Origin of the sequence: Methylophilus sp. OH31 (genome assembly GCF_000576615.1) — a bacterium.
In the GTDB taxonomy this organism is placed as follows: Bacteria; Pseudomonadota; Gammaproteobacteria; order Burkholderiales; family Methylophilaceae; genus Methylophilus.
In genome coordinates this window covers 460527-518197 of sequence record NZ_BAUS01000004.1, presented here as the reverse complement: position 1 = coordinate 518197, position 57671 = coordinate 460527, and the positions used below count along the sequence as shown (strand labels likewise).

The 57671-nt window shown below is 49.9% G+C and carries 62 protein-coding genes (2 of these 62 cut by a window edge); 15 read left to right on the top strand and 47 right to left on the bottom strand.

Translation table 11 applies throughout. The features are described 5' to 3' along the window. Both petA and OH31_RS09005 read right to left on the bottom strand, forming a co-directional pair. Positions 1-605: the 5' portion of a ubiquinol-cytochrome c reductase iron-sulfur subunit gene (gene petA, locus OH31_RS09010; protein WP_019881200.1), read on the bottom strand. Its footprint begins 16 nt before the window's first position; 605 of the gene's 621 nt are visible here — the first part of the coding sequence; the start codon lies at positions 603-605; the stop codon falls past the left edge of the window. 116 nt (positions 606-721) lie between these two features. Then, positions 722-1468: a Nif3-like dinuclear metal center hexameric protein gene (locus OH31_RS09005; RefSeq protein ID WP_024930469.1), complete on the bottom strand. Its 747-nt coding sequence runs from the start codon at positions 1466-1468 to the stop codon at positions 722-724. A gap of 56 nt (positions 1469-1524) precedes the next feature. Here OH31_RS09005 and OH31_RS09000 point away from each other — a divergent pair, with 56 nt between their 5' ends. Beyond that, positions 1525-2679 (top strand): S1C family serine protease, encoded by a 1155-nt coding sequence (locus OH31_RS09000; RefSeq protein WP_024930468.1) that lies wholly within the window; start codon positions 1525-1527, stop codon positions 2677-2679. Position 2680: 1 nt separating this feature from the next. Here the strand turns inward: OH31_RS09000 and tatC are convergent, their stop codons facing one another. From tatC to OH31_RS08860, 28 genes are all read right to left on the bottom strand, one after another. Then, positions 2681-3418: a twin-arginine translocase subunit TatC gene (gene tatC / locus OH31_RS08995; protein ID WP_024930467.1), complete on the bottom strand. Its 738-nt coding sequence runs from the start codon at positions 3416-3418 to the stop codon at positions 2681-2683. 24 nt (positions 3419-3442) lie between these two features. Further along, complete coding sequence (tatB, locus tag OH31_RS08990; RefSeq protein ID WP_024930466.1) at positions 3443-4012, bottom strand: Sec-independent protein translocase protein TatB; 570 nt, start codon at positions 4010-4012, stop codon at positions 3443-3445. A gap of 13 nt (positions 4013-4025) precedes the next feature. Next, the gene (gene tatA / locus OH31_RS08985; protein ID WP_019881194.1) at positions 4026-4208 is read right to left on the bottom strand and encodes a Sec-independent protein translocase subunit TatA; all 183 of its coding nucleotides are present in this window, start codon (positions 4206-4208) and stop codon (positions 4026-4028) included. Between the two features lie 29 nt (positions 4209-4237). After that, complete coding sequence (locus OH31_RS08980; protein WP_024930465.1) at positions 4238-4567, bottom strand: histidine triad nucleotide-binding protein; 330 nt, start codon at positions 4565-4567, stop codon at positions 4238-4240. Beyond that, positions 4564-4881: a phosphoribosyl-ATP diphosphatase gene (locus OH31_RS08975; RefSeq protein WP_019881192.1), complete on the bottom strand. Its 318-nt coding sequence runs from the start codon at positions 4879-4881 to the stop codon at positions 4564-4566. Before OH31_RS08975 ends, OH31_RS08980 begins: the two co-directional genes overlap by 4 nt. Beyond that, entirely contained in the window at positions 4874-5257 is a 384-nt protein-coding gene (gene hisI / locus OH31_RS08970) for a phosphoribosyl-AMP cyclohydrolase (protein WP_024930464.1), read from the bottom strand. The genes OH31_RS08975 and hisI overlap by 8 nt, the downstream gene beginning before the upstream one ends. Beyond that, positions 5254-6018: an imidazole glycerol phosphate synthase subunit HisF gene (hisF, locus tag OH31_RS08965; RefSeq protein ID WP_024930463.1), complete on the bottom strand. Its 765-nt coding sequence runs from the start codon at positions 6016-6018 to the stop codon at positions 5254-5256. The genes hisI and hisF overlap by 4 nt, the downstream gene beginning before the upstream one ends. Next, a complete protein-coding gene (gene hisA / locus OH31_RS08960; protein ID WP_024930462.1) occupies positions 6018-6761 on the bottom strand; it encodes a 1-(5-phosphoribosyl)-5-[(5-phosphoribosylamino)methylideneamino]imidazole-4-carboxamide isomerase in 744 nt (247 codons plus the stop codon). The genes hisF and hisA overlap by 1 nt, the downstream gene beginning before the upstream one ends. Positions 6762-6814: 53 nt before the next feature. Then, entirely contained in the window at positions 6815-7459 is a 645-nt protein-coding gene (hisH, locus tag OH31_RS08955) for an imidazole glycerol phosphate synthase subunit HisH (protein WP_024930461.1), read from the bottom strand. A gap of 16 nt (positions 7460-7475) precedes the next feature. After that, positions 7476-8066, bottom strand: a complete 591-nt coding sequence (hisB, locus tag OH31_RS08950; RefSeq protein WP_019881186.1) for an imidazoleglycerol-phosphate dehydratase HisB — start codon at positions 8064-8066, stop codon at positions 7476-7478. Positions 8067-8224: 158 nt separating this feature from the next. Continuing rightward, complete coding sequence (gene hxlA, locus OH31_RS08945) at positions 8225-9106, bottom strand: 3-hexulose-6-phosphate synthase (RefSeq protein WP_019881185.1); 882 nt, start codon at positions 9104-9106, stop codon at positions 8225-8227. 217 nt (positions 9107-9323) lie between these two features. Then, positions 9324-10388 carry a histidinol-phosphate transaminase gene (hisC, locus tag OH31_RS08940; protein ID WP_024930460.1) on the bottom strand — a complete coding sequence of 355 codons (1065 nt, stop codon included), beginning with the start codon at positions 10386-10388 and terminating at the stop codon, positions 9324-9326. A 24-nt stretch (positions 10389-10412) separates the two neighbouring features. Then, entirely contained in the window at positions 10413-11708 is a 1296-nt protein-coding gene (hisD, locus tag OH31_RS08935) for a histidinol dehydrogenase (RefSeq protein WP_024930459.1), read from the bottom strand. A 33-nt stretch (positions 11709-11741) separates the two neighbouring features. Then, complete coding sequence (gene hisG / locus OH31_RS08930) at positions 11742-12383, bottom strand: ATP phosphoribosyltransferase (RefSeq protein ID WP_019881182.1); 642 nt, start codon at positions 12381-12383, stop codon at positions 11742-11744. A gap of 2 nt (positions 12384-12385) precedes the next feature. Next, positions 12386-13651, bottom strand: a complete 1266-nt coding sequence (murA, locus tag OH31_RS08925) for a UDP-N-acetylglucosamine 1-carboxyvinyltransferase (protein WP_024930458.1) — start codon at positions 13649-13651, stop codon at positions 12386-12388. 2 nt (positions 13652-13653) lie between these two features. Next, positions 13654-13962, bottom strand: coding sequence for a Grx4 family monothiol glutaredoxin (grxD, locus tag OH31_RS08920; RefSeq protein ID WP_019881180.1), 309 nt, complete (start codon positions 13960-13962; stop codon positions 13654-13656). 30 nt (positions 13963-13992) lie between these two features. Beyond that, positions 13993-14238, bottom strand: coding sequence for a BolA family protein (locus tag OH31_RS08915; RefSeq protein WP_024930457.1), 246 nt, complete (start codon positions 14236-14238; stop codon positions 13993-13995). 65 nt (positions 14239-14303) lie between these two features. Next, entirely contained in the window at positions 14304-15110 is an 807-nt protein-coding gene (locus tag OH31_RS08910; protein ID WP_019881175.1) for an ABC transporter permease, read from the bottom strand. Next, entirely contained in the window at positions 15107-16021 is a 915-nt protein-coding gene (locus OH31_RS08905; RefSeq protein ID WP_024930456.1) for an ABC transporter ATP-binding protein, read from the bottom strand. The genes OH31_RS08910 and OH31_RS08905 overlap by 4 nt, the downstream gene beginning before the upstream one ends. A gap of 75 nt (positions 16022-16096) precedes the next feature. After that, a complete protein-coding gene (locus tag OH31_RS08900) occupies positions 16097-16390 on the bottom strand; it encodes a lipid asymmetry maintenance protein MlaB (RefSeq protein WP_232411244.1) in 294 nt (97 codons plus the stop codon). A 37-nt stretch (positions 16391-16427) separates the two neighbouring features. Further along, on the bottom strand, positions 16428-17030 hold the full coding sequence (locus tag OH31_RS08895) for a phospholipid-binding protein MlaC (protein ID WP_024930455.1): 603 nt from the start codon (positions 17028-17030) through the stop codon (positions 16428-16430). A gap of 26 nt (positions 17031-17056) precedes the next feature. After that, complete coding sequence (gene mlaD, locus OH31_RS08890; protein ID WP_019881171.1) at positions 17057-17602, bottom strand: outer membrane lipid asymmetry maintenance protein MlaD; 546 nt, start codon at positions 17600-17602, stop codon at positions 17057-17059. A gap of 36 nt (positions 17603-17638) precedes the next feature. Beyond that, positions 17639-18433 (bottom strand): lipid asymmetry maintenance ABC transporter permease subunit MlaE, encoded by a 795-nt coding sequence (gene mlaE / locus OH31_RS08885; protein ID WP_019881170.1) that lies wholly within the window; start codon positions 18431-18433, stop codon positions 17639-17641. Further along, positions 18433-19236 carry an ABC transporter ATP-binding protein gene (locus tag OH31_RS08880; protein ID WP_019881169.1) on the bottom strand — a complete coding sequence of 268 codons (804 nt, stop codon included), beginning with the start codon at positions 19234-19236 and terminating at the stop codon, positions 18433-18435. The genes mlaE and OH31_RS08880 overlap by 1 nt, the downstream gene beginning before the upstream one ends. A gap of 129 nt (positions 19237-19365) precedes the next feature. Beyond that, positions 19366-20004 carry a type II secretion system protein gene (locus tag OH31_RS08875; RefSeq protein WP_024930454.1) on the bottom strand — a complete coding sequence of 213 codons (639 nt, stop codon included), beginning with the start codon at positions 20002-20004 and terminating at the stop codon, positions 19366-19368. 194 nt (positions 20005-20198) lie between these two features. Beyond that, positions 20199-21341, bottom strand: a complete 1143-nt coding sequence (gene ccsB, locus OH31_RS08870) for a c-type cytochrome biogenesis protein CcsB (RefSeq protein ID WP_024930453.1) — start codon at positions 21339-21341, stop codon at positions 20199-20201. Positions 21342-21362: 21 nt separating this feature from the next. Continuing rightward, complete coding sequence (locus OH31_RS08865; RefSeq protein WP_024930452.1) at positions 21363-23279, bottom strand: cytochrome c biogenesis protein ResB; 1917 nt, start codon at positions 23277-23279, stop codon at positions 21363-21365. 222 nt (positions 23280-23501) lie between these two features. Then, positions 23502-24134: a cytochrome c gene (locus OH31_RS08860; protein ID WP_024930451.1), complete on the bottom strand. Its 633-nt coding sequence runs from the start codon at positions 24132-24134 to the stop codon at positions 23502-23504. A 107-nt stretch (positions 24135-24241) separates the two neighbouring features. Between OH31_RS08860 and yihA the strand changes: the two genes are divergently transcribed. Further along, the gene (gene yihA / locus OH31_RS08855; protein ID WP_019881164.1) at positions 24242-24877 is read left to right on the top strand and encodes a ribosome biogenesis GTP-binding protein YihA/YsxC; all 636 of its coding nucleotides are present in this window, start codon (positions 24242-24244) and stop codon (positions 24875-24877) included. A 45-nt stretch (positions 24878-24922) separates the two neighbouring features. Here yihA and trmB read toward each other — a convergent pair whose 3' ends face one another. Both trmB and OH31_RS08845 read right to left on the bottom strand, forming a co-directional pair. Further along, positions 24923-25633, bottom strand: coding sequence for a tRNA (guanosine(46)-N7)-methyltransferase TrmB (trmB, locus tag OH31_RS08850; protein WP_024930450.1), 711 nt, complete (start codon positions 25631-25633; stop codon positions 24923-24925). Positions 25634-26296: 663 nt separating this feature from the next. Continuing rightward, positions 26297-27466 (bottom strand): class I SAM-dependent methyltransferase, encoded by a 1170-nt coding sequence (locus OH31_RS08845; protein ID WP_024930449.1) that lies wholly within the window; start codon positions 27464-27466, stop codon positions 26297-26299. Positions 27467-27508: 42 nt separating this feature from the next. Between OH31_RS08845 and OH31_RS08840 the strand changes: the two genes are divergently transcribed. From OH31_RS08840 to topA, 4 genes are all read left to right on the top strand, one after another. After that, positions 27509-28261 carry a pteridine reductase gene (locus OH31_RS08840; protein ID WP_024930448.1) on the top strand — a complete coding sequence of 251 codons (753 nt, stop codon included), beginning with the start codon at positions 27509-27511 and terminating at the stop codon, positions 28259-28261. A gap of 6 nt (positions 28262-28267) precedes the next feature. Then, positions 28268-28591 (top strand): hypothetical protein, encoded by a 324-nt coding sequence (locus OH31_RS08835; RefSeq protein ID WP_024930447.1) that lies wholly within the window; start codon positions 28268-28270, stop codon positions 28589-28591. Positions 28592-28655: 64 nt separating this feature from the next. Next, positions 28656-29597 carry a tRNA 2-thiocytidine(32) synthetase TtcA gene (ttcA, locus tag OH31_RS08830; protein ID WP_019881159.1) on the top strand — a complete coding sequence of 314 codons (942 nt, stop codon included), beginning with the start codon at positions 28656-28658 and terminating at the stop codon, positions 29595-29597. Between the two features lie 110 nt (positions 29598-29707). After that, positions 29708-32335: a type I DNA topoisomerase gene (gene topA, locus OH31_RS08825; RefSeq protein ID WP_024930446.1), complete on the top strand. Its 2628-nt coding sequence runs from the start codon at positions 29708-29710 to the stop codon at positions 32333-32335. 69 nt (positions 32336-32404) lie between these two features. Here topA and OH31_RS08820 read toward each other — a convergent pair whose 3' ends face one another. Together OH31_RS08820 and metK are read right to left on the bottom strand one after the other, a co-directional pair. Next, a complete protein-coding gene (locus OH31_RS08820) occupies positions 32405-33634 on the bottom strand; it encodes an HD-GYP domain-containing protein (protein ID WP_024930445.1) in 1230 nt (409 codons plus the stop codon). 131 nt (positions 33635-33765) lie between these two features. Then, positions 33766-34929 (bottom strand): methionine adenosyltransferase, encoded by a 1164-nt coding sequence (gene metK / locus OH31_RS08815; RefSeq protein WP_024930444.1) that lies wholly within the window; start codon positions 34927-34929, stop codon positions 33766-33768. Positions 34930-35094: 165 nt separating this feature from the next. Here metK and dapF point away from each other — a divergent pair, with 165 nt between their 5' ends. The 4 genes from dapF to OH31_RS08795 all read left to right on the top strand — a co-directional run bounded on the left by dapF (position 35095) and on the right by OH31_RS08795 (position 38314). Then, entirely contained in the window at positions 35095-35925 is an 831-nt protein-coding gene (dapF, locus tag OH31_RS08810) for a diaminopimelate epimerase (RefSeq protein WP_024930443.1), read from the top strand. 18 nt (positions 35926-35943) lie between these two features. After that, a complete protein-coding gene (locus OH31_RS08805; protein ID WP_019881152.1) occupies positions 35944-36597 on the top strand; it encodes a DUF484 family protein in 654 nt (217 codons plus the stop codon). 81 nt (positions 36598-36678) lie between these two features. Beyond that, entirely contained in the window at positions 36679-37560 is an 882-nt protein-coding gene (gene xerC, locus OH31_RS08800; protein ID WP_019881151.1) for a tyrosine recombinase XerC, read from the top strand. Between the two features lie 169 nt (positions 37561-37729). After that, a complete protein-coding gene (locus OH31_RS08795) occupies positions 37730-38314 on the top strand; it encodes a superoxide dismutase (RefSeq protein ID WP_019881150.1) in 585 nt (194 codons plus the stop codon). A 603-nt stretch (positions 38315-38917) separates the two neighbouring features. Here OH31_RS08795 and OH31_RS15015 read toward each other — a convergent pair. The 4 genes from OH31_RS15015 to OH31_RS08780 form a co-directional block, all read right to left on the bottom strand. Continuing rightward, the gene (locus OH31_RS15015) at positions 38918-39574 is read right to left on the bottom strand and encodes a hypothetical protein (protein ID WP_148296201.1); all 657 of its coding nucleotides are present in this window, start codon (positions 39572-39574) and stop codon (positions 38918-38920) included. Between the two features lie 22 nt (positions 39575-39596). After that, positions 39597-39821: a hypothetical protein gene (locus OH31_RS08790; protein ID WP_024930442.1), complete on the bottom strand. Its 225-nt coding sequence runs from the start codon at positions 39819-39821 to the stop codon at positions 39597-39599. Between the two features lie 649 nt (positions 39822-40470). Next, on the bottom strand, positions 40471-41778 hold the full coding sequence (locus tag OH31_RS08785) for a hypothetical protein (RefSeq protein WP_024930441.1): 1308 nt from the start codon (positions 41776-41778) through the stop codon (positions 40471-40473). A 19-nt stretch (positions 41779-41797) separates the two neighbouring features. After that, positions 41798-43093 carry a hypothetical protein gene (locus tag OH31_RS08780; RefSeq protein ID WP_148296200.1) on the bottom strand — a complete coding sequence of 432 codons (1296 nt, stop codon included), beginning with the start codon at positions 43091-43093 and terminating at the stop codon, positions 41798-41800. A gap of 492 nt (positions 43094-43585) precedes the next feature. Here OH31_RS08780 and OH31_RS08770 point away from each other — a divergent pair, with 492 nt between their 5' ends. Further along, entirely contained in the window at positions 43586-44038 is a 453-nt protein-coding gene (locus OH31_RS08770; RefSeq protein ID WP_024930439.1) for a YiiD C-terminal domain-containing protein, read from the top strand. Between the two features lie 17 nt (positions 44039-44055). Here the strand turns inward: OH31_RS08770 and OH31_RS08765 are convergent, their stop codons facing one another. Together OH31_RS08765 and OH31_RS08760 are read right to left on the bottom strand one after the other, a co-directional pair. Then, positions 44056-47769: an EAL domain-containing protein gene (locus OH31_RS08765; RefSeq protein ID WP_024930438.1), complete on the bottom strand. Its 3714-nt coding sequence runs from the start codon at positions 47767-47769 to the stop codon at positions 44056-44058. Positions 47770-47974: 205 nt separating this feature from the next. Further along, a complete protein-coding gene (locus tag OH31_RS08760; RefSeq protein WP_242402238.1) occupies positions 47975-49168 on the bottom strand; it encodes a CynX/NimT family MFS transporter in 1194 nt (397 codons plus the stop codon). 217 nt (positions 49169-49385) lie between these two features. Between OH31_RS08760 and xth the strand changes: the two genes are divergently transcribed. Further along, positions 49386-50156 carry an exodeoxyribonuclease III gene (gene xth / locus OH31_RS08750; protein WP_024930436.1) on the top strand — a complete coding sequence of 257 codons (771 nt, stop codon included), beginning with the start codon at positions 49386-49388 and terminating at the stop codon, positions 50154-50156. 1 nt (position 50157) lies between these two features. Here xth and OH31_RS08745 read toward each other — a convergent pair whose 3' ends face one another. From OH31_RS08745 to OH31_RS08735, 3 genes are read right to left on the bottom strand one after another with little or no spacing between them, the layout of a single operon-like run. Continuing rightward, on the bottom strand, positions 50158-51108 hold the full coding sequence (locus OH31_RS08745; RefSeq protein WP_024930435.1) for a hypothetical protein: 951 nt from the start codon (positions 51106-51108) through the stop codon (positions 50158-50160). Positions 51109-51130: 22 nt separating this feature from the next. Further along, positions 51131-51553 carry a DNA polymerase III subunit chi gene (locus OH31_RS08740; RefSeq protein ID WP_024930434.1) on the bottom strand — a complete coding sequence of 141 codons (423 nt, stop codon included), beginning with the start codon at positions 51551-51553 and terminating at the stop codon, positions 51131-51133. Between the two features lie 7 nt (positions 51554-51560). Continuing rightward, positions 51561-53042, bottom strand: a complete 1482-nt coding sequence (locus tag OH31_RS08735; RefSeq protein WP_024930433.1) for a leucyl aminopeptidase — start codon at positions 53040-53042, stop codon at positions 51561-51563. An 88-nt stretch (positions 53043-53130) separates the two neighbouring features. Here OH31_RS08735 and lptF point away from each other — a divergent pair, with 88 nt between their 5' ends. Continuing rightward, positions 53131-54240: an LPS export ABC transporter permease LptF gene (gene lptF / locus OH31_RS08730; protein ID WP_024930432.1), complete on the top strand. Its 1110-nt coding sequence runs from the start codon at positions 53131-53133 to the stop codon at positions 54238-54240. Further along, entirely contained in the window at positions 54237-55331 is a 1095-nt protein-coding gene (gene lptG, locus OH31_RS08725) for an LPS export ABC transporter permease LptG (RefSeq protein ID WP_019881140.1), read from the top strand. Before lptF ends, lptG begins: the two co-directional genes overlap by 4 nt. Before the next feature lie 9 nt (positions 55332-55340). Here the strand turns inward: lptG and OH31_RS08720 are convergent, their stop codons facing one another. Genes OH31_RS08720 through OH31_RS08710 form a run of 3 tightly spaced genes read right to left on the bottom strand, consistent with a single transcriptional unit; the run spans position 55341 to position 56839 of the window. Then, positions 55341-55748 carry an RDD family protein gene (locus tag OH31_RS08720; RefSeq protein ID WP_019881139.1) on the bottom strand — a complete coding sequence of 136 codons (408 nt, stop codon included), beginning with the start codon at positions 55746-55748 and terminating at the stop codon, positions 55341-55343. Positions 55749-55808: 60 nt separating this feature from the next. Beyond that, a complete protein-coding gene (fae, locus tag OH31_RS08715; protein ID WP_019881138.1) occupies positions 55809-56351 on the bottom strand; it encodes a formaldehyde-activating enzyme in 543 nt (180 codons plus the stop codon). A gap of 47 nt (positions 56352-56398) precedes the next feature. Next, positions 56399-56839, bottom strand: a complete 441-nt coding sequence (locus OH31_RS08710; protein WP_024930430.1) for a GNAT family N-acetyltransferase — start codon at positions 56837-56839, stop codon at positions 56399-56401. Between the two features lie 101 nt (positions 56840-56940). Here OH31_RS08710 and OH31_RS08705 point away from each other — a divergent pair, with 101 nt between their 5' ends. Further along, positions 56941-57321: a DoxX family protein gene (locus tag OH31_RS08705; protein ID WP_024930429.1), complete on the top strand. Its 381-nt coding sequence runs from the start codon at positions 56941-56943 to the stop codon at positions 57319-57321. Positions 57322-57386: 65 nt separating this feature from the next. Here the strand turns inward: OH31_RS08705 and OH31_RS08700 are convergent, their stop codons facing one another. Continuing rightward, positions 57387-57671, bottom strand: the end of a protein-coding gene (locus OH31_RS08700; RefSeq protein ID WP_024930428.1) for a sigma-54 dependent transcriptional regulator. The gene runs 978 nt beyond the window's last position; 285 of the gene's 1263 nt are visible here — the last part of the coding sequence; its start codon lies beyond the right edge, outside the window — the gene reads right to left on this strand; the stop codon is at positions 57387-57389.

Genomic DNA, 57671 nt, shown 5'->3' with positions numbered 1-57671 from the left:
TTATCTTCACCAATCAGCAATGTGGTGTCTGTCAGGTATTGGTGTGGTGGAATCAACAGATTTTTTGGCGCTGGTGAACCCTTGAACACACGGCCGGACAAGTCGAATTTAGAGCCGTGACATGGACAGACAAAACCACCTGGCCACTCCGCTGTCTCTACAAAGTTGTCGTTTGGCGAGCAACCCAAATGCGTGCATGTACCCAACATCACAGCGTATTCAGGCTTAATTGAACGATCTTTGTTTTTACAGTATTCAGGCTGTTGTGGTACTTCCAGGTTAGGATCAGACAACTGATCGTCATGCTTAACCAGTTTGGCCAGCATTTCTGGTGTACGGCGCACAATCCATACCGGCTGACCGCGCCACTCGGCCGTCATTTTCTCACCTGGCTTCAGCTTGCTGATATCCACCTCTACAGGTGCACCGGCCGCTTTGGCGCGCTCACTTGGCAACATGCTGCCGACAAACGGCACCGCGACAGCGGCAACACCCACAGCGCCTGTAGCCGCCGTAGCTTTCACCAAGAAGTCGCGTTTTTGCAAATCCACCTCAGATGGCTGGCAAAACGACAAACAGTTGTTGTCAATTTTGTTTTCTGACATTGGCTTCCTTAATCTACCCTTTTGGGGCAACAGTGTGATCAAAACTTGAGTCGCGATTATACATTTTTCGCAGAAACAAGCCAAATTTAATTCAATAAGTCATTGATATTAATAAACTAAACCGGGTTATCCAGCTCAACATAAATGTGCTCAATGCCATACTTTTCGGCGATCCATTGCCCCAGGGCCTGCACGCCATAGCGCTCAGTGGCGTGATGGCCAGCACTAATGTAAGCCGTATCAGTTTCACACACGGTGTGCCAGGTTTGCTCTGAGACCTCACCACTGATAAACACGTCCACGCCGGCATTCACCACCTGCTGGATATAGGACTGCGCCGCCCCCGTACACCAGGCCACTGTTCGCACCTGTTTTTGCGGATCACCCAGCAACTGCGCCTGTCGCCCCAGGCAAGTGCTCACATGCTCACCTAGCTGCGCAAGCGTCATAACTTGTGGCAACTCGGCTACAGGCAACATGTTTTTATCATCAAGATAACGTGTGACTGACCACTCGAACACCTTGCCCAGTTGCACGTTATTACCGACTTCAGCATGCGCATCCAGCGGCAAATGATAGGCCAACAGACTCAGATCATGTGTCAGCAAGCGTTTTAAGCGCTGACGCTTCAGGCCTGTCACCTCTGCGGCCTCACCGCGCCAGAAGTAACCATGGTGCACCAGAATCGCATCGGCATCTGCCGCAATCGCCGCCTCAATCAAGGCCTGGCTAGCCGTCACGCCACTGACAATACGCCTGACTTGCGGCCGCCCTTCTATCTGTAAACCATTTGGGCAATAATCTTGAAATTTGCCAACTTGTAAAAAATTGGCTAACTCAGTGACAAGAAGATTCAATTCCATCTCTGACTCTCATATATACTAGGCATTTGTTAAGACATTCACTTACTTTTGCAATTATGCGACATCTCTGGTCTATCTTCTCACAAGCCGTCACCGTTTGTCTGGGCATTTTGTTTGTCTTGAAATTATTTTATCCCGGCGTATTAACACAACCCAGCCAACCAGCGGTCACCAAACAAGCCGCCACCAATACTACCGCTGCCATTGCAAAAAACGGCTACCGTACAGCGGTCAGCAAAGCCATGCCCTCGGTGGTCAATATATTCACCACCGCGCGCATTAGCCAGGATCCTCACCATGCCTTAAAAAATGACCCGTTGTTCCGTCACTTTTTCGGCGATGAAATGGAAGAAGAGGACGAGCAACCAGAAAACAGCCTGGGTAGCGGTGTGATTGTGAGCGCTGATGGCCTGATCCTGACCAACAACCACGTCATCAGCTCGGCCGACCAGATCGAAGTGGCGCTCAGTGATGGCAGTAAATCTTCCGCTACCGTGGTTGGCACCGACCCGGACACAGACCTGGCAGTGCTAAAAATTGACCGTAAAAATCTGCCAGCGATTACTTTTAGCAATAGCGACCAAATGAAAGTTGGCGATGTCGTGCTGGCCATTGGCAACCCCTTCGGCGTCGGCCAGACCGTGACCCAAGGCATTATCAGTGCGCTGGGCCGCAACCATTTGGGCATTAATACCTTTGAAAACTTTATCCAGACGGACGCCTCGATTAACCCGGGCAACTCTGGCGGCGCGCTCATAGACGTCAACGGTAGCCTGATTGGCATCAACAGTGCGATTTATTCGCGCAACGGCGGCAGCATGGGCATCGGCTTTGCCATTCCGGTCAGCATTGCCAAACAGGTCATGGAACAAATCAGTTCGAGCGGCACGGTCACACGTGGCTGGATCGGGATTGAAGCCCAAGACATCACCCCTGAGCTGGCAGAGTCATTTAACCTGAAAACGGCTAACGGCTCACTGATTGCAGGCGTGTTGCTGGATAGCCCGGCTGATCGTGCCGGATTGCGTCCTGGCGATATTCTGGTGGGTATTGATGATAAGCCTGTGGCAGACAGTCAGTCCATGCTGAATATTATTGCCATGCTCAAGCCACGCGAAAAAGCCACCTTATCCATCATACGCGCCGGCAAGAAAGTGAATATTGCATTGGTCGTAGGTAAGCGCCCACTACCGAGTAAAATCCCGCAATAGCTTAGTTGACAGCAGAGTCGCTGGCGGCTGGTTGCGGTAGCCAGCGCACTACCAGCAGACCAATTTCATAGAGTAACCACAGCGGGATGGCCAACATACACTGGGAAACGATATCTGGTGGCGTGAAAATCGCCCCCAGTACAAAAGCACCCACGATGACATAAGAGCGTGATTCTTTGAGTTGTGCCAGCGTGACCCAGCCCATGAGCGCCATCAACACCACAGCAATCGGCACCTCAAACGCAAATCCAAAGGCCAGAAACAAGCCAATCACAAAATCAAGATATTCGGCAATGTCCGTCATCACAGTCACACCAGCCGGTGCGCTACCCACCAAAAAGCTGAACACGACAGGAAACACCACAAAATAGGCAAAGGCCATGCCGATAAAAAACAAAGCCACTGCCGATGCCAGCAAGGGGCGGATCAATCGCTTTTCATGTGCATATAAACCAGGCGCAACAAAAGCCCAGCACTGATAAATCATCCATGGCAACGCGATCAGGAATGCCGTCAGCATGGTGACCTTCATCGGCACGAAAAACGGCGTGGTGACTGCGGTCGCGATCATTTGTGCGCCTTGTGGCAATTTGGCAAGTAAGGGCGCCGCCAGCAAGCTATACAATCGATCGGCAAAAGGGAACAAGGCAGCAAACGCCACCAGCCATCCTACAATCGCTCGCAACAAACGATGGCGCAATTCGATCAGGTGGGAGATAAAACTTTCGGTCGGCGTCATGATAGAAGGGAAATCCGGAACGGCTTAAGCAAGCGGTTTGTGTTCAGACACTGGCGCTGTATCGTCATTTTTCTTGGCGGCATTGCGCGGACGGCGCGGTTTCTTCTGATCTTCCGCAGCGACAGCAAACAACTCCGCCTGCGGATCGGCATCCAGCAATTTATGCTCGCCATGCTCTGCCGCTGGTTGAGCGACTTCGGTAATTGTTTCCTCAGCATTCGCAACAGGCTTACGCTGACGCGGCTTGCGTGGTTTTTTGACCGTGACAACATCGACATCCACCACGGTCGCCTCAACTGCTTCGCTCACCGGCGTTTTATTCGCTGCCGCTTCCGCCATCACCGGCGGCAGAATGCTTTGCTCAATCTCATCATAGCCTTGCCGCAAGCCGGACTGCACTTCTTGCTGCAGCGTTTGCAGTTCAGCAAAACGCGTTTCGCGATTCACTTCGTCCTTCACTTGCGTGACAAAGCGCTGCAATCGACCAAAAAAAGCGCCCGCAGTGCGGGCGACTTTTGGCAACTTTTCCGGCCCGATAACTACCAGGGCAACCAAAGCAATGACCAGCAATTCTGAGAATGAAATATCAAACACAATGCGTCAGCACTTATTTGTTTTTGTCAGACAACTCTTCAGGCTTGGACTCCGCCTTGCCTTCATTTACGGCTTTTTTAAATTCATTCACCGCACCGCCGACATCACCGCCAATATTACGCAGCTTCTTGGTGCCAAATACCAACACCACAATCAGCAATACAATCAGCCAATGCCACAAACTAAATGAACCCATGGTAATCTCCTTTATCTTGTCTGGTGGTACTAAGCCACTGCGCCGCCGCCAAACACGTGCAGATGAATATGAAACACTTCCTGACCGCCTTCACGACCCACATTCATCACGGTTTTATAACCAACCAAGCCTTGTTCAGCCGCCAGTTTGGCCGCTAACAACATCATCTTGCCCAACAACGCCTGATGCTCGGCTGTACAGTCTTTCAGTGTTTCGATGTGTGCTTTGGGCACAATCAGGAAATGCGTTTTTGCCAAGGGACGAATATCGTGGAACACAATGACATCTTCGTCCTCATAAATTGTTTTAGATGGAATATTGCCAGCAGCGATTTTGCAAAAAATACAATCCGCACTCATTCAGTTCTGCTCGCTTTCTCTGCAATGCCAGATAAGCCTTCACGGCGCGCCAGCTCATCCAGCACGTCCTGCGCACTGAGTCCGGCATGACTCAACATCACCAAGGTATGAAACCACAAATCGGCAGTTTCATAAATAATTTCTTCAGCTTTACCGCCCTTGGCCGCAATCACGGTTTCAGTCGCTTCTTCGCCTATTTTTTTCAGGATGCTGTCCATGCCTTTGGCATAGAGTTTGGCGACGTAAGAAGAAGATGGGTCGGCGGTTTTACGCTGCTCCATCAATTCAGACAGTCGGTTTAAGACATCACTCATGGTAAATCGCTTTCGGATCTTTGATCACCGGCTCGACCGTGACCCAGGCATCGTCTTGCAACTGCTGGAAAAAGCAATTGTGTCGACCGGTATGACAAGCAATCCCGCCCAGTTGTTCGACGGTAATCAAGACGACGTCGTCGTCGCAATCAAGGCGGATATCATGCACGATTTGCGTATGGCCGGACTCTTCGCCCTTATGCCACAATTTATTGCGCGAACGGGAGAAATACACCGCATGCCCGGTATCGCGCGTCAGCTGTAAAGCTTCGCGATTCATCCAGGCAAACATCAGGATTTTGCCAGTGTCTTTTTCCTGGGCAATCACAGGCACCAGGCCCTCAGTCGTCCAGGCGACTTGATCCAGCCAACTCATCGCACTTCCAGTCCGTGTTCACGCATATAGTCTTTGGCCTGTTGCACCGTGAATTCACCATAGTGAAAAATACTTGCTGCCAACACCGCATCGGCGCCACCCATCGTCACGCCATCCACCAGGTGCTGCAAATTACCAACACCGCCAGAGGCAATCAATGGGACATCGACGGCATCACTAATCGCCTTATTGAGCGGATTATTGAAACCAATTTTAGTACCATCGCGATCCATGCTGGTCACCAGCAATTCACCGGCCCCCAGGTTGACCATTTTTTGCGCCCACTTCACGGCATCCAAGCCAGTGGGATTGCGGCCACCATGAGTGAACACTTCCCACTCAAACGGCTGGTTATCTACTTTTTTGGCATCAATCGCCACCACGATACATTGCGAACCGAAGCGGCTGGCCGCATCCTCAACCACTTGTGGATTGAGCACCGCCGTTGTATTGATACTGACCTTATCTGCACCGGCATTAAGCAAGCGGCGCACATCTTCCACCTTACGCACGCCACCACCAACGGTGAGCGGGATAAATATCTGTTCGGCGACACGTTCGATAATGTGCAAAATCAGGTCGCGGTTATCAGAGCTGGCAGTAATATCCAGAAAAGTCAGCTCATCAGCGCCTTGATCGTTGTAGCGTTGCGCGATTTCAACCGGATCACCGGCATCCCGCAACTCCAGGAAATTCACCCCTTTGACCACACGGCCATCAGTGACATCCAGGCAAGGAATAATGCGTTTGGCGCAACCCATTATTGACCGCTCAGTTGATCAGCCAACTGTTGTGCTGCCGCGAAGTCGAGCGTGCCTTCATAAATGGCTCGGCCAGTGATCGTACCGATAATGCCCTCATCCTGCACTGCACACAGTTTACGCACGTCATCCAGATTGGTGACACCGCCACTGGCGATGACAGGAATGGTTAATGCCTGCGCCAGCGCAACCGTGGCTTCAATATTGACACCCGTCAGCATGCCATCGCGGCCAATGTCTGTATAGACAATGCTTTCCACGCCGTAGTCTTCAAACTTTTTCGCCAGGTCAATGACGTCGTGACCAGTCAATTTGGACCAGCCATCGACAGCGACTTTGCCATCCTTGGCATCCAGGCCGACCATAATCTGGCCAGGGAAGGCGTAGCAGGCTTCGTGCAAGAAACCTGGATTTTTAACCGCAGCCGTGCCGATGATGACATAACTGATACCATCATCCAGGTAACGCTCGATAGTGTCGAGGTCACGAATGCCACCACCCAACTGGATAGGGATATCCCCACCCACAGCGGCGACAATAGACTTGATCGCATCTTCGTTGACGGGTTTTCCGGCAAACGCACCGTTCAAATCTACCAGGTGCAAACGTTTACCGCCTTTATCTACCCAATGCCGTGCCATAGCGCCCGGGTCTTCGGAAAATACTGTGGACTCTTCCATCAGGCCCTGCTTCAAACGGACGCAGTGGCCATCTTTCAAATCAATTGCTGGAATAATTAACATGTTGTTTTCAATAGATAAATAACGAGTAGTGACTAAAACGACTGAAAATCCGTTTAGGGTTTCCAGTTTACAAAATTACGCAAAAGTTGCAAGCCTGCATTGGCGCTCTTTTCCGGGTGAAACTGTACGGCAAACACATTATCACGCGCAATCGCCCCGGTGTAATCGAACGGATAAGCCGTCGTGGCAGCGGTTAACGCAGTCTCTTCCGGTGCGACATAATAACTGTGCACATAATAAAAGCGCGCCTGATCGGGGATTTCAGACCACAGAGCATGGGCCTGTGTTTGATGCACCTGACTCCAGCCCATATGCGGCACTTTGAGTTTAGCACCTTGCTCATCATGCATTTTGTCTGCAGGAAAGCGCTTCACTTCACCGCGGTAGACACCCAAACCAGGCACATCACCCTCTTCCGAATGCTCAAATAGCATCTGTAAACCGATGCAAATACCTAAAAACGGTTTTTGTTGTGTCGCATCGATCACCGCCTGACGTAAATGACGTGCATCGAGCTCACGGATACAATCCGGCATCGCACCTTGTCCAGGAAACACCACGCGCTCCGCCTGTGCAATCTGCTCAGGATCGCTGGTGACGGCGACAGAAATGGAAGGGGCCACCGCTTTAAAAGCGTTGGCCACCGATCTTAAATTACCCATGCCATAATCAACAATGGCAACTTGCAAGCGACTCATGGTTAGCAATCAGGCGTTATAACGCACCCTTGGTAGATGGCATCAATCCTGCCATACGTGGATCTGGGGTCGCGGCGATACGCAGCGCACGACCAAAAGCTTTGAATATGGTCTCTGCCTGATGATGGGCATTATGACCCTTGAGGTTATCAATATGCAGTGTCACCAGTGCATGATTGACAAAGCCCTGGAAGAATTCATGAATCAGGTCCACATCAAACTCGCCGATCATGGCGCGCGTGAAGGTGCAATCAAACGCCAAACCCGGGCGGCCAGACAGATCCAGCGCCACGCGGCTCAAGGCCTCGTCCAGTGGTACATAGCTGTGACCATAGCGGGTCAAGCCTTTTTTATCACCCAAGGCCTTGGTAAACGCCTGACCAAGTGTGATGCCAATGTCTTCAACCGTGTGGTGTGCATCGATATGCAAGTCACCGTTGGCATGAATCTTTAAATCAATCATGCCGTGACGGGCAATTTGATCCAGCATGTGGTCTAAAAAGCCCAAACCGCTGTGCAAGTCTGATTGGCCGGTGCCATCGAGGTTAATCGAGACGGTAATTTGTGTTTCTAGCGTATTACGCGTGACTTCAGCTTGACGTGACATATAAGAGAGGAAAGGTGATCACAGAGAGTTTGCAAATATTGCGTTCATTTTACAGCAAGTCCTGCCACACTGGCAAAAAGCTGTCATGAAAAACAAAAAAGCAGCCCAGATGGGCTGCTTTTTCAAATCAGAAAGCGATCCGCAAGGATAGCTGACGATTATTTAGCTTCTTCAGTGGCTGGTGCAGCTTCTGCAGCAGGCGCCGCGTCAGCTGGAGCAGCTTCTTCGGCAGCCGGGGCTTCAGCAGCAGGTGCCGCATCAGCTGGAGCAACCTCTTCAGCAGCTGGTGCTTCAGCAGCAGGAGCAGCTTCTTCAGATTTTTTGCCCAACAAAGAGAATACCAATACAGCAGCAACTGCAGCAATGATCCATGGCAGCAATTTGTTACCGCCTTTAGTGGCAGTACCAGCACCGTGAGCGATCTTGGTGATTTCAGTTGCAGCGGCTGCTGGGTCAGCAGCACCGTAGATAGCCGCACCGGCAACTACGATATCAGCACCAGCATCAACTACTTGTTTAGTGGTTGCAGCTTTAACACCGCCAGCAACAGACACTTTAGCACCTGTTTTCAGACCGGATACCAGACCCAGGTCAGCAAATGGTGTTTGACCAGCCGCTTGTTGGTCCAAACCAGTGTGAACACCAATAATGTGTGCACCCAATTTAACCACTTCCAGCGTACGGGCTTTTTTATCTTTAACGTTGATCAGGTCGATTTGCGCTTCTTTGCCATACTTGTTGGCAGCGTCGATTACGCCTTTGATCGTACCGATATCTGCAGTACCCAAAACGGTACAAATATCAGCACCAGCTTTGTAGAATGGCTCAGCTTCGTAAAAGCCAGCATCCATGGTTTTCAGGTCAACCAGAATTTTGTTGTTAGGGAATTTTGAACGCAATGCTTTCAACAATTCGATACCGTTGTGTTTGATACAAGGGGTACCAATTTCCAGAATATCAACGTGTGGAGCAACTTTAGCTGCCAAAGCGATCGTTGCGTCGAAATCCAATGAGTCCAATGCCATCTGGGTTTGTGCCATTTTTCTTCCTCCGAGTTTGCTCTATTTTAAATCCAATGAATCAATGCGCAGCAATTATGCAAACGCAACCCTCACTGCACATTATGTACAATAGCGTGCATCATAACCGTATTTTCAAAAAAATGACAATATTGCGACGATTTTTTTTAAGTCACGATACAACCATTTGCAGCCCATTAGCAGGCAGATTACGGCAGATACTTTGATTTTAACGACATCAAGCCTGCACGATAGATTGCAATGCCTGCATCAAGGCCTGATTTTGAGATGTGTTGCCTATGGTAATGCGCAAAAAGTCGGTGATACGTGCCGGTTTTTTAAAGTGGCGTACAATCACCGCCTGTTCACGTAAGCTCGCGGCCAATTGCTCTCCCGCGTATTTTGGATGGCGCGCAAAAATAAAGTTGGCGCCAGATGGCAACACTTCGAACCCCAAGCCTTGCAAATCAAGCACCAATTGATCACGCGCAGCGATCACTTGCTGGCGGGTTTGCTGAAAATAGGCTTCGTCTTGCAAGGCGGCAATGGCGCCCGCTTCCGCAAAGCGGTCTATCGGATACGAGTTGAAACTGTCTTTCACACGAATCAGGGCTTCAATCAACGCCGCATGCCCTACGGCATAACCCACCCGCAAACCCGCCAGAGAACGCGATTTTGAATAAGTATGCGTGACCAGCACATTAGGATATTGATTCACCAAAGAAACGGCTGACTCGGTTCCGAAGTCAACATAGGCTTCATCAATCACGACTACGGATTGCGTATTGGCTTTTAATAGACGCTCAATCTCGCTCAGCGCCACTGGGATTCCGGTTGGCGCATTGGGATTAGGGAAGATAATGCCGCCATTGGGGCGCAAGTAATCGTCAATCGCAATCTCAAACCGTGTATTCAATGGCACGGTTTCAAAGTCAATGCCGTAAAGACCGCAATAAACAGGGTAGAAACTATAAGTAATATCCGGGTAAAGCAGTGGCTGATCGTGCTTGAGCAAGGCCTGAAACACATGCGCCAGCACTTCGTCCGAGCCATTACCGACAAACACTTGATTGGTTTGCAAACCATGATATTCGGCAATCGCTGCTTTCAGGCGACTGGAATCCGGATCCGGGTACAAACGCAAGCTGTCAGCTGCTTCTGCCTGCAACGCGGCGATCACTTTCGGGCTAGGCCCATAAGGGTTCTCATTGGTATTCAGCTTGACCAGGTTTTGCAGCTTGGGCTGCTCACCCGGCACATAAGGGGTCAGGCTGTGTACCAGCTTACTCCAATATTGACTCATGACATTACTCTTAAATTCAACCAGTTATTTCAAGCGATATTCAGCACTGCGAGCGTGCGCCTGCAAGCCTTCGCCATATGCCAGGGTGGCGGCAATCTTGCCCAGTGTTTGCGCCCCGGCGGATGACACCATAATCAGGCTGGAACGCTTCTGAAAGTCATACACTCCCAATGGCGAACTGAAACGCGCGGTACGTGAGGTTGGCAATACATGGTTAGGCCCGGCACAATAATCGCCCAGCGCTTCACAGGTATCGCGCCCCATAAAAATCGCACCGGCGTGTTTGATGTGTTTGCTGAATGCCAATGCATCATCCATAGACAACTCCAGGTGTTCAGGGGCAATGAAGTTACAAATCTCAGCCGCTTCGGCCAAATCTTTCACCTGAATCAAGGCGCCACGGTTTTGTAATGAAGTGCGGATAATGTCCTGGCGTGGCATGTCGCCAACCTGGCGCTCAATACTCGCCTGCACCTGGTCAAGAAACTCAGCACTTGGTGACAGCAAAATCGCTTGCGCCAATTCATCATGCTCGGCCTGGCTGAACAAGTCCATCGCTGTCCAGTCTGGATTGCTCTGGCCATCACTGATAACCAGAATTTCTGACGGACCGGCCACCATATCAATGCCAACCACGCCAAATACACGGCGCTTGGCAGCAGCCACATAGGCATTGCCTGGGCCAACAATTTTATCGACTTGCGGCACGGTCTCGGTGCCATAAGCCAAGGCGCCCACTGCTTGCGCGCCACCAATACAAAACACGCGATCCACACCACACACAGCGGCGGCGGCCAATACCAATGGATTCTTCTCCCCATTAGGCGTCGGCACCACCATCACCAACTCTTGCACGCCAGCCACTTTGGCAGGAATCGCATTCATGAGTACCGACGAAGGATAAGCCGCCTTACCCCCTGGTACATAGAGGCCAACGCGGTCCAGCGCGGTCACTTGCTGACCCAGCAATGTACCGTCGGCTTCAGTATACTGCCAGGACTGCATCACTTGTTTTTCGTGGTAGCTGCGCACGCGGTCAGCGGCCGCCTGCAAAGCCTCACGTTGCACTGCTGGCAAGCCATTTAAGGCTGCATGCAATTCCGCTTGCGGGATTTCCAACGCCGCCAGACTGGTGGCGTTGGTTTTATCAAAACGATTGGTGTATTCGAGTACCGCTGCATCGCCACGTGTTTTCACATCCTTAAGGATATTGGCAACCACTTGGTCGATATTGTCATCCTGCGCGGTTTCAAAAGCTAACAGCGCTTTTAATTCAGCATCAAAACCTGCGTCCTGCGTATTTAAACGTTTAATCTTCATAGATCTCTGTCAGTTAATCTTTTCGAATAGCGGCTAATTTTTTTGAATAGCACCAGCAAAACTGTCAATAATCGGTTGCAACAACGGACGATTGACCTTGTAAGAAGCCTGATTGACGACCAGGCGCGAGCTGATCGCACCGACCTCTTCCACCGCTTTCAGCTTGTTGGCACGCAAGGTGCCGCCCGTGCTGACCAGGTCGACAATCGCATCCGCCAAACCCACCAACGGGCCCAACTCCATGGAACCATACAGCTTAATTAAATCCACATGCATGCCTTTGGCGGCAAAATGCTCGCGTGCCGTTTTGACATATTTGGTAACCACTTTCAGGCGCGCGCCCTGACGGATGCTGGCTTCGTAATCGAAATCCTCACGCACCGCCACCATCATTTTGCAACGCGCGATATTGAGGTCCAGCGGCTGGTACAAACCTTCGCCGCCATGTTCATCCAGCACATCCTTGCCAGCAATGCCCAAATCCGCTGCCCCATATTGCACATAAGTGGGTACATCGGTCGCACGTACAATAATCAGACGCACATCTGCGCGATTGGTTGGCAAAATCAGCTTGCGCGAAGATTCGGGATCTTCCAGCGCCTGTATGCCAGCGGCTGCTAACAGTGGCGTGGTTTCCTCAAAAATGCGCCCTTTGCTGAGTGCAATAGTAATCATGATTAGTTCGATCTGCGCACTTTGGCGCCCAGTTGATTCAGTTTCTCTTCCAGCTTTTCGTAACCGCGGTCCAGATGATAAATGCGGTCAATCACGGTTTCGCCATCCGCCACCAAGCCAGCTAACACCAGGCCAGCAGACGCACGCAAATCAGTAGCCATCACATTGGCACCTTCCAGCGCGGAAACCCCTTGCACCATGGCGGTATTACCCTGCACATCAATATTGGCGCCCATGCGCTGCAACTCCTGCACATGCATAAAGCGGTTTTCGAAAATGGTTTCGATCACCGTACACACGCCTTCTGCCACCGTATTCATGGCCATAAACTGAGCCTGCATATCGGTTGGGAAAGCCGGGTGCGGTGCCGTACGCACATTGACCGCTTTCAATTTGCCAGTACTTTTGACCGTGATGCTATGACTGTCATGACTGATATTCGCCCCGGCTTCACGCAGCTTCTCAATCACTGCTTCCAGCAAATCAGCGCGGGCATTTTTCAAAGTCACTTCGCCACCTGTCATCGCGGCAGCCACCATATAAGTGCCTGCTTCAATACGGTCGCACACCACATGGTGCTGCGCGCCGGTCAGGCGCTCCACGCCCTCAATCGTAATGGTATCGGTACCCGCACCAGTGATCTTGGCGCCCATTTTATTCAGGCATTCCGCCAGGTCAACGACCTCAGGTTCCTTGGCAGCGTTCTCCAGCACCGTGGTCCCTTGCGCCAGCGCAGCCGCCATCATCAGGTTCTCGGTACCGGTGACGGTGACCATATCCATATAGTATTTGGCGCCTTGCAAACGGCGGTTTGGCAAATGCAAGGTGCTGGCCTGGATATAGCCATGCGTAATATGCATGGCAGCGCCCATGGCTTGCAGCCCCTTGATATGCAAATCTACCGGCCGTGAGCCGATGGCACAGCCACCTGGCAGGGAAACACGCGCCGTGCCGAAACGAGCCAGCAACGGGCCCAGTACCAGAATGGAGGCGCGCATGGTTTTCACCATTTCATAGGTCGCTTCAAACGAAGCCACGTCGCTGGCATCCAGCGTGACCTGATCGCCGTCCTTGCTGACTTTCACACCCATTGTATCCAGCAACTTGAGCGTCGAGGCGACGTCGCGCAACTCAGGCACACCGGTTAAGGTAAAAGGGGTTTCTGCCAGCAGCCCGGCACATAAAATCGGCAACGCGGCATTTTTGGCGCCAGAAATCACCACTTCGCCATGCAGCGGCACGCCGCCTTCAATAATCAGTTTGTCCAAAATTACGCTTTCGACAACAGGGTTTGCAGTTCACCGCTTTGATACATACTACGCATAATATCGGCACCACCAATAAATTCGCCATCAACATAGAGCTGCGGAATCGTTGGCCAGTTAGCGTATTGCTTGATCCCTTCGCGGATATCCATGTCTTGCAACACGTCAATCGCCACATACTCGGCACCACAGGCGCTCAAGATTTGCGCAGCCACGCTGGAAAAACCACATTGTGGGAATTTCGGGCTACCTTTCATATACAACACCACTTTGTTATTGCTTACCGTGTCTTTAATTTGTGCTTGTGCATCCATGTTGACTGACTCCAAATATTCATTAAAACGCTAGGCTTGCTGTTGCTGCCATTGCGTCGGGGTATAGGTTTGCATAGACAGCGCGTGAATCTCGGCACGCATGCGGTCACCCAATGCCGCGTAGACCAATTGATGCTGCTGGACCATGCGCTTGCCTTCAAATGCCGGGCTGACGATCACCGCATCAAAATGGGTGCCGTCATCGCCATTCACTTTCAGGTAATCGCATTCCAGTCCACTGCGGATGTATGCTTCAAGTTGCGCTGCTGTTAACACAAAACCTCACTTATTCAACAAAATACAGAGGGACGAGGCAGGAAGCTGTTTCCTGTACCTATCCGCTAACTGCGTAATTTATAACCGGATTTTAACATCTTTAGGCATAGCCACGCCAATGCTAGCAAGAAGCTGCCGACAACCGCGAGGCTGAGCCAGGGAGAGACATCGCCATGGCCAAAGAAGCCGTAACGGAAGCCATCGATCATGTAGAAAAACGGATTCAATTGCGACACAGCTTGCCAGAACGGCGGCAAGGAGTGAATCGAGTAAAACACGCCGGACAAAAAGGTCAGCGGCATAATGACAAAGTTCTGGAAAGCCGCCATCTGGTCAAACTTGTCCGCCCAGATGCCGGCGATAATGCCAAACGTACCAAGCAAGGCACTGCCCAGCAAGGCAAACGCAATAATCCAGCCCGGATACACGGTGGGCACGCTGACAAAACACAGAGCCACCAGATAAATGCTCAAACCAACCAGCAAACCACGGATCATGGACGCCGCCAGGAATGCAGCAAAGAATTCAAGTGTATTAATCGGCGTCAGCAGTAAAAAGACAATATTACCCATCACCTTGGACTGGATCAGGCTGGATGAACTGTTGGCAAAGGCATTTTGCAACAAGGACATCATCATCAGGCCTGGCACCAGAAAAGCGGTATAACTGACCTGGTCGTAGACTTTGACGTGCGACTCCAGCACATGCGAAAAAATCAGCAGGTATAACAATGCGGTCAGGATGGGCGAAGCGACGGTTTGGAACGCCACACGCCAAAAGCGTAACAGCTCTTTTTTAAACAGCGTATAAACACCACGCCAGCGCGGGCTGACTTTGTCATCCAGCCAGAAGAAAGGATTTAGCCATTTCATGCTAAGGCCCCTTTCTGGTTACCGACCAGATTCAAGAACACGTCTTCCAAATCCGCCTCCTGCAATTGCATATCCTGAATGGCCACATTGGCTTCACGCAAGACGCTTAAGACCATTTCAACCTGTGACAACTCGGATAATGCCAGTACCACTTCATCCCCATTCTGTTGCTTGAGCAAAGACTGCAGTGGCGTTGGCAACGGGCCAGTTAGGCGTAAAGAAAGCTGTTTGGCGGCATGGCTCTTCAGCAATGCACGCGTGGTATCCAGCGCGACGATCTTGCCATGCTTCATCATGGCCACGCGCTCACACAAGGCTTCGGCCTCTTCCAGATAATGCGTGGTCAAAATAATGGTATGCCCTTGCTGATTGAGCTTTTGGATAAACGCCCACAGCATTTGCCGCAACTCGACATCCACGCCGGCCGTGGGCTCATCAAGCACAATCACTGGCGGCTTATGTGCCAAAGCTTGTGCGATCAACGCCCGGCGCTTCATGCCTCCAGACAATTTACGCATATTGGTATGCGCTTTATCGGTGAGGCCCAGGCCTTCAATCACTTCGTCGACCCAGGCATCATTTTCAGGGCCATGGCCAAAATAACCGGCCTGGAAGCGCAACATTTCACGCACATTAAAAAACGGGTCAAACACCAGCTCTTGCGGTACCACACCCAAGGCGCTACGCGCACGCTGATAGTCGGTTTGTACATCATGGCCCATGATGCGGATACTGCCACTAGTAGGCTGCAACAAACCCGCCAGCAGGTTAATCAAAGTCGACTTGCCCGCGCCATTCGGGCCCAGCAAAGCAAAAAACTCGCCTTGCTCAATGCGCAAATCGACCCCTCGTAGCGCTTCGAACTCGCCAAAGCGCTTGGTAATGCCTGAAATTTCTATGGCTGCAGCCACGTATGACCTTTCGCTATCCCACAAAAAACGAAACCCCACCTCGTCAGAGCTGGGGCTGTTAGACTGGATTTTCAACTAACTCAACAAGAATCCGTCGACACCGTAAAGTTGCATCAAACTTCGCAGATTTTCCGGTACCCCAATCACTGACATTGCCCCAGGTTCGGTATGCTGATGATTAAGCTGCCGCTGAATTTCCAGAATCAGGCTGACGGCGACCGTATCGACCTCATCTACCTTTGTAAAATCCAGGGTTAATGGTGACTCAAGATGCAACGTTTGCAAATGATTCAGGGTTTCGCTGACATTCGTAATCAGCAAGTTACCACTGAACTGCAAAGTGTTTTCCTGTTGCGTAATTTGAGCCACAAAATTCTCCAAAGATGCCTGAATGCGATCCAGGTAATTACTTACCGCTTGCCGCCTTGTTTTTATCGGCCAGTTTTTTCGTCAAACTGTCCAGACCATTCTGGCGGATTTCCTGTGCAAACTGGCTACGGTAATTGGTAACCAGGCTCACACCTTCAATCACGATATCAAATACTTTCCAGTCATCCGCTTTTTTACCCAGGCTGTAATCCACACTGATCGGATCGCCACCAGATTGCTGGATCGCAGTTTTAACCGTTGCAGTGTCAGCACCGGCTTCCATACGGAAAGGCTTGTATTCAATGGTTTGATTTTTATACTTGGACAAAGCAGTAGCATATGTACGCAACAACAGTGTCTTAAACTCAGCCTGGAAAGCGGTTTTTTGCTCAGGAGTCGCATTGGTCCAGTTTTTACCCAGCACCAGGCGAGACACTTTTTCAAAGTCAAAGTTAGGCAGGATTTTTTCTTCTGCCAAGGCAAAAATCTTTTGCTGGTTGCCGGCCTGGATGTCTTTGTCATTCTTAATGACTTCAATCACATCGTCCGCCGTCTTTTTCACCAGTTGATCCGGCGTTATGCCAGCCATTGCCACACCGCTTACCAGCCATATGGCAACTGCCATCCACCACTTTTTCATTGTGTTCCCTTTACCAATTGATTAAGTTACTTACCAATTTTGTCCAATGGACTTGCATCTAACGCATCACCTGTCGATTCGGTTGATGTAGATGCTGTTGTACTCGGTTTGTCATCGCTTTCGGTTGCCTTGCTGTAAAGAAACTGGCTAATCAGTTTTTCCAACACCACGGCATCCTGTGTTTGAGAAATCTTGTCGCCGTTCTTCAGGCTAACTTCGTCACCACCAGCTTCCAGACCAATATATTGCTCACCCAGCAAACCGGCTGTATAGATATTGGCAAACGTATCTTTAGGAAAGTTGTAGCGCGTGTCGATGTTCAGACTCACGACGGCTTCATAAGTTTTAGGGTCAAACACAATTTCACTCACGCGACCAACCACTACGCCAGCACTTTTCACTGGTGCGCGTGGTTTGAGACCACCAATATTCTCAAAGTTCGCAGTCACCAGATAAGTCTGGCCGATACTGCTGGTCGTCAGATTGCCTACTTTCATTGCCAAGCCAAGTAACGCTGCAAAACCGAGCGCGACAAAAATGCCTACCCACAAATCAATTGTTGTTCTTTCCATTGTTTATTCCCCGCGAGTCACCGTGCGTTCCAATTGCTAAACAGCAATCATGAACGACGTTAAGATAAAATCCAGCCCCAACACGGCCAGTGATGAAGTCACGACCGTTCTGGTCGTTGCACGGCTCACACCTTCCGCTGTTGGCGGTGCGTCATAGCCTTCAAACAAGGCAATCATGGTACATGCCACCCCAAACACCACACTTTTGAATACGCCATTCAAAATATCGAATTCCCAATCGACGTTGGCCTGCATTTGCGACCAGAATGCGCCTGCATCGACACCGATTAATGGCACAGCCACCAGGTAGCCACCCAAAATACCGACCATGGAAAATAAAGTTGCCAGCACCGGCATGGCAATCACGCCTGCCCAGAAACGTGGCGCAATCACGCGCGCGATCGGGCTCACCGCCATCATTTCCATGGCTGACAATTGCTCGGTGGCCTTCATCAAACCAATCTCTGCGGTAATCGCAGTGCCTGCACGGCCAGCGAACAACAACGCGGTCACTACCGGACCGAGCTCGCGCACCAGTGCCAAGGCGACCAGCACACCAATGGCTTCCGAAGAGCCATATTTCTGCAAGGTGTGATACCCCTGCAATGCCAGCACCATGCCAACAAAAAAGGCCGAAACGAGGATAATAATCAGCGACAATACGCCGGTGAAATACACTTCACGGATAGTCAATCTAAAACGGCGAAAGCTTTCACCGGAAGAAATCAAGGTCAGCCAGAACAAACGGCCGCCAGCACCCAGCCGCCAGATTTTATTGATACAGCCTGCGCCCAGCTTACTGAACAGGCGCTTCAATTTATGCAATACCATTAACGCGCACCTCTCAACAAACTGGCGTGATATTCAGGCGCCGCATAGTGGAATGGCACTGGGCCATCTTTTTCACCATGCACAAACTGGTGTACAAACGGTAACTCGGAATTGCGCAAATCGTCTGGCGTGCCTTCAGCAGCAACCACACCATCTGCCACAAAATAAACATAATCAGCAAACTGGAAAGTTTCTTCCACATCGTGCGTCACGATAATTGAAGTAGCACCCAAAGCATCATTCAGGCTGCGAATCAAATCACAAATCACCGCCATCGAAATCGGGTCTAAACCGGCAAACGGTTCGTCATACATAATAATGCTGGGATCCAGCGCAATTGCGCGGGCCAGCGCAACGCGCCGTGCCATGCCGCCAGAAAGCTCAGTTGGCATCAAGGCATGTGCACCACGCAAACCCACCGCGTTCAATTTGAGCAACACCAGATCACGAATCATGCTTTCAGGTAAATTGGTATGCTCGCGCATTGGGAAAGCCACATTTTCAAACACGGATAAATCCGTGAACAAGGCACCGTGTTGAAACAGCATGCCCATTTTGCGGCGTAAGCGGTAAATGCCTTCACGGTTTTGTTGGTGCACAATCTCACCGCCAACCTGCACCTGGCCTTTGGTTGGCTTGAGTTGACCACCGATCAGGCGCAGCAAAGTGGTCTTGCCACTGCCGCTACCGCCCATAATGGCAACCACCTTGCCTTTAGGAAAGGTCATATTGATGCCTTTATGCAACAATCGGCCTTTATACCCGAAAGACAGGTCTTGGATTTCTACAATTGCGTTTGCCATAGGAAGTGGGTGGTGTAAAACGGCTACCATTCTAAAACAGAATGTGTCTCAAACGTTGAATGTATCCGACATAAAACAAAAAGCCTGAAAATCCAGGCCTTTTGTTACAAATTTATGTTGTATTCTACACTAAAAACTCATGCAGACTAAATAAGCCGTACCGGCAGCCGGCGCGGCCACGCCCGTACCTGGCGTGCCATTCACCACGATGCGCATCACGCCGCTATTACCCACGCCATCATCCATCATGGTATCCAGCTGTAGCGCGTATCGCCCAAGAATGGCATCAGAACACATGGCGTGCGCAGTATTAAAGGTACCGTTAGTGACGGCCGCCAGATCGGCAACGCTGGTCACCCCCAGCTGCCCGCCTTCACTATTGCGGGGGGCATATTGCGCACTGGTGGTATCTGTCGTGCCGGTGGCTAATCCCGCCAATCGTAAGTGCTGCCATAGCAAAAATGACTCATCCGTGTTGGTGCTTGAATTCCAGCCGCCTTGAATCAAGCCGTTCTGCACCTGTCCATTGGTACTTGCATTCGTACCAGCGACATGGGTATCTGCCGAACGATCATCTCCGGGCAAGGTACGGAACCTGTCCTGATATCCATAAAAGTAAGTGGGTATGTTTCTGAAATCACTGGCCAGACTTTTTACCTTGGCATTGGCAATCAATTCCTGCCCTCGCATGACACCCGCGAGTAACAACCCTGCAATCACCAGCACAATGGCCAATTCAATCAAGCTAAATCCTAATTGCTTTTTCATTTTGAATCCTCCTGATACCGAATCATTGTAAGAAGTATTACCTTGCCGGCATCAGCATCCATTCGATGCCGACCTAACAATATTAACATTAATTAATAATTGTTAACATTATCCCAGTGAGAAATTCAAGAGAAATATAAAGAAAACGGGCAGATGCATACGCATCTGCCCGCGGATAAAGCAGCACTTAATAGTTAAAGCGTGCCGTAGGAATGCAGGCCGCTGAGGAACATATTCACACCAAGGAAGGCAAAGGTCGTGACCAGCAAACCGACCAGCGCCCACCAGGCCAACACAGTGCCACGCAAGCCCTTCATTAAGCGCAAGTGCAACCAGGCGGCGTAATTCAGCCAGACAATCAGCGCCCAGGTTTCTTTAGGATCCCAGGACCAGTAACCACCCCAGGCTTCAGCTGCCCACATCGCACCCAGAATGGTGGCAATGGTAAAGAAAGCGAAACCAACGGCAATTGCCTTGTACATCAAATCATCCAGCACATGCAATGCTGGCAGGCGGCTGGCCAGCACACCATGCTTTACCAGCAGATAAGCACCGGCCACCATGGCCGCTAGCGAGAATGCACCGTAACCAATAAAGTTAGCCGGCACGTGTATCTTCATCCAGTAACTTTGCAAAGCAGGCACCAAGGGTTGAATCTCGTTGGCATGGCGGTCAAAGGTATACCAGAGGATAAAACCCACCGCAGCGTTAATCACCACCAGTACAAATCCGCCTAATTGACGCGTATTGAACAGTTTTTCGTAGTGCAAATACAGCAAAGAGGTAATCAGGCAAAACAGGATAAATACTTCATACAAATTGCTGATCGGGATATGGCCAACATCCGGCGCAATCAGGTAAGACTCATACCAGCGCACCATCAGGCCAACAAAACCAAACAAAGTGGCAGCCCAGGTAAGTGCGGAGGCAACTTTTGCCGTAAACACCGACTTCTGGAACAGCGCCAGCCAATAGGTCAGCATGGCCAGTACAAACAACACGTTCATCCACATGACAGCAGACTGGCTGGCAAGCAAAAATTTGAGCAGAAATTGCTGGCTACCATTGGCCAGGTCGCCCTGATAGCTATAGACCCCGACTAGACTCAATACCGCAATCCCCAGTACCAGCCGCGCAATCGCCGACCAGCGCCAGCCCAGGTAACTGAACAAGGCCACCGCGCCAAACAAAAAGCTGACTTCATAGACATCCATAAAGCCGGCATACCGCTGGTAAGAGAAAATCCCGCCGGCCAGCAACAACACGGCGTAAATCCAGTCAAATTTGCTTAATGATTGCCAAAACGATGTTGGCTTTACTAATAATGATGTACTCATCACATTCCCCTCTTCATTCCGTCAGGCAGCCGCTTGCAGCAGCGCAGTCAATTGCTGTTGCACACGTGCAAAATCCTGGTCCAGATCCATATTTTTACGGTTAGACGACATTGCCAGCAACACCTCTTGCTGTGCAGGTTTGATCAATAACCATAGACGACGTTCCTTAATATAGAACATGGAAAAAATACCCAGTACCAGCATCACCGAACCAAAATACACCCAGTTTTGACCAGGAGAACGTGTTAACTGAAAACCGCTGGCCTGTTTAAGTGTGTAATTCTTGAGCTGGAAATAATAGGGCGTGCCATAAAAGAACAAGTCATTCATGGCATTCAAGCTATCCTGGATAAACATCACCGTCTCCTGGGTTTCAGGTGCCGGTGGCAACTGGCGCTGGGCACGACTCATTTGATAGCCTTGCAATGCAGCCCGGTTGAGTAGTTTCAAATACGTTTGTGCTGCCTGCTCGCGCTGGTCTTTCGGCACTGCGCTTTCAATAATACGCGACAACTCACTGTACCCGCCTTGCTTGAACGTCACCAGCAAATGTTGCAGGCTTTGCTCAAACTGCGCCTTTAATGCGGCATTGTCACCCGGCATCTGTTTAGCTACCTGGCTAGCAATCTCACGTATCGCCTGCTCGTTACGCAGCGTCTGGCGCAAGTGCATAAAGCCGTTGATTTCCAATTCAGCATCCGCCGGAATGCGCAGGTACTTGAATTCATCCTGTACCGTCTCACGCATACCAGAGACAAAATAAGCCCGGCCATCCAGTTGCAATGGCTGCATATAACTCATGTACTCGCGTGCCTGGCCGCTGGCATTACGCAGCTTCAAGGTGGTATTGGGGCCAACATTATGTGGCTTGCCTTTACCATCGGCAGACAAATTCAAAATATTAAACTGGCGGAACTCGTTAAACTCCACCGTCATTTTTTGTGCGCCGTCGCCTAATGAGCCTTTTTGCGACACCACCCCATCAATATTAAACCCGTCCTGGTTGCTGGCGGCCAAATCCCATAATTTGAATTTGAGCTCCGAGCCACCATCCTGGAAGTCAGACTGATAAATGGCGATGCCTTTATAGGTATAAGGATGATTGACGCGTATCGTGGTTTCGATAGGTTTGCTCAACTCAGGATCGGTGATGACGATATCGCTCTCAAACGACTTCGGCATGCCGGTCGCATAATGCTCAATGCGGAAATCTTTCAGCGCCACAGTGAATGGCAGGTCTTGCACCAGATAGCCGTCACGCACACGCACAAACGCCACATTGTCATGCTCGCCTTCCGGCAGCGTCATATTGGCCCGGAACGACAGGTTATTGACGCCCAAACGGCTTTCTGCCGGCACTTTGCGCGAAGAAATATCACGCGTTTCGATTTTCTTCCAGCCGAGCAGCTCTTGTACCTTGAATGGCAAATTACCATCCAGCAAACCGCCAAAACAGATCACGACAATCGCTGCATGGGTAAAAATATAGCCCAGGCGCTGGTGTGTACCCAGCTTGGCGGCGATCAATATATCGCCATTATCTTGCTGGCGGGTTTTAAAGCGATAACGCTCTATGCTTAAAAACTCACTGAATTGCGTTTGTAATGCCGCAGCTGGCTGCACTGTCGCCAAACTGGCCTGATGACCAAACAAACGCAGCGATTTTTCAGTGGCGTGCTCTTTATATACTTGCCACTCTTTGACCATCAGTGGTGCATTACGGATGACACACAAGGTGGTCGATACCACTAGAAATAGCAGAATGAGTAAAAACCAGGCCGCATGATAGACATCCAGCAAACCCAGCATTTCAAACAATTCGAACCAGAACTGGCCAAATTTAACGATGTAATTGGTATAAGGCTCGTTTTGCTTGAGCACGGTACCAATAATCGAGGCCACACCCAACAGCGTCAACAGGCTCACAGCAAAGCGCATTGAGCTCAATAGCTCATACACACGCTGCGATAAGGAAATGGGAGCTTTCAAAACGATCTCTTTAAAATTGACTAGTTAAGGTTGGGCACGCGATGATCGCCATACAACGCAAGACGCGCAGTTGTGGACGACATCCACCGTAAAAGGTTGCCTAGCCCTACAGTAAAAATAGCCCTACAGTAAAAAAGGTGGCCGCAGCCACCTTTTTTCAATCAGCAACGACTAGCGCAGACCTTGAATGTAATCTGCAACTGCTTGCATCTCGGCATCGCTCATTTTTGCCGCGATGGTCATCATCATTGGCGCATTCGCGCGCTCACCGGTACGGAAAGTTCTCAGCTGTTGCAAAGTGTAGTCAGTGTGTTGACCCGCTAAGCGTGGAAACTGTTTTGGCAATCCAGCACCCGTCGCACCATGACAGGCCGCACAGGCTGGCACCTGGGTCGCCGCAATACCACCGCGGTAAATTTTCTCGCCCAAAGAACCCTTGCCATTGCTTTTTGATTTAGCCAGTTTAATGCTTTGGCTGGAGAAATATTTCGCCAGGCCTTCCATGTCTTCCTGGCTCAACGCCCCGGCCATACCGGCCATCACCGGGTTAGCACGCGTGCCATCTTTAAAGTTGCTCAACTGCTTGAGCAAATATTCTGGATGCTGGCCCGCCAATTTCGGGTTGGTGGTAATCACGCTGTTACCGTCGGCACCATGACAGGCCGCACACACGTTTTGCACAATCTTTTCCGGCCCATTCACCACTGGCGCGGCTTCCGCTGAGGCAGCTTCCTCAGCGAATACTGGCTGCATACCCATCGCCAGCAGCACAAACAATCCTGCTTTAAAACTCTTTAACATCATTTTATGCCCCAACATTTTATTCTGCGCCATTTTATCAAACAAACCTTGTTCGTGATAGCATGCACAGCTGAATAGTCCATAAAACCTTGAGGCAACTCAACTCCATCATGCCAGTTTTTCAAAACGCCCGCTTTCACCTGTCGGCACATCATCTGCGTGACCTTCCGCCTGCCAGTGGCATCGAAGTCGCTTTTGCCGGACGCTCCAATGCGGGCAAATCCAGCGCATTAAACACCCTGGCCAACCATAACCGGCTGGCCTTTGTCAGTAAGCAACCCGGCCGCACGCAACTGATTAACTTCTTTACGCTGGGCGACGACAAACACCTGGTCGATTTACCCGGTTACGGCTATGCCAAAGTGCCCGAGGCCATGCGCATGCATTGGCAAAATGTATTGTCACGCTACCTCAGCGAACGCCAAAGCCTGGCCGGATTGGTATTAGTGATGGACAGCCGCCATCCGCTCACACCGCTAGACAGGCAAATGCTGGACTGGTTTTGCCCTTCCGGCAAACCGGTGCATGTCCTGCTGACCAAGAGTGACAAATTATCACGCAGCGAATCCAGCATCCTGATCGGCAAAGTGCGCAAAGAATTGCAAGAAGGCTGGGGCGAAAAAATCACCGTGCAACTCTTCTCCAGCCTGAAGAAGCAAGGTGTCGATGAGGCAGAAAAAGTACTTGGCGAATGGTTTTTCGGCAACGATGCCGACGCGCAGGATGAACCAGCTGCCAGCGAATAAAAAAAGCAGACATCAGTCTGCTTTTTTTATTCTACGCATCAGCCATTAAACCCGCTTAAACACCAAATCCCACACGCCGTGGCCTAACTTCAGGCCGCGATTCTCGAACTTGGTTAACGGGCGGTAAGACGGTTTTTCAGCATAATCTGTCGCTGTATTTTGCAGTTGCGTTTCGCCTTGCAATACTTCCAACACCCACTCGGCATACTCCTGCCAATCAGTCGCCACATGGATGTAAGCGCCCGCTTTCAATTTGGAGCATAACAACTGCACAAACTCCGCTTGAATCAAGCGGCGCTTATGGTGACGCTTCTTGTGCCACGGATCCGGGAAGAAAATATGCACACCATCCAGCGAAGCGTCCGCCAGCATATTCTGCAGCACCTCAACAGCATCATGCTGAATAATACGGATATTGCTGATATCACCTTCTTGCATCAACTTGAGCAGACTACCGACACCAGGCGTATGCACCTCTACCGCAAGGAAATCACAGTCGGGCAAGGTTTGTGCAATCTTTGCCGTGGCATCACCCATCCCAAAACCGATTTCGAGAATCTTTTTGCTCTCGGTGCGGCCAAAAGCCTGACTCACATCCAGCGCTTGATCGGTATATTCAATACCGAATGTCGGCCAAGCCGTTTGCAAGGCCCGCTCCTGGCCTTTGGTCAAACGCCCCTGGCGTAAGACAAAACTACGGATGCGGCGCTGGTAAGGCGCTTCGGAAGATTCTGGGGTTGGGTCGATTTCGGTCATGGGGCGCATTATACTTTAGAGCACATATTTTCTGCATATGGGGATTTGATACATAAGCCCTTTCGCCTTGTAGGCGAGTTACTTTTTTTGCTTGCCCCAAAAAAGTAACCAAAAAGAGGGCACCCAGCCATCACGGCCTGCGGCTCCCTTGCGTTGCTCAACAAAATAAGCGGTCACGAAACTCGCCCTAGCAGCTTGCACACCCCGCAAGCTGCCGCGGAGCTCAAACAGTCGCTCCCTTTTTCCTTATTTTGTCTCCGCTACTCAGCGTGATGGAATGGGATTTATCTCGCCAAACTCACATCGTAGAAGTTTGAACAGTTGAAAAACCAATTGATTTATAAAAGTCACGAATGGTGGCGCTCGCTTGGTGTTCGGGGCCCCCATCTGCCGCGCCGAGCAACGCAGGGTTGGCGGGAGTCTTCGGCCATCGGCTGTCCGAGTTCCGCAACAAGCCACGTCTTGTGTGGCTTGTCAGGGCGAGTTTCGATGGACGCCCGGCAAACCGAGTAGCGCAGGAATCAAGCGGAAGCTGGGGTGCATTTCTTTTGGTTACTTATTATTTGGGCAAGCAAAGAAAAGTAACTCGCTGTAAAAGCGAAACACAACGTCACATCAAAGACCTAAAGAATTACCTTCTACGCCAAATCAAAAAAACAACCATTACAACAGATGCCGCTTATCCCCCTGCAAAAATCCCATCAACGGCAATGTCAGCCCTTTACTCAACGCCAAGACTTTAAACAACTCCCCCATCTCCGCCGGAGATAGCAATTTTTGCACCGCCGCCACCATAGGCAAATAGCGCGCACTCTCTTCTGGCGGCACCTGTTGCAGCAACTGCAAAATACCGCAGTTGATTAAGAACTGCGCCTGATTGGTATATCCCGCACAATCCAGTCCATGCGCCACCGCGACTTCCGCCATCGCAGTAAAATCAACATGTGCAGTGATATCCTGCAGGCCGGGATAGATCAATGGATCATCATGCGCGTAATGTTGGTAATGACACATCAATGTCCCCTGCGCACGTTGCGGATGGTAGTACTCACTTGCAGCAAACCCGTAGTCAGACATCAATACCAGGCCACGCACCAACATGGTAGCAAGGCTGGCAATCAAACCTTGCGCGGCCGGGCACACTTCGGTGATATACCCGTCAGGTAAGTGGTGCGTATCAATTGCCGCCACCAGTGACAGCTCTTGCAGCAGTTGTGTTTGCCACACTAATTGCTGATCAAACCCAATACCGCGCTCCAGCCACTGCCCGGCTCGCCATTCAACCACATGCACAGGAATGGCATCCAACACCTCATTACCGACCACAACGCCAGTCAATGTCTCTGGCAACGCATCCAGCCACTGCAGGCGAGAATATAAGGCTGCTGGCAATATACTTTGCAGGTATTCTTGCTGCCGCTGTCGCAAGTTAGCGCTTACCTCAAGAATAAAATAATGCTGCGGTAGCTGCTCCAGCTCTGCCAGCCGCAGCAGTAAGCCTGCCGCCAATTTACCCGTACCAGCCCCTAGCTCCAGCACATTGCCCGCAGTCGTCTGCAGCACCGGCGCGACCTGGTTGGCAAGCGCCTGCGCAAACAATGGCGAAATTTCCGGCGCGGTGACAAAATCGCCACCAAGACCGAACTTATTGGCATCGCCGCTGTAATAGCCAAGGTGGGGGGTATAAAGTGCCATCTGCATATAGTCGGCAAATGAAATCCAGCCGCCTTGCTGCTGCACCCGCTGCTGAATGTATGCAAGTAGCGTGTCGCTGTGTTGTTGCGCCGCGGCATCCAGTGCCGGTAATCGAGAAGAATTCGGTTGAGCAGTCATTCAGCCATTATAATGTGACCAGTCCAGAATAAAGAGACCAACGTGAATTCCCCTTCCGCTTCTAAAGTCATGCTGATTACCGGCGGTGCCAAACGTGTCGGCGCCGCCATCACCCGCGAGCTACACCGTCAAGGCGCCAATATTCTGTTGCATTACCACACCAGTGCAGACGAAGCGCTTGCCTTGCAAACAGAGCTCAATCAGGCGCGGCCTGACAGCGTGGTAATCGCACAAGCAAATTTGCTCGATATGCCCGCATTATCGCAACTGATCACCGCTGCCTTGCAACGCTTTGGCCGACTTGATGCGCTGGTCAACAATGCTTCCAGTTATTACCCGACTAAACTCGGCCAGATAGATACCGCACAATGGGAAGAGCTGATGGGCAGCAACCTGAAAGCACCGCTGTTTTTAAGCCAGGCAGCGGCGGATGCTTTACGCGCCAGTCAGGGCTGCATCGTCAATATTACCGACATGCATATTGAGCGCCCGAAAAAGCACTATATTGTTTACAGTGCGGCCAAGGCTGGGTTGGTCAGCCTGACCAAATCGCTGGCACAGGAACTCGGCCCCGAGGTCAGGGTAAACGCTGTTGCCCCAGGCCCGGTGTTGTGGCCAGATGATAATCAGGAGTTTGATGAGGTCTACCGCAAGCAAGTCATCAACCAAACCTTGCTCAAACGCACAGGCGAACCATCCGACATTGCCAAAGCAGTCAAATTCTTGATTTATGATGCACCATTTATTACCGGCCATGTGCTGGCAGTCGATGGCGGACGCAATTTGAGTTTATAGTGGCGAATGAAAGCCCAGTCACAAACCATCACCATACACGTGCAGGCTCCGCAAAAACCCGCTTTGGGTGAAGTGTGTAACGGCTGTGGTGTCTGTTGTGCCGCCGAGCCTTGCCCGGTCAGCTTGGCATTGCTGTGGCCACATGAGGCACCATGCCGGGCACTGATTTGGAGTGACCAGACCCAGCGTTATTTATGTGGCATGGTCAGTGAACCGGCACGTTTCTTATGGTGGCTGCCAGAAAATATGAATGCATCGGCCAGCCGTTTATTCAAGCGCTGGATCGCGGCAGGAACAGCTTGTGATGCAGATGTTTCTTTATCCGAATAAAATCAATCAGAATAATCAAAGACTTAGCGTGACTTTACCTTGCTTTCCGCTATAATGCGCGCCTATGAAGACCAAACATTATCCAGACGACGTTAGCCAAAACTTCCTCAAACTGCGCAATCAGTTGATTAGCGCGACTGGGAAAGCTATTGGCGATTACAATATGATTGAAGAAGGTGACACCGTGCTGGTGTGCATGAGCGGCGGCAAGGATAGCCACGCCATGTTAATGATTTTGCTGGCCTTGCAGGAGCGCGCACCGATCAACTTCAAATTGATTGCGATGAACCTGGACCAGAAACAACCAGGCTTCCCGGCAGACATCTTGCCCGCCTACCTGGAAAAACTGGGCGTGGAGTACCGTATTGTAGAAGCGGACACTTACTCGATTGTGAAAGAAAAAATCCCCGAAGGCAAAACCACCTGCAGCCTGTGCTCACGCCTGCGTCGCGGCATTATTTATACGACCGCACAACAACTGGGGGCCAATAAAATTGCCTTGGGCCACCACCGCGATGACATCGTGCAAACCTTGTTCCTCAATATGTTCTACGGCGCCAAAATGAAGGCCATGCCACCTAAACTGGCCACCAACCGCGGTGAGTTTATGGTGATCCGCCCATTGGCTTATTGTGCCGAAAAAGACATTGCCAGCTATGCGCGCGGCATGCAGTTCCCGATTATTCCGTGTGATTTGTGTGGCAGCCAGGAAAACCTGCAACGCCAGAAAATCAAGGATATGCTCAATAACTGGGAACGCGAACAGCCGGGGCGCATCAATAATATCTTCCGTGCGATTGGCAATGTCGAGCCTTCACACCTGGCTGACTTTGACCTGTATGACTTCAAGCATCTGAGCCAGGCCAAGGAAGAAGACGAAGACCCAATGTTTGACCACGAAAAATTTGCTAGCAACGACATGGCATTGTCGATTGCCACTCAGGATGACAAACGCATCGAGTTTGCACGCAAACCGTTCCCGATGACGGTCACCACTGAGGAATAACACAACGTTTTGATGCGGAAAGACCTTAATTGATGACTTTCCGCACCGATATATTGTCTAGTAGTTAAAACGCTTGCTATTATCTAGCCAACTCTTACACAGACTGCTCAATGTCAAAACTGCTGATCGTTGAATCTCCCTCCAAGGCCAAAACCCTCAAAAAATATTTGGGCGGTGATTTTGAGGTCCTGGCTTCTTACGGGCATGTGCGCGACCTGATCCCTAAAAATGGCGCCGTGGACCCGACGCAGCAGTTCGCCATGAAGTACGACATCATCGACCGCAACAGCAAACACGTCGATGCCATTGCCAAAGCCGTAAAAAATGCCGACAGCATTTATTTGGCAACCGACCCGGACCGCGAAGGTGAAGCCATCTCGTGGCATATTGCCGAAATTCTGGCAGAAAAAAAGCTGATCAAAAACAAGCTGGTAAAACGCGTAGAGTTCAATGAAATTACGCAAACCGCGGTGAAACACGCCATTGACCATCCGCGTGATATTTCCATGGACCTGGTCAATGCGCAGCAAGCGCGTCGCGCGCTGGACTACCTGGTCGGCTTTAACCTGTCACCGTTGTTGTGGAAAAAAATCCGTCGTGGTTTGTCCGCGGGCCGCGTACAAAGCCCGGCACTGCGCCTGATTGTAGAACGCGAGCTGGAAATTGAAGCCTTTACCAGCCAGGAATACTGGAGCATCCATATGGGCGCGCTCAAGCATGCCCATGGCTTTGATGCCAGACTGGTACAACTCAATGGCCAGAAAGTAGAACAATTCACCGTCACCAACCATGATCAGCAAGCGGATATTGTGGGCAAGTTATTGCTGGCCTCGGCTGGCAAAACCACAGTCACGCGGGTGGAGAAAAAACAACGCAGCCGCAGCCCGGCCGCACCGTTCACCACGTCTACCCTGCAACAGGAAGCCGTGCGCAAGCTGGGCTTTACCACCAGCCGGGCCATGCGCGTCGCGCAGCAATTATACGAAGGCATGGACGTTGGTAGCGGCACGGTCGGTTTGATTACCTATATGCGTACTGACTCATTCAGCCTGGCAGCCGAAGCCGTGATGCAGATCCGCGATTACGTGAAAAAGCACTTTGACGCAGACTACCTGCCCAAGTCGCCTATCATGTACAAAACCAAAGCCAAGAATGCGCAAGAGGCGCACGAGGCGATTCGCCCGACCGATATTACACGGACGCCTGCCAGCGTGCGTCAGTACTTGAACGACGAACAGTTCAAATTGTATGAAATGATCTGGAAGCGCACCCTGGCCTGCCAAATGACGCAAGCCAAATATGATGCCGTGAGCGTGGATTTGGCGGTCGGCACAGACGCCAACCTGTTCCGTGCCACTGGTCAGACCCTGGTATTCCCTGGCTTTATTGCCGTCTATATGGAAGGCAAGGACGACGACAAAGAAGACGAAGACGCCGAAGCCAAGTTGCCGCATCTGGAAACTGGCGAGGTGTTGACTGTTGAGAGAATTTTCGGCGAACAACATTTTACCGAGCCGCCACCGCGCTATTCAGAAGCCAGCCTGGTCAAAGCACTCGAAGAGTATGGCATTGGCCGCCCTTCGACTTACGCCAGCATTATCTCAACCCTGCAAGACCGCGAATATGTGGTGCTGGATAAAAAACGTTTTACGCCGACAGATGTCGGCCGTGTGGTGAATAAGTTCCTCACCGAGCATTTCACCCAGTATGTCGATTACGACTTTACCGCCAAGCTGGAAAATGAGCTGGACGAAATTGCCGAAGGCAACCTGGACTGGGTGCCTGTCATGGACAAGTTCTGGCAGGGCTTTAACCAGCAGATTCAGGTCAAAGCCGATGTGGAGCGCCCAGGTAACGAACTGATCGATGAGATGTGCCCGAAATGCGGCCGTCAGTTACAGAAACAGCTCAGCCGCTACGGTAGCTTTATTGGCTGTACTGGCTATAACGCCACACCCAAGTGCGATTACAAACGCAATCTGGATGGCGAAGCCAATATGGCCAGCGAGCCAGTGGTGATCGGGCAGGATGTCGATACGCAAAAAGACATTTACCTGATGAATGGCCCGTATGGCCCTTATTTACAAGTGGGTCAGCCGGTAGAAGGCGACAAGAAAAAACCTAAACGCGTCAGCATCCCCAAAGAAATTCCGCTGAGCCAGGTCAATATCGACACCGCGCATATGTTGCTGAGTTTGCCACGCGACCTGGGCCAACATCCGGAAACAGGTAAAAAGATTGTCGCCAATATCGGCCGCTTTGGGCCGTATGTGAACCACGATAGCAAGTTTAAATCGATCCCCAAAACCGAGAGCGTGTTTAGCATAGACCTCGAAGGTGCAGTGAAGCTGCTGGCCGCGGCGAATGGACCGACGCCACTGGCAGACCTGGGCGAACATCCGTCAGGTGAAGGTCGTATTGAGGTGTTTTCTGGCCGCTTTGGCCCTTATGTACAACACAATGGTATCCGTGCCACGCTACCTAAGAGCGTCACGCCAGAAGAGCTCACAGTAGAACAAGCCCTTGAGTTGCTGGTGGAAAAAGCTGCTAAAGATGGGGGAAAAACCAGCAAAAAACCGGCTGCTAAAAAACCAGCAGCGAAGAAAGCCGCAGCGCCGAAAACGGCTGCGGCAAAAACAGCGACTACAAAAACCACAGTGAAGAAAACCGCCACTAAGAAAGCCAGCACCAGCAAAGCGGCCACCAGCAAGCGGACTAAAAAACCGGCTGAAGAATAAACGACGCAGACTAAAAAAGGAGCCATCGGCTCCTTTTTTACGTCATCAAGTATGGGCCTAATCCCGCACTCAATGGTTGGTCCATAAATGATCAATGTTGCCCACGCCCCAGGTGGTGGCAGAATCGTTGCCGATAATCTCATCCATGCCTTTTGATAAGTCCAGCTCTTCCACCGGGATATGTATTTTCGACTTCGTTGAGAAAAAGGCTTTGACGACCGGCTTGAGCAAGCTATCGGGCGTTTGCTTGACCACCACGGCCAAACGACCAGACTTCAACATGACCACCGTCCCGATCGGATAAATACCCAGGCTTTTGACAAAGGCTTTAAACACTTCAGCGTCAAAGTGACCACTCCAGCTTGCCATGCGTTTAAGAGCCATGCCAGGCTCCCAGGCCGGTTTATAGGCACGGGTCGAAGTCACTGCATCATAAACATCACAGATCGCCCCCATCTTGGCAAAAATAGTCATTTGCTCGCCACTTAAATGCTCAGGATAACCAGAGCCATCCACTTTTTCATGGTGATGCAAACACACGTCCAACGTCACCGAGTCAGAGATATTGGCTTTTACCAGCATGTCATGCCCTAACTGGGGATGTTGGCGAATCACATCAAATTCGTTATCGGTGAGTGAGCCCGGTTTATTCAAAATCTGCAACGGAATCCCGGCTTTGCCCATATCGTGCATCAAGCCAGCCAATCCGGCTTGCTTCACTTCGGTTTCGGACAATTTAAGCTCTTTACCGAGCGCAGTCATCAGTGCACAGACAGCCACTGAATGCATATAGGTGTAATCATCGACTGTTTTTAAACGCACCAGGCTAATCAGTGCATGTACGTTGCGCGTGACTGAGGCCGAGATTTCTTCCACCAGCGGCATCACGGCTTCGGCCTCAATGGCCTTGCCCATGCGCAAATCTTTAAACATGGACTCAATCGCTCGACGCGAAGAAGCAATAATCTTGGCGGCCTGCTCACGCTCAGCTTCCAGTGTGGTCGACTTTAACTTTTCGGCACTGGTATTCTCGGCCACAACGGGCCCATCCAGCTCCAGCATCGCCATTTCTTTATCCGTGAGCTGGCGCTCAACAACATCAGGCTCGGGCAGCACATCCAATCCCTGGCTGATATCAATCACCACCTGCTGCAAATGGCTTGCTCTTAACTTTTGCAAATCAACAGGATCATTCAGCACAAATTTGGTACGCCAAAACGGATGGTCCATCCACGGGCCTTTCAGCTCCTGGATATACATCCCCAAACGCACTTCTTTGATCGCTATTGTTTTTAACATATTGCCCTGATGACCCTACATAATGTTTACATCTTATAATTGATTATCGGAAAAAAAATGAAAAAAAAGAGGGCTAAAAGCCCTCTTCAAAATTACATTTATACGAATATTAAATCATGTTTGACGCGTCATCACAGCCCCGCAGCGGCGCGCAATGCAGCCGCTTTATCTGTGGCTTCCCAACTGAACTCTGGCTCATCACGGCCAAAGTGGCCATAGGCCGCAGTTTTGGTGTAAATCGGACGCAGCAGATCCAGCATTTTAACAATGCCTTTTGGACGCAAATCAAAATGTTCACGCACCAGTTGTGTCAGGCGCTCATCTGAAATTTTGCCTGTGCCATAGGTTTCAACCATGATAGACGTTGGCTGAGCCACGCCAATCGCATAGCTGACCTGCACCAGGCACTTGTCAGCCAAACCGGCCGCAACAATATTTTTCGCCACGTAACGGCCCGCATATGCCGCCGAACGGTCGACCTTGGAAGGATCCTTGCCTGAGAACGCACCACCACCATGTGGCGCTGCGCCACCGTAGGTATCCACAATAATCTTGCGACCAGTCAGGCCGCAATCGCCTTGCGGGCCTCCGATGACAAAACGACCGGTCGGGTTCACCAGGTATTTAATCTCGCCCTTAATCAACTCGGCAGGTAAGGTTGGCTTGATGATTTCCTCAATCACCGCTTCACGAATGGCCTCAAGAGACATCTCTGGCGCGTGTTGCGTAGAAACCAGGACAGTATCAATCCTGAACGGTTTGCCATCCACATACTGAATGGTCACTTGCGACTTGGCATCCGGGCGCAACCATGGCAAACGGCCATCTTTACGCAATTGTGATTGACGCTCCATCACGCGATGGCTGAGCCAGATCGGCAATGGCATCAATTGTGGTGTTTCATTCACGGCATAGCCAAACATCAGGCCCTGGTCACCAGCGCCCTGATCCAGCGGATCATCATTGGCGTTATCCACACCCTGGGCAATGTCTGGCGATTGTTTATCGTAAGCAACCAAGACGGCACAACCTTTGTAGTCGATGCCGTAATCCGTGTTGTCGTAGCCAATGCGCTTAATCGCATCGCGCGCCACTTTAATATAGTCGACATTGGCCGTTGTCGTGATTTCCCCCGCCAATACAACCAGGCCAGTGTTCGCCAGGGTTTCAGCAGCGACGCGGGCTGTCGGGTCTTGGGCCAGAATGGCATCAAGAATACTGTCAGACACCTGATCAGCTAATTTGTCGGGATGGCCTTCGGAAACTGATTCCGAAGTAAAAAGATATTCACTCATGTTTGACGCCTTGAAAAGTAATGAAGTTAATAAACGGCACTGACTAAAGGCTGAAGCCAGCACCCAAATTGGGAACGAAGATTTTACCTGAGTTTATTTCTGGCAAGGAATAAATCTTCGCCCTAAGGATGTCTTCAACGGCATGATGGAGTATCATCTTGAGCTATGAAATTACGATTTACCAAAATGCAGGGCGCAGGCAATGATTTTGTTGTGATTGATGCCACACAAGCCCCCGTGCATCTCTCGCATGGCCAAATCCAGCACATCGCCAACCGCTTTTTCGGCGTCGGCTGCGACCAGTTACTCATGGTCGAAGCAACCGACACAGCCGGGGTGGATTTCCGTTACCGCATTTTTAACGCCGATGGCGGCGAAGTGGAACAGTGTGGCAATGGTGCCCGTTGTTTTGTACGCTTCGTGGTCGAAAAAGGCCTGACCCACAAGCGCGAGATCAAGGTGGAAACCGCCAGTGGCGTGATTACGCTGATGCTGCAAGACGATGGCCAAGTGACGGTCAATATGGGCGCGCCACGCTTCATCCCGGCGCAGATTCCATTTGAGACAGATGCACAAGCGAGCACTTACGAGCTGCCACTGGCACACGATACCGTGACCATCAGTGCAGTCTCCATGGGCAACCCGCACGCCGTCATGCTGGTCGAAAATGTGCACACCGCCGAAGTCGCTAGCCTGGGGCCGCAAATAGAATCGCACCCGCGCTTTCCGCAACGCGTGAATGCCGGGTTTATGCAGGTGCTCAACGCCCACGAAATCAACCTGCGCGTCTATGAGCGTGGCAGCGGCGAAACGCTGGCCTGTGGCACCGGTGCCTGTGCGGCGGCGGTTAGCGGCATTCAGCTTGGCACCTTGCAAAGTCCGGTAAAAGTACATACCCGTGGCGGCATTTTAACGATTCAATGGGCGGGCGATGGCGCACCGGTCATGATGACAGGGCCGGCAGAGATTGTCTTTGACGGCGAAATAGAGATTTAGAGAGACCAGAATAGCAGTATGGAAGACAGTATTAACGAAAACGATATCAAGCATTACCTCAAGGCGCATCCAGACTTTTTTGAAAGTCATGCGCACTTGCTGGCGGAGCTGTTTTTGCCTAGCCCACATGGCAAAGGTACCATCTCACTGGCTGAACGTCAGCAAATCGCCCAGCGCGATAAAATTCGCGTGCTGGAATCACGTTTTACCGAGCTGATTCTCACCGCCGAGGAAAATGAGGCCACCGCAAATAAAGTGCATGAGCTGTCCTTGGGCTTATTGTTTGCCAAAGATGTTGCCGCATTACATACCCACCTGGTCGCGTTTCTTGCCTCACACTTTCAACTGCCCAATGCACAGCTCAAGCTATGGGTCAACGAAAGCCATGCCGCAGATGATTTGTTTATAGATGCAGAAGACTCGCTGAAAAACTGGGCCAAAGACTTGAGCCAACCCTATTGTGGCACCTTGCCAACCATGGATATCGCCGGCTGGTTTACAGAATCACCGGCCTCACTGGCGGTGATTCCCATGCGCTATCAGGAAGTCACTTTTGGCCTGATGGCCATCCCCAGCGAACAACGCAGCCGCTTTTATGCCGGCATGGGCACCTTATTCCTCAACCGGATCGGCGAGCTGGTCAGCGCTTCACTGGCCAGATACATTATATGAAAGCCCCCGCTGAGGTTTCCGCCAAGAGGTATCTTCTTGCGGCAATTGTCAGCGTAGACTCGCTCACTAGAGGTAGCATCCATGCATGAGTTGCTGGACGACTACCTCGACTTTCTGCACTTTGAGCGTGGACTCAGCGAGCATACGCGCAACAACTATCAGCGCGATATCGAGCGACTGCTAACCCAACACGCAGACAATCTTCAGACTCTCACCCCACAAGACATTCGTCGCCAAATAGCCAGCCTCAATAGTCAAGGCATGCATGGCCGCAGCATCGCCCGCATCTTGTCCAGTTGGCGTGGTTTTTACCGCTATTTGGTATTACATAAGCATTTTCCGGCCAACCCTGTCATCGGTTTGCGTGCGCCCAAAGCGCCTAAAACTTTACCGCATGCGCTATCCATTGAGCAAACCATCAAGCTGGTCGACATTGAAGGCGACGAAGCGATTACCGTGCGTGACCGTGCCATGCTGGAGCTATTTTATTCCTCAGGCCTGCGCCTGAGCGAATTGGTTGACCTTAACTTAGACAGGCTGGACTTGCCAGAAGGCCTGATCACTGTCACGGGTAAAGGCAACAAAACCCGTATGGTACCCTTGGGCAGCAAAGCGGTCACAGCGCTCAAAGCGTGGCTGGCGATCCGGCCGCTTTGGCTCACCAAACGACCGACAGAAATGGCCGTATTCGTCAGTCAGCAAGGTCGCCGCATTCACGCCCGCACCGTGCAAATCCGCATCAATCACTGGGTCACTAAACAAGGGCTGCATAACCATGTGCACCCGCACATGTTGCGCCACAGTTTTGCCAGTCACGTTTTGCAAAGCAGTGGCGATTTGCGTGCCGTGCAAGAAATGCTGGGACATGCCAACATTAGCACCACACAAGTTTACACCCACCTCGACTTTCAACATTTGAGTAAAATTTATGACGCCGCCCACCCGCGTGCGCGCAAAAAATAGCGTTTATCTAATGCATGATCACACAGCCAAGGTTTTGCAAGATGGCAAAATATGGCAAAATAACCCTACTAAATTGGTAAACCTTTGCCAGTCACGTGACTCTAATGTCACATCGTCTTAGCTTACAAAAGCAGGCTTACATTTCAACACACCTAAAAAAGGAACATCCATGGAACACGCCTTACCAGCATTGCCATTTGCAAAAAATGCATTGGCCCCACACATGTCAGAAGAAACCTTTGACTATCACTACAGCAAGCACCACCAAGCGTATGTGACCAACCTCAACAACCTGATCAAAGGCACAGAGTTTGAAAACGCTGCTTTGGAAGACATCATTAAAAAATCTTCTGCCGGCATCTACAACAACTCTGCCCAAGTCTGGAACCACACATTCTTCTGGAACTGCCTGTCTCCAAACGGCGGCGGTGAACCAAGCGGCGCATTGGCGACTGCCATTAACGCCAAATGGGGTTCATACGAAGAGTTCAAAAAAGCCTTCCAGACTTCAGCCGTTGGTAACTTTGGCTCTGGCTGGACATGGCTGGTGAAAAAAGCGGACGGCTCTGTTGACATCGTCAACATGGGTGCTGCTGGCACGCCGCTGACTACTGGCGACACAGCACTGCTGACCATCGACGTATGGGAACACGCCTACTATATCGACCACCGCAATGCGCGTCCAAAATTTGTCGAAACATTCCTGAACCACCTGGTGAACTGGGAATTTGCGGCAAAGAATTTTGCTGCTTAATAGGATGTCAATAAGACCGTAACATCTGAAGGCCTCTAAAGTCATTTTTAGAGGCCTTTTTGTTATCGAAATAAAGTATCAAAACATTGAGAAGCAAAGAGTTTCGAAAAGAAAACATGATGATTTACCAGGCAGTGTTTTAAACTACACCGCTATGCTTGATTGCATTTAGCATCCGTTTAACACCTAACAATGTCGTGACCGAATCCTCATAACCAACTTGTTAGATTCGCAACAAATAACAATCCTGATTCTGCTCTTGTTAATACAGCATTACTCGCCGCCATTGTTGGCTATTAACCAATATACAGCAGAAGTTGAGAGTGCCCCAAGGATCTAAATAATCTATTGATGAAGCTCATCTAAAGTTTAAAACTTTGGGAAATAATGCTAGCCATTGGCCAATCATCAGGCATCTATGATGAAATACATCACAACTGGAATTGGAGAAAGGTAGGTGCATTTTTTGGAGAGTTTTGACCTAACGATTCACATAACTCTGCTTGGGGAAACGGGCTACGACAAATTAACCGGATTACCCAGTGATCTAAAATAGCCCGTGATAATACAGTTGAAGGGCTGCTTTTATCTAAACTTTTCTCTTTATGAAATTCTTAGCCAAGATATATTAACATCTACTAATTTCGTATCTAAGCTCAAACTTGCAGGCGTTGCTTCTCCAGAAGTTAAATTACCAAGCGGTACTCCACAGGCTTTAACATGGGCATCAGCAAATAATTGGGAACAGTAAACACTTCTCGAAGGCAAGGGGGAGTTAATAGGTGAGCCCTGATGAATCCAATAGCCCCTTATTGATTTCATAAGTAAGCGGAATACGGATAAAAATCCATATGAATAGTTTTTCTGGATTAATGCATAAACCACCAAATTCCATCGCTGGTCAGGTGTTAAATTGTTGTTTCTCTTAATACGTAATGAATAGGGGCCAATATACTTATATATAGAATTTATTTGAACCCCTGAACGCTCAGACTCACATACGCTTTCTGAGCCAATATATATTGCTGCATGCTCCCATCTTGAATCCGCTTTCGCATAGCCTCCCATTGCCTGTACTTTGCGAATAGCTTTTGCGATTAATCCTGGCTTATTTGAGCTTACCAGTATCAAGTCACCAGGGAGTAGTTCATTGAAATTAACACAATATCCAAACTGCCTAAGCTTATTAGGGATTGGCGTTTGAGGGCTCCAATTTCCAGTAAATTGGGCTTCTGCTTCACTAGGGTCGAGGATAGACAAAACTTAGATTAGTAGTTCAAAATTACGGTTTTAGCCAAACACTGTTTACTAAATTTCGATCATCATATTCAATAGAGACTTCTTGACCAACCCTTAAACCGAGAGACTTAAGTTCTTGAGCAGACTCACCATGGTAATTAACGATCTTACCGAAATCAAAACCAGCTACTTGTGGTCTAGTAGGGTCTTTTGCGTACACAACGCCACCCTCCGTTACTCGAATTACTTTTGCTGTATTTGTTTTCATTAATTAACTCCTTAAAGATAACAATTTCTTGCTTCAGTTTTAGCACCAGTTATTACCTACGTCAATTAGATATAGGATTATTGAAATAAGTTTTGTAACAAACCCTCCCAACATTATCTCGGATTAGGCTTTATTGAATTAAATTATAGTTCATTTGCATTTAATCTAAACCAAAGCCTTACAGGCACATCAAATATGGCCTGTCAATTGGATGAGACCACTCGAAAATAACTCACCGTTATCCTCGTTACCGTCCCAAGCACAAATGGAATCTTCAACCTGCCCAAGATACATGCATAGAGCCTACTGACGGTTTTAACTGCTATGCCAATGAAATTTTGATTGCAAAAATGAGATATTAGTAAGAAAGAGCACCCGCACTCTCTATCCCAATGCTGGATATTCAAGTAATAGCCATGAGAAACTTACACTTAAAAATATTGTAATCAAAATTAGACGCCATACTGAATAGCCAGCACAAAGGAATATCTGTTATCTGTTACGGCCTTCCGAAGATAATACTCGCCCGGAATCACTATCTGGACTGTAGCCACTCATCAAACAATAAGACTGAGGTTTCGATGAATGGCGTCACGATCATTTATCTCGAGCCCTATTGGATATAAGCAGTTAGTTCGATGGAAAATGGTCACACTGGACCTCTTCCATTCGCCACAGGCATAGGTCTCCGAGGAGGTTTCTGAAATTCACATTTAGCATCAGTGGGATTATTCAAATCGTAACGTGCAAATATTGTTTCCTTAAGATAGCTCTCAACATCTTTCCACGGAGTGTTGTTATCAACTGCTTGCAGTAACCATGCGCCTACGATTACCGGATCATTTGCAAAGCCTTTTTTACCTTGAGCTACTTTATCTATCAGCCATTGCGGATATAAATCTTGATCTGAATGATAGTCTCCCCCATTGGGCATTTTAACTTGCTCTAAATAATTACTGACATCCTTCAAAACAGCGTAATTAAGTTTGCCCGTCGCGGATTCAACCTGCTGAGATACCCGACAAGTATGTGCGCCTGACCAAGAATCCTGAATAACATGCAGCATACTTCCCAACGCTACATCAGGCGTAATTTGAATTCTATCTTCGTCATTCATACCTAATCGAGAAAAAACAGTCCAAATTTTAACGTTATCTGGCTCAGCACACACATTCAAATGCATTGGCGGCAAACCATACTCTACCTCTATCTCCCGGGTCAACGGCATCAATGGATGGCGTTCTCCGATTGCAACTGAATACGCAAACTTCATCCAATTTAATGCTCGCTTGGTTGTAACTTCTACCCGTTCATTTTTTGCTTGGTCTGTGGATTTAATCGCACTCAGCTGAGTCATAAAATGTAAATGCTGTAGAGACCCATAATGCGATTCATGGCCCAAATGATTTTTGGCCTCTGGCCTGCAACCCTGTATATCGGTGTCATAGCTCGCTTGCCCCTGTTTAAGAAGCTTTCTACTACTAAGCGCACTGAAAACAAAGTCCCAGCTCTGACCCCAGGTACGCATTAAAGGATCATCGTTCCACCAACTACCGTATATCAAAGCAGATGTTTTATGATATTTAGGATACCATCCTGGAGAGCTTTCTTCCTCAGGAATCGCTGTCGGTTTGACCCAAGGCTTCTCTATCATGTATTGATATTTCCACCCCGTTTGAGTCTTCTCTAAGGCATCAACTTTGCCTCTGTAAAGTAAAATAGACGCCAATGTCATGTGCTCATGAACTGCGGACTTAAAGTCTTCTGGTAGAAACGTAGCACACATGTTAACTGTTCTAATTTTTTCTTCTTTGAGCTTACCGTTCTCCAAACTCAATACGCGAAGACATGGGCTAAGTTTGAATGCCCAGGCACAGTTTGTAATACAAAAAACCAGAATAACCGAAATGAGAATTTTAATAAGCGGCTTTGAGGTTTGAAATTCGACTTCCAACATAAAGGCCTCCTTAAAGTTTTTAGTATCCGTCGACTTTCACTTTCTTTGCATAATCGGGCAAACTGACTCGAGAGTTTATGATTGGGATAGTTTTCTTGTAAATTTTATTTAAATCAGCCATTTTATTTGCTGTTTCATTATAAAAATCGTAACTATCCACCAAATCTTCTTCATCCCCTTTAGAAACATCTATAAAACCACGATTGCTGCTTAATGTGTATCGTGAAAACTCAGCTGCCACAGCAACCTTTAGCTTAGCAAGGGATTGAATATCTACCCCTCCCATTAATGGTTGAAGAGTCGAAATTAAATCATCAACCTTAACATCTAGATTCGCAGCTACAACTGACTCTAATGATTCTGCATAAACTACTTGCTGAGCTCTAACCTGAAAAACAGTGAAATAAACACTCTCCTTGCAAAAAATATTTAATCCAGAACAAATCCAGGGTTTCACATTCTGACCATTCAAGATTTTATTCAAAATCATTGCACCATCAGTACCATAGTTAAAAGATAAGACCACTGGATTACCAATAATCGCATATCCATAACTATCCTTAGTTTTGCTCAAACTAGCTCCAAGCCCAGGCATACTTCCAGTAGCATTAAGATTGCTTTCGAACTTCCAATTCGTTATCAAAATGCCTGGTTTGTCTATGGATTTCTTAGTGTCGTCTAAAACGCTTTGAACTGTAGCAATTTCCGTCTTTAGCGACTGAACCGACTGGTCAAACTTATCTTGATAGTTGCTGACTGTTGACTCTTGAATAATGGAATTGTTAATCAACTTACTCTTCAAACCATTGAGTAAAAGTTCCTTTTCTTCATCCTTACTTTTCTTATTTAATGCGGTTTTAACAAGTTGAATTGCTTTCAACTCAAGTTCTGCATCAGCAATCTTCGCTATGTATATTCCTTGTGTTTCTATTGCTGACTTAATTTTGATTATGTCATCTCGTGTTGGACACTCGGTTTTAATGCAAAAATATCTACGAAAAATTTTAGACCTCTCATTACTTAATCTACCGTTCATGGTGTCAGGCAAATCTTGAGGATTTAAATTAATTCGCTTTAATTGCTCTGTCAGGTTAAATTTATCGCTATCTAGCGAAATTGAGCCAATCGTTTCTTCAGGCGCTATACCGGTAACAGTGACGGAACGCATGTATTTAATGCCTGAGCCACCATATTCGCTTCTTGATGATGTTCCCATTTCGGTTAATGCAACCTTCATGGGGGGAGATGTTGAACAGGACAGCAATACCATTGCTGTAAATAGTAAGGTTAATGCATTTTGAAATACATGTTTCATGTGCTCTCCCATTTACAGCTTAAGTTTTATATATTTGTATGGCCTATTCTTTCATTGCTATCAATACTCTAGCTTGTAGGTCAATCTTAATTAATCTGCACAAAAAAACATACACAAACCAACTTAAACACAATTCATCTATCTTAATTTTATCTTTCTTACAACACTATCTTTGACTTCTTATAACTCAATTAATGCACTCCAAGCTTAATGAAGATTTATTGATTGAAAGTATATTTACAACCTCAACAACACCAATCCAGATTAAAAACTTGGCAATCTGCATCACTGGAGAGTAAATGAGCGATGCACTTAGACCAGATGAGAAAAGTTATTTCTGCAAGATCATAAAACTTCTCAACCAACTTCATACTAGAAGCTTCTCGCTCAATACATTCCAAATGAATGCTTCGGCGCTAATCGAGGCCTTGCTTGAGGTTTTTTGCTTTTCAGCATCCGCCCATTTAACCCTATATGCAAAAAGGAACATCGATGGCAACAATCGAAGAGGCATTTGAAAAGACATTATTTGAACTCATCCCGCAAACCAGGAACCTGGGCATCCACATTATGCAAATGGAGGATACACAACTGCGTGTGCGCGGCTCGTATGCCTTGAACAGAAACCACCTGGATATTGTCTTTGGTGGCAGCATTGCCGCCATTTCGATTACGACCGCCTGGTCATTGCTGCAACACAAAATACAGCAAGCCGGACTGACCGGCAGCCTGGTGATCAAGCAACAGGAAATCAGGTTCTTACTGCCAGTGCATAGCGATTTTGAGTGTGTTTCGACCTTGCCATCAGCCGAGGACTGGCCGTTATTTTTAGAGCATTATCACCAGCGCGGGCGAGCCAAGCTGATCGTGAATGCGCATATCGTGTGCGGCACTAGAATCACGTCGACTTTTCAGGGGGTGTTTGTTTTATACCAGCCGAGCTGAGGCACTTTTATGCTGTGTTACATGGCCTGTAATGCTGCCTTGCTTTTGGCAAGCTGTTGTGGCTGGGCAACCCAGGCTTCAAACGCATCCAACGCCAAAGGCCTGGTGAAATAATAGCCCTGGAAAATTTCACAACCCAGGTCCTTAAGCACATTGAGTTGTGCTTCGGTTTCGACGCCTTCGGCCAGTATCTCCAATTTGAGGCTTTGCGCCAGCGAAATGATGGCATTAACGATGCTTTCATGGTCGTGGCCGTTGAGCATATCGCGTACAAAAGACTGGTCAATCTTCAATTGGTCAAACGGCAAGCGCTTCAGGTAAGACAGCGAAGAATACCCCGTGCCAAAATCATCCAGCGAGAAGCAGACACCGATTTGCTTGAGGGCAGCCATTTTGGCAATGATGTCCTCGACATTATCCACCAGCATGCTTTCTGTCAGCTCCAGTTTCAGATTGCCGGGATCTATGCCTGTTTCAGCGAGCATATGCTGCACCTCTGTCACAAAGTCAGGCTGCAAATATTGCTTGGGGCTGACATTGACCGAAAGCACCAGGTGACGTAATTGTGGATGGCCTGCCCAACGCTGCAACATGCCACAGGCTTCCTGCAACACCCAGCGGCCTAGCTCTACAATCTGGCCGGTATTTTCTGCCAGGCTGATAAATTGCCCGGGCATAATGACACCGTGGTCAGGGTGTTCCCAGCGCACCAGCGCTTCAGCGCCGACGATATCGTGTTTCTGATTGTATTGCGGCTGAAAATGCAGAATGAATTCCTGCTTCTCAATCGCTGTGTGCAAATCGGCCTCCAGCGCGGCGCGTTGACGCAGTTCGGTTTCCATTTGGGTATCAAAAAACTGATAGCCATTACGTCCGGCTTCTTTGGCTTTATACATGGCCATGTCTGCCCGGCGCAGCAGTTCGTCCGTTTGGCTCATGTGTTCCGGGTCAAACAGCACTACACCGATGCTGGGCGTGGTGTAATGCTGGTAATGCCTGAGGTTAAACGGTTTTTTAAAGGCTGCCACAATCTTTTCACACACACGTCTGGCCTGCTTCTCTGCCTGCACGGCATCATGATGCAAACTATCCAGCACAACGACAAATTCATCTCCGCCCAGGCGGCTCACGGTATCCAGGCGTCGCACCGATTGCCTGATGCGCTTGGCCACTTCGACCAGCAAGGCATCGCCAACATCGTGGCCGTGCGTATCATTGAGCGTTTTAAAGTTGTCGATATCGATAAACAACAAAGCGCCGCCCGTTTCCTTGCGCATGGCTTTGCGCACATGCGAAGCCAGTTTTTCCTGTAACAGCATGCGGTTGGGCAAGCCGGTCATGGTGTCGTAATAAGCTAACTGGCGGATTTGCGCATCGGCCTGTTTGCGCTCGGTAACATCCCTGAGCACCGCCACCCAATGCGTGACCAGGCCACCTTTATCCAGTAACGGCAGCGCATCCATTTCAAGTGAGATACCGACGCCGTCCTGATTTACGGTCACTACCTCGGTTTTGACCGGGCGCATGTGCTGAAAGGCGTCTTTGATCCGCTCCAGTTCACGCCCTGGCGTGGCCTCCTGAAACAACTCAAAGGGGGAAATGCCGCCTAGCAAATCCACTGAGCGACCAGTAATGCGGATAAATGCCTCATTTAAAAAAACGATTTTTTGCTGCAGCGGCGCATGCAACGGCGATTCGGTAATCATCACAATGTCATTGAGCCTGGAGACACCATTTCGCAATAAATGTAGCTGTTCGTCTGACTGCTCACGTTCAATCGCCAGCCCGAGGATTTGGGCGTAGCTGTCGATAAAATCCAGCTCAGCCACTGGCGGGCTATGTCGCTGCTGGCGATACATGGCGAACACGCCCAGCACACGGCGGCTGCGCGACAAAATAGGCATTGTCCAACAGGCGCGCAACCCATGGGTAATCGCCAGTTCGCAACATTGCTGCCATAACGGGTGCGTACTGATATCTTCGGCAATTACGCGACCTTCTGTGAGCGCAGCAACCCCACAAGCCTCCAGCGCTATGCCATCAATGGCTTTTGCATAAGCGGCAGGCAGTCTAGCAGAGGCGGCGTGGCGCAAATGCTGGCCTTCTTTGTCCAGTAGCAACATCGCACAACTGACATCCGGGAAGTGCTGTTCGATTAACAATACAGCGGCGTGCAAAATGTCTGGCAATGCCACATCGGCCAGCATCATGGCCTGAATTCTGTCCTGCCCCTGTTTGATGGCCGCGAGTTGTTTGTGCGCGGTGATGTCTTGCAGTGAGCCTTGCAGTTTGACAATCTTACCTTCGCTGTCGCGTACCGGCCGCCCCATGGCGCGCACCCAAAAGCGACGACCATTGGCAGTGATCTTTTCCATCTCCAGGTCATAAGGCACGCCTTCATCGACACACTGTCGAATCGCGCTACACATCAGTGCCTGGTATTCAGGCACAAACATGCTCAAGCCCTCCTCAACGGTCGGCGAGTAACCTGGCGGCATTTCATGCAAAATGGCCACCTCGTCTGACCAATGAATCAGGTTGGTTTTAAGGTCTATCACCCAGCCACCGATTTTCGCCACACTACCAGCCACTTTGAGCAGATACTCGGCCTGGGTGCGACGATCAATTTCATTTTGCAGTGCCTGGGTACGCAGAACCACCTGTCGCCTGATCTGCAAGTTCCACAAAAAAGTGACGCCTAATACCAGTAACAGAATGGCTACACCGCGCGTGAGCCAGAGCATATAGGGACGCTTCACCAACACATCCCCCTGATAGATAAAGCCTTTCAGATTGTATTGCGCAGGAATCAGCCCCAGCTCGGCAAAAGTACCGGCAATCGCATCCCAACGGTCTTCATTCATATGCCCCCAGGGGACCACTTCTGATAACACATAAGGCACCATTAAACTGGCTTCCTGCATCAGCGTTTGCTTGGTGATGCCTCGTTTTGACACCCCGGGCAATCTGGCAATTTGCGCGACCATCGCCTCTTTGTGATTGAATGCGTATGCCCAGCCTTTTTTTGTGGCTCGCAAAAAAGCTTCTACGCGCTCTGGATGCATAGCCAGCTCTCGCTCGGTCGTGAATAAAATATCACCGTAAAAATCCACCCCATAGCCCTGATTGCTAATAATGGCGGGCGAGTACCCCATCTGTTGCAATTGCACTGGCTCATCCATGGCATAGGCTGAAACCACATCAACCTTGCCCTCAATGAGGTCTTGCAAATGCCAGCTATGCGGCAAAATAGTCATCTGCCTGATATCAATATTTTGTTTGAGCAGCATGGCTTTAAACTGCAAACCACCTTGATCGCCTGACATCATGATACGTTTGCCGATCAAGTCTTCAGGTTGGTATATGCCGCTTTCATTCAAGCTGAGCAGCACATAAGGGGAATGCTGAAAAACGGCGGCCAGCGCGACCAGAGGTTTACCAGAAATACGGGAAACCAGGATTTCGGAATCACCAATCGAGTAGTCTGCCTGGCCAGACAAGACTTGCTTTAAAGGCGGCTTATCCTTGCTGCCCTCAATAATCTCGACATCCAGGCCTTCATCACGGTAATAGCCTTGTTGCTGGGCAGCGTAATACCCTGCAAACTGAAACTGGTGACGCCACTTGAGTTGTAGCTTGATATGCTCGGATGCAACGGCAACAGTAGCAAGCGCCAGGCACAACCATGCCAGCAGACATTTGCATAATGTAAGAGTAAATCCGCGCTTCATGAATATCCGAACAACGTGAAAGAAACATTAGATTGGCCGAAGGCAGCCAATCTTATCCAACTATGTTTATACCGTACGACGGGCCGATCACATTAAGCAAACAGACAACAATTTATAGCTGTATCAATCGAATTGACAACTATGTTATTTCAGCCCCAGCAAAGGCCCATGCTAAAGCATGATGGCGTGATGAAGATAAGTGGTCTCACGCGTGACCGGGCTTGAGGGTAAATGAAAGCAATAGCATCACACACGACACCAGGCATAGCAACAAAAAACCACTATCGAAGTGACCACTCACATCACGCATATACCCAACAATAAAAGGGCCGCAGGCAGCGATCAAATAACCAACCGTTAATACGAACGCATTCCAGCGATTGGCCGCATCCGGACTATGCGTGTGATCCAGCGGCAAGGTCATGGCCAGCGTAAATGCTCCGCCGAGGCCAAACGCGGTCAAAGGCACCCAAAGCCATGGCCAAGCACCTGGCGTAGCCATACCTGCCAGACCAATGGTAGATAGCAGCGAGCATCCCGCAAGCCAGCCACGCCTGTCAAGTTGGCGGCTATACATGCCAACCACCGGGCTAGCAAGCATGAAGCAAAAGGTAAAACTGGCCAGCACCGCCCCTGCCTCTGCGGCAGGCATGCCAGCCTCCTGGTACCTGGCTGCAGTCCAGGTGAGGATGGCGTAAAACAGGAAATTAACGCAGGCAAAAAACAAGGCAATCATCCAGGCAACAGGGGTGCGCAAAGGCAAGCGTGGTGCGACGGCCGCCATAGCTAATGGCTCGCTTACCTGCCGCGTCGTGACGGATTTGCGGATCACGAGCCACCAGGCAACGATGGCAATGGCCGCGAATGCCGCCCAAACCCCGGTTGCCAGGCGCCAGCCTGCAAACTGCAATATCCAGCCAGTCAGCCCGGCCGACAAGGTGCTACCCAATGACAAAGCAGTCGCATAAATGCCCATGATTAACGCTGCTCGATTGGCAAAGCTGGCTTTGACGATGCCTGCAAACATGGCGCCTGCCACCGCAATACCGGCACCCACCCCGACCGTGGCTCCCAATAATAAGACACTGCCACAAGAGTAAGCGCGCACTAACATTGAAATACTCAGCACACTCAAAGCCACCATTAACACTTTATTAACGCCAAACCGGCGCACCAGCCACGGTGTAGGTAAAGCCAACGCCCCCATTAATAGATCAGGAATCGCCGTCATCATTGAGGCCACTGCATGGCTCAATTGAAATGTCTCTATGATGGCAGGCAAGGCAGGCCCCATGGAAACAATTCCCGGCCGCAAGCTTATCGCCACTAGCACAATCGCCACCACCAGCCACCACTCACTTCTGGAGAAACCTGCGCGGCTCCCTTTGCTGCTGTTCATTTTTTGCTCCCGCTATCAAATCATGCAAATGTCACTGTAACGGGGAGTACGTGATTGAAAAATACGCCATTTGTCTGATATGTGGCAGATCACGCAATCAACATGGTCATCAGCCACGGTGTGGTGATTGACGGCATGGCCAAAAGAGTCGTGTAAAATGCGTGTGAACCTCAGGCGCATACAGCGCCTTTCGCCAAATCATTTATGGAGAATATTGTTGAAACTGGCTACCTGGAACGTCAACTCACTGACTGTACGCTTGCCACATGTGCTGGACTGGCTGGCCGCCAACCAGCCGGATGTATTGTGCCTGCAGGAAACCAAGCAGGAGGACAGCAAGTTTCCTTATGCCGCCTTGCAAGAAGCCGGGTTTAACGCGGTCCATAATGGTCAGAAAACCTACAATGGCGTGGCGATTATCAGCCCGCATACACTCAACGATGTGCACCTTGACCTGCCAAATTTTGCCGATGAGCAAAAGCGTATTATTGCTGCCACGATACAAGGTGTGCGTGTGATTTGCGCATATGTGGTCAATGGCCAGGCGCTGGATTCAGATAAATATCAATACAAGCTCAACTGGCTGGCCGCCTTGCAGAACTGGGTCACGGATGAGTTAAAGCAACACGAAAAACTCGCTTTGTTGGGGGATTACAATATTGCACCGGATGATAGAGATTGCCATGACCCGGTTGCCTGGGAAGGGCAAGTGCTGGTGAGCCAGCCAGAACGGGACGCGTTTCAGCAGTTATTAGCTCTGGGATTACACGATAGCTTTCGCCTGTTTAACAACGAAGCCGGGCAATTTAGCTGGTGGGATTACCGGATGGCCGCCTTCCGCCGCAACATGGGCATGCGCATAGACCATATTCTGGTCAGTGATGCCTTACAAGCCCTGTGCCAGAGCTGTGTGATAGACAAGGCACCGCGTAAACTGGAGCGCCCCAGCGATCATACACCGGTCATGTTGACACTGACCAACGCATAAGTTAAATCGTGGGCATCACAAACTTGATGCCCTGTAATACTTCCAGAATACGTGACTTGAGGCGTTTGTTCATTTCAGCCTCCATTTCCTGCAGTTGTGTCGCCACCGCCGTTGCGACCAGTGCAGCTACTTTCTCCTGCAAAACCGGCTCTGATGCAGCAAGCTCAGCTTGCATACCCTGTTTAAACTCAGCCATTTGGGCTGCATTCAACTCGGTAAACGCCTCTTGCAGCGACTGCTTGTAGTCTGCGACCAGCGTGGTGGCAGCCGATGCCTGGCTATCAGACAAGGTTTGTTTATTCGTTTCTTGCAATTGTTGCAAATGCTCGACCAGGCCCTGTTCGAGTTGTTCACGCAAGGATTGCAAACGACTCTCCATTTGCGCCTGCTGCGCATCTACCAGCGGGGACAGCGTCTGACCCAACCATTGCTGACTGGCTTTATCCACCGTGTCACGCACGGTTTGTTCGGTGGCCGCCAGCAATTGCTGCTGGGTTTGCCCTAACTGCGACAGCTTTTCCTCGACCGCTTGCAATTGTTGTTGGAGATTGCTTTCCAGTGTAGCCTGAAACGATTGCTCACTCGACTGTATCTGCGTTTGCTGCGTTTCAGTCAATCGCGTCACTTGCTCTTCAAATGCCTGCAACTGCTGCTTGCTGACATTGCCCATCGCCTCACGGAAGGCCTGCTCTATCGCCTGAATGCTATCACCGACCTGCGACTGTGCCTTCGCCAGCACCTCTTGTTGCAGCGTGTTGGCATAATCGGCAAGAGACTGCTGCCCGGCGGCAAAGGTATCAAGACTCTTCTCGGCCAGTTGTGCCGTCACCAGTTGGGTGATTTCAGGCAACAACGCCTGTTTAAGCTGCGCAACCAATTCATCCATCTCGATAGCCGGTGCCGCCGTTTTCTGAACGACTTTGGTTAATACCGGAATTTCTGAAATATCCACACCATCCCCTTTGCAAGGCTTGTTATTGCGTTTGCTTATTCATGTGCTGAATCTCGTAACCACGGTCACGATAAAATGCCCAACGTTGCCGCCCGGCAATTTTGTCAGCCTCTTCGGTACTGATCAACTCGAACACATGCCGAAAGCGACTGAAAAATTTAGGCAGCTCTGCCTGGCAATTGAACAGTAAATCATCCTGACGAATCTGCTCCGGCTGCCAGGCCAATTGCACCGGCGTCAGCGCGGCATTCTCGGCATCAGCCAATGCATTTGGCAAAAAGCTGTCCGCCCCATGCTGCCACAGCTGATCACCCAGCCTTTGTGCCTGTTCAAGGTCTGGCACATAAATGGTCACACGACGTTGCCGTGACAATGCCTGACTCACCAGATGCTGTATCAACGCTGGCGGGTCAGTGACATCAGTGTAAAAACGGATTTTGGTCATGACGCGCTTATTTGGCGGCTTGTTCCAGCAGATAGGTCACCAACAATGGTACCGGACGGCCCGTGCCCCCTTTTTCCTTGCCAGATTTCCAGGCAGTGCCTGCGATATCCAGGTGCGCCCAGTCATATTTCTTGGCGAAGCGTGACAAGAAGCAAGCGGCAGTAATACTGCCCCCGGCACGACCACCGATGTTGGCGATATCGGCAAAATTGCTGTCCAGCTGACCTTGGTAATCGTCCCATAATGGCATTTGCCAGGCGCGGTCATTTGCTTGCTCGCCAGCAGCCAGCAAGGCTTTGGCTAAGGCGTCATTATTGGCAAACAAACCACTGACATGGTGCCCCAACGCAATGACGCAGGCACCGGTCAAGGTGGCAATATCAATCACTGCCGCTGGTTCAAAACGCTCGGCATAAGTCAGCGCATCACACAAAATCAAACGGCCTTCTGCATCGGTATTCAGCACTTCAATGGTCTGGCCAGACATACTGGTCAACACATCCCCTGGCTTAGTCGCCCGGCCACTCGGCATATTCTCACAGGTAGGGATCAAGCCCACCACATTCAGGGACAGCTTCAACTCGCCCAAGGCCTTAAACACACCCAGCACAGAAGCAGCACCGCACATGTCATACTTCATTTCATCCATGTCGGCACCCGGCTTCAGTGAAATGCCACCGGTATCAAATGTAATGCCTTTGCCTACCAGCACTACTGGTTTTTGCGATTTCTTACCCTGCAGATGCTGCAACACAATAAAGCGTGGCGGCTCTTCGCTGCCTCGGGTCACGCCCAGGAAAGAGCCCATATTGAGCTTTTCAATCGCGGCCTGATCCAGCACCTCTACCTTAAAGCCATATTCTTTGGCCAGTTTCTCAGCCTGCTTGCCCAGATAGCTCGGTGTGCAGATATTCGGCGGCAAATTGCCCAGGTCTTTGGCCAATGCCACGCCTTGTCCCAAACTATGCCCCTGGCTGACACCGGCTTCGACGGACGTCTGATCAGCTTTTTCCGCCAGTACGATCACTTGTTTAAGCGGATGCGGCTCAACAGACTTCTCTTTCACCGCATTTACTTTATAAGTGGCATCCAACACAACCTCGGCCAAGGCGGAAGCCTTTTGCTGCACGGTTATTTTTTTGATACTCAGGCTGGCAAAGTCTGTCGCCACACTCTCGACGCCAGCAGGCAATGCTTTCACTGCTGCACGGAAGCTGTTGCGTAAGCCTTTCAGACTAGCATCGTCCGCCTTACCCAAGCCGACCAGCATGACTCTCGGTGCCTCCACGCCAGAAAGCTGACGCAATAACAGGGTGCTACCGGTTTTACCTTCCATATCGCCGGATTTCAGCGCAGCCGAAATGGCCTTTTCGCTCATCGTATCCAGCGCTTTAGCCAAATCCGTCAGTTTCCGGCCTTCATAAATGCCGACCAGCAAACAATCCGTACGCAATTTTTCCGGGGCAGCGCTTTTTATGCTAAATTCCATCTTTATCCTTTGTGATTCCATGCAATTTGCCTGAGTGATGGTTGTATTATCTAGTGTTTTATGCTGATTTCAAAGCGGTGCATTTAAATTGAAAATATTCAAACGTGCATTGTCTGCAGAGCTGATGTCCTCAGCGTCTGCCATTTTCCTGATTATCCTGGGCATTGTCGTGGCGCAACGCGCCGGTAACATCGTGCGCCAAGTATCTAAAGGCATTTTGCCCAATGATGCCATTGGTACTATCCTGACCTTTAGCCTGGTGCAGTTCATGCCCATGATGTTGTCTCTCGCCATTTTTCTGGCAGTGCTACTTACCCTGACCCGCTGGCATCGTGATTCAGAGATGGTGATCTGGATGAACGCCGGGCTGAGTTTGCGCCAATGGGTACTGCCGATCTTGCGTTTCATTACACCGATTGTGCTGATCATCAGCTTGTTCAGCCTGATCATCATGCCTTGGGCGAATGAAAAAGCCGACAATTATCGCGCTCAGCTAAAAAAACGTGATGAGCTGTCCTCTATCAGTCCGGGCACCTTCAAAGAATCGAATAACGGCGAGCGTATCTACTTTATCGAAAGCTTCGATAAGCTGGGCTATGAGGTCAAAAACATATTTGTGCAATCCAAACAAAATGGCAAGACCGGCATTATCACAGCCAACAGTGGCAACCGCTATAAAGCCCCCAATGGTGATAATTTTTTACGCATGGAACACGGCAGGCGTTATGAAATCACGCCCAATACACTAGAGGTGATGACCACCGAATTTGAGCGCTACGACATCCGTGTGGAAATCAAGGAAGCAGCGCCCGCATCCAGTACCGCACAGACCAGAACAACACAATCATTGATCTTTGGTGCCACGGCCGCAGATCATGCTGAATTGCACTGGCGGCTGGCTATCCCGATTTCAACCATTGTCATGGTATTGCTGGCTATCCCACTCAGTTTTGTTGACCCGCGCGCCGGGCGCTCGCTAAATATCATGTTTGCCATCCTGATATTCATTATCTACAACAATATGCTGAGTATCTTCCAGGCCTGGATTACCCAGGGCAAGATATCAATTCTGGTGGGCCTATGGCCAGTCCACCTTATATTCGCCCTGCTCGGCTGGTATCTCTACCACCGCCGCAAATATCTCAAGCCATTGATTCCTGACTGGTTTAAACGCCGGGGCAAGCGCATAAAAACATGACGCTGACTATCCTCAATCGTTACTTCTGGAAAGAAATCAGCTTCAACATCATGCTGGTGTTGCTGGGTTTGCTCGCCATGTTCTCTTTCTTTGACCTGTTGCAAGAGCTGGATAGCCTTGGACGTGGTCACTACGGGATTAACAGCATGTTGATTTATGTCGGCCTGAGCATCCCCGGGCACATTTATGAAGTCGCACCCGTGGCTGTGCTCTTAGGGATAGTCTATACCCTGGGTGCCATGGCCTCGAGTTCAGAACTGATCGTGATGCGTACCAGCGGCATTTCTTTACAAATGATTGCCAAAATGCTCTTAAGCATTGGGCTGGTATTTGCACTCATCACTTTTTTGATTGGTGAAATCATCGCGCCAATCAGCGAAAAAATGGCACAACGCATCCGTATCCAGGCCACCGACTCGGTGGTGGCGCAGGATTTCCAGTCCGGTTTATGGATCAAGGATGGCAGCAGTTTTGTCAATGTTGCCACTGTCATGCCTGACACCAGCCTGGTGGATATTCGTATTTATGATTTTGACGCACAATTCCGCTTGCGTAATATCAGCCACGCCGACAAAGGCTACTTTGAAGATGATCACTGGGTGTTGTCGAATGTGACACAAACCAAAATGCACACCAGCAAGTCGGCACAAAACAATTCCGTCACCTCGCAGTTTTTCAAACAGACGAAATGGGAGTCGCTGATCCGGCCAGAGTTACTCAATGTACTGCTCGTGCTGCCAGAGAAAATGTCGGCCTGGAACCTGTACAGCTTTATCCAATACCTGCATCAAAACGGACAACGTAGCACCCGCTACCAGGTCGCACTCTGGTCCAAACTGGTGTATCCATTGGCCTGCCTGGTCATGGTCGTGCTGGCGCTGCCATTTGGCTTTTTGCAGCAACGGGCTGGTGGCATCAGCGCCAAAATCTTTGCCGGCATATTCCTGGGTGTGGTCTATCAGATCATGAACCGCGTGTTTGTGCATCTTGGCGTGCTCAACGACTGGTCACCACTGGTCAGCGCCATCAGTCCCACGCTGCTCTTTTTAGCGGCCGGACTCGGCATGCTTTACTACGTTGAGCGACGATAATACCAAGGCCTAAACCGGCGGCAATACCATAATGCGAGAGCCTAACAGACGGTCATGCAAAAACTGTTGTTCGCGGTCCAGCAATGCCCACCACAAGGTCAACCCGGCAGGTAATAGCAACACGCCGGCCAACACATAACGCATCACCGCTTGCTGCACATCGAGCAACTGCCCGTGCTGATCAACCACCTTTAACCTCCAGGTCTGACTGGCCAGAGTTTGTCCGGTCACCACCCAGCAACGCACAAAATAAGCCCCCATCACCAACCACAGCAAGGCCTGCAAGCCCAGCCTTTTCCAGCCATGACTGGCGTCCCCCAGCAACATGACATAAGCGGCTGTCAGTGCCAGCGCTAACGCCAACAGCAATAGCGCTTCATATACCACCGCCAGATACCGTTTAATTAAATGCTTCATTGTTTTAAGTCCACATAACAAAAACCCCGCAATTGCGGGGTTAGGCAGAAAAAAGCAGGATTACTTTTGATCCCAGCTGTCTTCCCACATACAGTGTCTGATTTTGTGACGGTTAGCAATCAGTTCATCAATACTAGGCTCGTCGTTCAAAGCACGCTTCAATGCCAGCTTGATCGCTTCGTAGTTGTTTTTGTACAGATCAGCCTTGTCCAGGTTCGCTTCTTTGGCACAGCCCGGGTCCACCCACAGCAATGCCACGATGCACAGATCATTCACCAGCTCTTTAGGGATAATACCCTCGATCACGGCATCCGTAATGCCATCAGCTACACCAGCTTGCACCACGCCGCCGAACAATTCAATGTTCAATGCGTCTTTCAAAGTTACTTTTGGCACCATCATGGTCGCTGGGCGTACCATCTGGTTGATATCACGCACAGCGAACATGGCCGTGTGACCTTTGGTCTGCGCCATCATGTTGGCAAATGCAGCGCCTACTGGACCATCGACAGAACCGATCAAGATTTCCGGCATGGCGGCAGTAACGTCTTTGCCTTCAGAAAACACGGTCGCTTCACCGGCTTTAAATACGATTTTTGACATGAGAATTCCTTTTATGTCTGCAAGTTGGAGAAAAACTTAAGCCGTAATTATACCAGTTCAAGTTGCATATCTATATGCAATATATCGGCATCACTGTAAGGCTCACTGCATACCTCAAAGCCCACTTGCTGATAAAAACCGACTGCATGCATTTGCGCCGACAGTCGCGCATGACTGACTTCCAACTGCTGGCAAACCTGTATGGCCTGCAGCAACAAGGCCTCCCCTACACCTTTTCCACGCCACGCTGCGAGCACGGCCATGCGGCCAATATGCCCGTCAGGCAAGACTCGGGCACATGCCAAAAATTGATCGCCCTGGCATGCCAGCAAATGAATCGCTGCCTCATCAGCGGCATCCCATTCCAAGTGCACCGGCACGTGTTGCTCATCTATGAATACCATCTGCCGGATATGTCGGCATTCCGCCCACAAGGGATGATGTATATCCAGTCGATGGATACTGAGCTGAATACGTTGCACGGCCATCGCCACTCCGGATCAAATATCGCAATTGTACCTGTATTGCAATTGTAGTTAGCCGCAGGCATCATACGTCCTTTATTAAAAACAGGATTTGAGGAAAAGCTATGTGTCGTTTTCAAACCGCAGCAGCCAGAATTTTGCTGGGGCTGGTATTTTTTGGGGTGGTGATTTTAAAGTTGATGGCTATTCTGAATACGCCTGATGGCTACCTGCAATATCAGATGACCCTGGGCCAGTTTGGATTGCCAGCGGTGTTCGCCCCCTTACTGATCCTGGTTCAATTTGTGTTTGGCCTGTTATTGATCATCGGCTTTAAAACTCGTTTGTCAGCGCGTGTACTAGGCGTGCTGGCCGCGTTCATGGCCGTGATTCTGGCCCAGGCTTCACTGGACGCCTTCTTCGCCTATATGGGCATTGCCGGTGGCATGTGGCTGCTGAGCATTTACCCTGAAACGGCTTGCAGCCTGGATAACCGTAACAAATAATCTGCCACATAGGTAGCAAAAAAGCCGGGCAATTGCACCGGCTTTTTGTTTGCTTGCAAATCAGGCTAGCCTTTGATTTTAATCCCCAGCTGCTTGAGTTTACGATACAAATGCGTACGCTCCAGGCCGGATATTTCAGATAAACGGCTCATATTATTTTTCACCAGACGCATGTGATACTGAAAGTAAAAACGCTCGAACTCATCACGTGCTTCACGCAAGGGCTGATCAAGATTGAGCGGCATATGCTGCTCGGCGGACTCGGTAGCCTGACCCTGAAAATTGGCCAGCACACGCTGCACATCGGTTTGCGTGATGGTATCGGCCAGGCTGGTCATCAACAGGTTCTG

Excerpts from the sequence above, each read along its gene's own strand:
- mlaD (WP_019881171.1), bottom strand. The coding sequence starts at position 17,602 with ATGGAAAGAACAACAATTGATTTGTGGGTAGGCATTTTTGTCGCGCTC.
- grxD (WP_019881180.1), bottom strand. The coding sequence starts at position 13,962 with ATGGATGCACAAGCACAAATTAAAGACACGGTAAGCAATAACAAAGTG.
- yihA (WP_019881164.1), top strand. The coding sequence starts at position 24,242 with ATGCCAGTTTTTCAAAACGCCCGCTTTCACCTGTCGGCACATCATCTG.
- OH31_RS09000 (WP_024930468.1), top strand. The coding sequence starts at position 1,525 with ATGCGACATCTCTGGTCTATCTTCTCACAAGCCGTCACCGTTTGTCTG.
- OH31_RS08975 (WP_019881192.1), bottom strand. The coding sequence starts at position 4,881 with ATGAGTGATGTCTTAAACCGACTGTCTGAATTGATGGAGCAGCGTAAA.
- tatC (WP_024930467.1), bottom strand. The coding sequence starts at position 3,418 with ATGACGCCGACCGAAAGTTTTATCTCCCACCTGATCGAATTGCGCCAT.
- hisD (WP_024930459.1), bottom strand. The coding sequence starts at position 11,708 with ATGAAGATTAAACGTTTAAATACGCAGGACGCAGGTTTTGATGCTGAA.
- OH31_RS08705 (WP_024930429.1), top strand. The coding sequence starts at position 56,941 with ATGTGTCGTTTTCAAACCGCAGCAGCCAGAATTTTGCTGGGGCTGGTA.
- hisC (WP_024930460.1), bottom strand. The coding sequence starts at position 10,388 with ATGAGTCAATATTGGAGTAAGCTGGTACACAGCCTGACCCCTTATGTG.
- OH31_RS08765 (WP_024930438.1), bottom strand. The coding sequence starts at position 47,769 with ATGAAGCGCGGATTTACTCTTACATTATGCAAATGTCTGCTGGCATGG.
- OH31_RS08860 (WP_024930451.1), bottom strand. The coding sequence starts at position 24,134 with ATGATGTTAAAGAGTTTTAAAGCAGGATTGTTTGTGCTGCTGGCGATG.
- lptG (WP_019881140.1), top strand. The coding sequence starts at position 54,237 with ATGACGCTGACTATCCTCAATCGTTACTTCTGGAAAGAAATCAGCTTC.
- hisG (WP_019881182.1), bottom strand. The coding sequence starts at position 12,383 with ATGATTACTATTGCACTCAGCAAAGGGCGCATTTTTGAGGAAACCACG.
- OH31_RS08865 (WP_024930452.1), bottom strand. The coding sequence starts at position 23,279 with ATGCGCTTTGCTGTGAGCCTGTTGACGCTGTTGGGTGTGGCCTCGATT.
- OH31_RS08875 (WP_024930454.1), bottom strand. The coding sequence starts at position 20,004 with ATGAAAAAGCAATTAGGATTTAGCTTGATTGAATTGGCCATTGTGCTG.
- hisI (WP_024930464.1), bottom strand. The coding sequence starts at position 5,257 with ATGAGTTGGCTGGATCAAGTCGCCTGGACGACTGAGGGCCTGGTGCCT.
- hisA (WP_024930462.1), bottom strand. The coding sequence starts at position 6,761 with ATGTTAATTATTCCAGCAATTGATTTGAAAGATGGCCACTGCGTCCGT.
- topA (WP_024930446.1), top strand. The coding sequence starts at position 29,708 with ATGTCAAAACTGCTGATCGTTGAATCTCCCTCCAAGGCCAAAACCCTC.
- tatA (WP_019881194.1), bottom strand. The coding sequence starts at position 4,208 with ATGGGTTCATTTAGTTTGTGGCATTGGCTGATTGTATTGCTGATTGTG.
- OH31_RS08710 (WP_024930430.1), bottom strand. The coding sequence starts at position 56,839 with ATGGCCGTGCAACGTATTCAGCTCAGTATCCATCGACTGGATATACAT.
- OH31_RS08770 (WP_024930439.1), top strand. The coding sequence starts at position 43,586 with ATGGCAACAATCGAAGAGGCATTTGAAAAGACATTATTTGAACTCATC.
- OH31_RS08795 (WP_019881150.1), top strand. The coding sequence starts at position 37,730 with ATGGAACACGCCTTACCAGCATTGCCATTTGCAAAAAATGCATTGGCC.
- fae (WP_019881138.1), bottom strand. The coding sequence starts at position 56,351 with ATGTCAAAAATCGTATTTAAAGCCGGTGAAGCGACCGTGTTTTCTGAA.
- trmB (WP_024930450.1), bottom strand. The coding sequence starts at position 25,633 with ATGACCGAAATCGACCCAACCCCAGAATCTTCCGAAGCGCCTTACCAG.
- mlaE (WP_019881170.1), bottom strand. The coding sequence starts at position 18,433 with ATGGTATTGCATAAATTGAAGCGCCTGTTCAGTAAGCTGGGCGCAGGC.
- metK (WP_024930444.1), bottom strand. The coding sequence starts at position 34,929 with ATGAGTGAATATCTTTTTACTTCGGAATCAGTTTCCGAAGGCCATCCC.
- hisF (WP_024930463.1), bottom strand. The coding sequence starts at position 6,018 with ATGGGTTGCGCCAAACGCATTATTCCTTGCCTGGATGTCACTGATGGC.
- OH31_RS08785 (WP_024930441.1), bottom strand. The coding sequence starts at position 41,778 with ATGTTGGAAGTCGAATTTCAAACCTCAAAGCCGCTTATTAAAATTCTC.
- OH31_RS08735 (WP_024930433.1), bottom strand. The coding sequence starts at position 53,042 with ATGGAATTTAGCATAAAAAGCGCTGCCCCGGAAAAATTGCGTACGGAT.
- OH31_RS08980 (WP_024930465.1), bottom strand. The coding sequence starts at position 4,567 with ATGAGTGCGGATTGTATTTTTTGCAAAATCGCTGCTGGCAATATTCCA.
- OH31_RS08880 (WP_019881169.1), bottom strand. The coding sequence starts at position 19,236 with ATGGCAAACGCAATTGTAGAAATCCAAGACCTGTCTTTCGGGTATAAA.
- hisH (WP_024930461.1), bottom strand. The coding sequence starts at position 7,459 with ATGAGTCGCTTGCAAGTTGCCATTGTTGATTATGGCATGGGTAATTTA.
- OH31_RS09005 (WP_024930469.1), bottom strand. The coding sequence starts at position 1,468 with ATGGAATTGAATCTTCTTGTCACTGAGTTAGCCAATTTTTTACAAGTT.
- OH31_RS08895 (WP_024930455.1), bottom strand. The coding sequence starts at position 17,030 with ATGAAAAAGTGGTGGATGGCAGTTGCCATATGGCTGGTAAGCGGTGTG.
- OH31_RS08820 (WP_024930445.1), bottom strand. The coding sequence starts at position 33,634 with ATGTTAAAAACAATAGCGATCAAAGAAGTGCGTTTGGGGATGTATATC.
- dapF (WP_024930443.1), top strand. The coding sequence starts at position 35,095 with ATGAAATTACGATTTACCAAAATGCAGGGCGCAGGCAATGATTTTGTT.
- OH31_RS08845 (WP_024930449.1), bottom strand. The coding sequence starts at position 27,466 with ATGACTGCTCAACCGAATTCTTCTCGATTACCGGCACTGGATGCCGCG.
- OH31_RS08805 (WP_019881152.1), top strand. The coding sequence starts at position 35,944 with ATGGAAGACAGTATTAACGAAAACGATATCAAGCATTACCTCAAGGCG.
- OH31_RS08720 (WP_019881139.1), bottom strand. The coding sequence starts at position 55,748 with ATGAAGCATTTAATTAAACGGTATCTGGCGGTGGTATATGAAGCGCTA.
- OH31_RS08780 (WP_148296200.1), bottom strand. The coding sequence starts at position 43,093 with ATGAAACATGTATTTCAAAATGCATTAACCTTACTATTTACAGCAATG.
- OH31_RS08790 (WP_024930442.1), bottom strand. The coding sequence starts at position 39,821 with ATGAAAACAAATACAGCAAAAGTAATTCGAGTAACGGAGGGTGGCGTT.
- OH31_RS08760 (WP_242402238.1), bottom strand. The coding sequence starts at position 49,168 with ATGAACAGCAGCAAAGGGAGCCGCGCAGGTTTCTCCAGAAGTGAGTGG.
- xerC (WP_019881151.1), top strand. The coding sequence starts at position 36,679 with ATGCATGAGTTGCTGGACGACTACCTCGACTTTCTGCACTTTGAGCGT.
- ttcA (WP_019881159.1), top strand. The coding sequence starts at position 28,656 with ATGAAGACCAAACATTATCCAGACGACGTTAGCCAAAACTTCCTCAAA.
- OH31_RS08910 (WP_019881175.1), bottom strand. The coding sequence starts at position 15,110 with ATGAAATGGCTAAATCCTTTCTTCTGGCTGGATGACAAAGTCAGCCCG.
- hxlA (WP_019881185.1), bottom strand. The coding sequence starts at position 9,106 with ATGGCACAAACCCAGATGGCATTGGACTCATTGGATTTCGACGCAACG.
- ccsB (WP_024930453.1), bottom strand. The coding sequence starts at position 21,341 with ATGAGTACATCATTATTAGTAAAGCCAACATCGTTTTGGCAATCATTA.
- OH31_RS08835 (WP_024930447.1), top strand. The coding sequence starts at position 28,268 with ATGAAAGCCCAGTCACAAACCATCACCATACACGTGCAGGCTCCGCAA.
- OH31_RS08740 (WP_024930434.1), bottom strand. The coding sequence starts at position 51,553 with ATGACCAAAATCCGTTTTTACACTGATGTCACTGACCCGCCAGCGTTG.
- hisB (WP_019881186.1), bottom strand. The coding sequence starts at position 8,066 with ATGTCACGTCAAGCTGAAGTCACGCGTAATACGCTAGAAACACAAATT.